Annotated in this window: 52 protein-coding genes and 1 pseudogene (2 of these 53 running past the window's edge); 28 read left to right on the top strand and 25 right to left on the bottom strand. The window is 71.3% G+C overall.

Annotated elements, in window-relative coordinates; all coding sequences use genetic code 11:
- Both ACFZDL_RS16875 and meaB read left to right on the top strand, forming a co-directional pair.
- A protein-coding gene (locus tag ACFZDL_RS16875) for an acetyl-CoA C-acetyltransferase (RefSeq protein ID WP_353593338.1) crosses the window boundary here: on the top strand, positions 1–406 show its 3' end. Its footprint begins 785 nt before the window's first position; the window shows 406 of its 1,191 coding nt (coding positions 786–1,191); its start codon lies beyond the left edge, outside the window; the stop codon is at positions 404–406.
- 112 nt (positions 407–518) lie between these two features.
- Positions 519–1,475: a methylmalonyl Co-A mutase-associated GTPase MeaB gene (meaB, locus tag ACFZDL_RS16870; RefSeq protein ID WP_353593339.1), complete on the top strand. Its 957-nt coding sequence runs from the start codon at positions 519–521 to the stop codon at positions 1,473–1,475.
- Between the two features lie 230 nt (positions 1,476–1,705).
- On the opposite strand, the gene ACFZDL_RS16865 is transcribed toward meaB, so the two are convergent.
- Together ACFZDL_RS16865 and ACFZDL_RS16860 are read right to left on the bottom strand one after the other, a co-directional pair.
- A complete protein-coding gene (locus tag ACFZDL_RS16865) occupies positions 1,706–2,362 on the bottom strand; it encodes a PhzF family phenazine biosynthesis protein (protein ID WP_353593340.1) in 657 nt (218 codons plus the stop codon).
- A gap of 47 nt (positions 2,363–2,409) precedes the next feature.
- A complete protein-coding gene (locus ACFZDL_RS16860) occupies positions 2,410–2,928 on the bottom strand; it encodes a PepSY domain-containing protein (protein WP_353593341.1) in 519 nt (172 codons plus the stop codon).
- A 110-nt stretch (positions 2,929–3,038) separates the two neighbouring features.
- Between ACFZDL_RS16860 and ACFZDL_RS16855 the strand changes: the two genes are divergently transcribed.
- The gene (locus tag ACFZDL_RS16855) at positions 3,039–3,701 is read left to right on the top strand and encodes a response regulator transcription factor (protein WP_353593342.1); all 663 of its coding nucleotides are present in this window, start codon (positions 3,039–3,041) and stop codon (positions 3,699–3,701) included.
- 13 nt (positions 3,702–3,714) lie between these two features.
- Positions 3,715–5,067, top strand: coding sequence for a HAMP domain-containing sensor histidine kinase (locus ACFZDL_RS16850; protein ID WP_353593461.1), 1,353 nt, complete (start codon positions 3,715–3,717; stop codon positions 5,065–5,067).
- 11 nt (positions 5,068–5,078) lie between these two features.
- Here ACFZDL_RS16850 and ACFZDL_RS16845 read toward each other — a convergent pair whose 3' ends face one another.
- The 4 genes from ACFZDL_RS16845 to ACFZDL_RS16830 all read right to left on the bottom strand — a co-directional run bounded on the left by ACFZDL_RS16845 (position 5,079) and on the right by ACFZDL_RS16830 (position 7,606).
- On the bottom strand, positions 5,079–5,555 hold the full coding sequence (locus tag ACFZDL_RS16845) for a MarR family transcriptional regulator (RefSeq protein WP_353593343.1): 477 nt from the start codon (positions 5,553–5,555) through the stop codon (positions 5,079–5,081).
- A gap of 85 nt (positions 5,556–5,640) precedes the next feature.
- Entirely contained in the window at positions 5,641–6,321 is a 681-nt protein-coding gene (locus tag ACFZDL_RS16840) for an AIM24 family protein (RefSeq protein ID WP_353593344.1), read from the bottom strand.
- Positions 6,318–6,968, bottom strand: coding sequence for an AIM24 family protein (locus tag ACFZDL_RS16835; protein WP_353593345.1), 651 nt, complete (start codon positions 6,966–6,968; stop codon positions 6,318–6,320). The genes ACFZDL_RS16840 and ACFZDL_RS16835 overlap by 4 nt, the downstream gene beginning before the upstream one ends.
- Complete coding sequence (locus ACFZDL_RS16830) at positions 6,968–7,606, bottom strand: AIM24 family protein (RefSeq protein WP_353593346.1); 639 nt, start codon at positions 7,604–7,606, stop codon at positions 6,968–6,970. Before ACFZDL_RS16830 ends, ACFZDL_RS16835 begins: the two co-directional genes overlap by 1 nt.
- 152 nt (positions 7,607–7,758) lie before the next feature.
- Between ACFZDL_RS16830 and ACFZDL_RS16825 the strand changes: the two genes are divergently transcribed.
- Positions 7,759–8,103 carry a DUF3817 domain-containing protein gene (locus ACFZDL_RS16825; RefSeq protein WP_353593347.1) on the top strand — a complete coding sequence of 115 codons (345 nt, stop codon included), beginning with the start codon at positions 7,759–7,761 and terminating at the stop codon, positions 8,101–8,103.
- Positions 8,100–8,393 carry an MTH1187 family thiamine-binding protein gene (locus ACFZDL_RS16820; RefSeq protein ID WP_353593348.1) on the top strand — a complete coding sequence of 98 codons (294 nt, stop codon included), beginning with the start codon at positions 8,100–8,102 and terminating at the stop codon, positions 8,391–8,393. Before ACFZDL_RS16825 ends, ACFZDL_RS16820 begins: the two co-directional genes overlap by 4 nt.
- Positions 8,394–8,401: 8 nt before the next feature.
- Here ACFZDL_RS16820 and ACFZDL_RS16815 read toward each other — a convergent pair whose 3' ends face one another.
- A complete protein-coding gene (locus tag ACFZDL_RS16815) occupies positions 8,402–9,391 on the bottom strand; it encodes a DUF5937 family protein (protein WP_353593349.1) in 990 nt (329 codons plus the stop codon).
- 124 nt (positions 9,392–9,515) lie between these two features.
- Between ACFZDL_RS16815 and ACFZDL_RS16810 the strand changes: the two genes are divergently transcribed.
- The 4 genes from ACFZDL_RS16810 to ACFZDL_RS16795 all read left to right on the top strand — a co-directional run bounded on the left by ACFZDL_RS16810 (position 9,516) and on the right by ACFZDL_RS16795 (position 13,719).
- Entirely contained in the window at positions 9,516–10,865 is a 1,350-nt protein-coding gene (locus ACFZDL_RS16810) for an MFS transporter (protein WP_353593350.1), read from the top strand.
- A 67-nt stretch (positions 10,866–10,932) separates the two neighbouring features.
- Positions 10,933–11,442 (top strand): MarR family transcriptional regulator, encoded by a 510-nt coding sequence (locus tag ACFZDL_RS16805; protein WP_353593351.1) that lies wholly within the window; start codon positions 10,933–10,935, stop codon positions 11,440–11,442.
- Positions 11,443–11,549: 107 nt separating this feature from the next.
- Positions 11,550–11,888 (top strand): DUF3817 domain-containing protein, encoded by a 339-nt coding sequence (locus ACFZDL_RS16800; RefSeq protein WP_043490159.1) that lies wholly within the window; start codon positions 11,550–11,552, stop codon positions 11,886–11,888.
- A 94-nt stretch (positions 11,889–11,982) separates the two neighbouring features.
- Positions 11,983–13,719, top strand: coding sequence for a methylmalonyl-CoA mutase family protein (locus tag ACFZDL_RS16795; protein WP_353593352.1), 1,737 nt, complete (start codon positions 11,983–11,985; stop codon positions 13,717–13,719).
- Here the strand turns inward: ACFZDL_RS16795 and ACFZDL_RS16790 are convergent.
- Entirely contained in the window at positions 13,695–14,384 is a 690-nt protein-coding gene (locus tag ACFZDL_RS16790; RefSeq protein WP_353593353.1) for a TetR/AcrR family transcriptional regulator, read from the bottom strand. The two genes, ACFZDL_RS16795 and ACFZDL_RS16790, sit on opposite strands and share 25 nt — an antisense overlap.
- Before the next feature lie 128 nt (positions 14,385–14,512).
- Between ACFZDL_RS16790 and ACFZDL_RS16785 the strand changes: the two genes are divergently transcribed.
- The 4 genes from ACFZDL_RS16785 (at position 14,513) to ACFZDL_RS16770 (ending at position 18,714) form a co-directional block, all read left to right on the top strand.
- Positions 14,513–15,475, top strand: coding sequence for a tetratricopeptide repeat protein (locus tag ACFZDL_RS16785; protein WP_353593354.1), 963 nt, complete (start codon positions 14,513–14,515; stop codon positions 15,473–15,475).
- A gap of 560 nt (positions 15,476–16,035) precedes the next feature.
- Entirely contained in the window at positions 16,036–16,650 is a 615-nt protein-coding gene (locus ACFZDL_RS16780) for a DUF6230 family protein (protein WP_353593355.1), read from the top strand.
- Positions 16,651–16,793: 143 nt separating this feature from the next.
- Positions 16,794–17,339, top strand: coding sequence for a DUF6114 domain-containing protein (locus tag ACFZDL_RS16775; protein WP_353593462.1), 546 nt, complete (start codon positions 16,794–16,796; stop codon positions 17,337–17,339).
- Positions 17,340–17,421: 82 nt separating this feature from the next.
- Complete coding sequence (locus ACFZDL_RS16770; RefSeq protein ID WP_353593356.1) at positions 17,422–18,714, top strand: hydrogenase expression protein HypF; 1,293 nt, start codon at positions 17,422–17,424, stop codon at positions 18,712–18,714.
- Between the two features lie 135 nt (positions 18,715–18,849).
- On the opposite strand, the gene pyk is transcribed toward ACFZDL_RS16770, so the two are convergent.
- The 3 genes from pyk to pta form a co-directional block, all read right to left on the bottom strand.
- Entirely contained in the window at positions 18,850–20,277 is a 1,428-nt protein-coding gene (gene pyk / locus ACFZDL_RS16765) for a pyruvate kinase (protein WP_353593357.1), read from the bottom strand.
- Between the two features lie 114 nt (positions 20,278–20,391).
- Positions 20,392–21,537 (bottom strand): acetate kinase, encoded by a 1,146-nt coding sequence (locus ACFZDL_RS16760; RefSeq protein WP_353593358.1) that lies wholly within the window; start codon positions 21,535–21,537, stop codon positions 20,392–20,394.
- The gene (gene pta, locus ACFZDL_RS16755) at positions 21,534–23,639 is read right to left on the bottom strand and encodes a phosphate acetyltransferase (protein WP_353593359.1); all 2,106 of its coding nucleotides are present in this window, start codon (positions 23,637–23,639) and stop codon (positions 21,534–21,536) included. Before pta ends, ACFZDL_RS16760 begins: the two co-directional genes overlap by 4 nt.
- A gap of 220 nt (positions 23,640–23,859) precedes the next feature.
- On the opposite strand from pta, the gene ACFZDL_RS16750 reads away from it, so the two are divergent.
- The 3 genes from ACFZDL_RS16750 to ACFZDL_RS16740 all read left to right on the top strand — a co-directional run bounded on the left by ACFZDL_RS16750 (position 23,860) and on the right by ACFZDL_RS16740 (position 27,654).
- Positions 23,860–24,885 carry a 6-phosphofructokinase gene (locus tag ACFZDL_RS16750; RefSeq protein WP_353593360.1) on the top strand — a complete coding sequence of 342 codons (1,026 nt, stop codon included), beginning with the start codon at positions 23,860–23,862 and terminating at the stop codon, positions 24,883–24,885.
- A 151-nt stretch (positions 24,886–25,036) separates the two neighbouring features.
- Positions 25,037–26,395, top strand: a complete 1,359-nt coding sequence (locus tag ACFZDL_RS16745; protein ID WP_353593361.1) for a hypothetical protein — start codon at positions 25,037–25,039, stop codon at positions 26,393–26,395.
- Positions 26,386–27,654 carry a hypothetical protein gene (locus tag ACFZDL_RS16740; protein WP_353593362.1) on the top strand — a complete coding sequence of 423 codons (1,269 nt, stop codon included), beginning with the start codon at positions 26,386–26,388 and terminating at the stop codon, positions 27,652–27,654. The genes ACFZDL_RS16745 and ACFZDL_RS16740 overlap by 10 nt, the downstream gene beginning before the upstream one ends.
- 2 nt (positions 27,655–27,656) lie before the next feature.
- Here ACFZDL_RS16740 and ACFZDL_RS16735 read toward each other — a convergent pair whose 3' ends face one another.
- From ACFZDL_RS16735 to ACFZDL_RS16725, 3 genes are all read right to left on the bottom strand, one after another.
- Positions 27,657–28,040, bottom strand: a complete 384-nt coding sequence (locus tag ACFZDL_RS16735; RefSeq protein ID WP_353593363.1) for a hypothetical protein — start codon at positions 28,038–28,040, stop codon at positions 27,657–27,659.
- Positions 28,041–28,150: 110 nt separating this feature from the next.
- Positions 28,151–29,074, bottom strand: coding sequence for an ABC transporter permease subunit (locus tag ACFZDL_RS16730; protein ID WP_391191345.1), 924 nt, complete (start codon positions 29,072–29,074; stop codon positions 28,151–28,153).
- 87 nt (positions 29,075–29,161) lie between these two features.
- Positions 29,162–30,763, bottom strand: a complete 1,602-nt coding sequence (locus ACFZDL_RS16725) for an FAD-dependent oxidoreductase (RefSeq protein WP_353593364.1) — start codon at positions 30,761–30,763, stop codon at positions 29,162–29,164.
- A gap of 116 nt (positions 30,764–30,879) precedes the next feature.
- Between ACFZDL_RS16725 and ACFZDL_RS16720 the strand changes: the two genes are divergently transcribed.
- Positions 30,880–31,395 carry a MarR family transcriptional regulator gene (locus ACFZDL_RS16720; RefSeq protein ID WP_353593365.1) on the top strand — a complete coding sequence of 172 codons (516 nt, stop codon included), beginning with the start codon at positions 30,880–30,882 and terminating at the stop codon, positions 31,393–31,395.
- A gap of 2 nt (positions 31,396–31,397) precedes the next feature.
- Here ACFZDL_RS16720 and ACFZDL_RS16715 read toward each other — a convergent pair whose 3' ends face one another.
- Both ACFZDL_RS16715 and ACFZDL_RS16710 read right to left on the bottom strand, forming a co-directional pair.
- Positions 31,398–31,880, bottom strand: coding sequence for a cupin domain-containing protein (locus ACFZDL_RS16715; RefSeq protein ID WP_353593366.1), 483 nt, complete (start codon positions 31,878–31,880; stop codon positions 31,398–31,400).
- Between the two features lie 163 nt (positions 31,881–32,043).
- Entirely contained in the window at positions 32,044–32,925 is an 882-nt protein-coding gene (locus ACFZDL_RS16710) for an NAD(P)H-binding protein (RefSeq protein WP_353593367.1), read from the bottom strand.
- A 121-nt stretch (positions 32,926–33,046) separates the two neighbouring features.
- Here ACFZDL_RS16710 and ACFZDL_RS16705 point away from each other — a divergent pair, with 121 nt between their 5' ends.
- Complete coding sequence (locus tag ACFZDL_RS16705; RefSeq protein WP_353593368.1) at positions 33,047–33,862, top strand: LysR substrate-binding domain-containing protein; 816 nt, start codon at positions 33,047–33,049, stop codon at positions 33,860–33,862.
- A gap of 20 nt (positions 33,863–33,882) precedes the next feature.
- On the opposite strand, the gene ACFZDL_RS16700 is transcribed toward ACFZDL_RS16705, so the two are convergent.
- A complete protein-coding gene (locus ACFZDL_RS16700) occupies positions 33,883–34,317 on the bottom strand; it encodes a PaaI family thioesterase (RefSeq protein ID WP_353593369.1) in 435 nt (144 codons plus the stop codon).
- Between the two features lie 204 nt (positions 34,318–34,521).
- Here ACFZDL_RS16700 and ACFZDL_RS16695 point away from each other — a divergent pair, with 204 nt between their 5' ends.
- From ACFZDL_RS16695 to ACFZDL_RS16685, 3 genes and pseudogenes are all read left to right on the top strand, one after another.
- A complete protein-coding gene (locus ACFZDL_RS16695; protein ID WP_353593370.1) occupies positions 34,522–35,058 on the top strand; it encodes a VOC family protein in 537 nt (178 codons plus the stop codon).
- Positions 35,051–35,854: a MerR family transcriptional regulator gene (locus ACFZDL_RS16690; protein WP_353593371.1), complete on the top strand. Its 804-nt coding sequence runs from the start codon at positions 35,051–35,053 to the stop codon at positions 35,852–35,854. Before ACFZDL_RS16695 ends, ACFZDL_RS16690 begins: the two co-directional genes overlap by 8 nt.
- 87 nt (positions 35,855–35,941) lie before the next feature.
- A pseudogene (locus ACFZDL_RS16685) lies at positions 35,942–36,339 on the top strand (VOC family protein).
- On the opposite strand, the gene ACFZDL_RS16680 reads toward ACFZDL_RS16685, so the two are convergent.
- A complete protein-coding gene (locus tag ACFZDL_RS16680; RefSeq protein WP_353593372.1) occupies positions 36,332–37,561 on the bottom strand; it encodes an MFS transporter in 1,230 nt (409 codons plus the stop codon). The pseudogene ACFZDL_RS16685 and the gene ACFZDL_RS16680 overlap by 8 nt on opposite strands.
- Before the next feature lie 90 nt (positions 37,562–37,651).
- Here ACFZDL_RS16680 and ACFZDL_RS16675 point away from each other — a divergent pair, with 90 nt between their 5' ends.
- Positions 37,652–38,494: a LysR family transcriptional regulator gene (locus ACFZDL_RS16675; protein WP_353593373.1), complete on the top strand. Its 843-nt coding sequence runs from the start codon at positions 37,652–37,654 to the stop codon at positions 38,492–38,494.
- 121 nt (positions 38,495–38,615) lie between these two features.
- On the opposite strand, the gene ACFZDL_RS16670 is transcribed toward ACFZDL_RS16675, so the two are convergent.
- Complete coding sequence (locus ACFZDL_RS16670; RefSeq protein ID WP_353593374.1) at positions 38,616–39,068, bottom strand: ATP-binding protein; 453 nt, start codon at positions 39,066–39,068, stop codon at positions 38,616–38,618.
- Positions 39,069–39,282: 214 nt separating this feature from the next.
- Here ACFZDL_RS16670 and ACFZDL_RS16665 point away from each other — a divergent pair, with 214 nt between their 5' ends.
- Positions 39,283–40,158 carry a helix-turn-helix transcriptional regulator gene (locus ACFZDL_RS16665; RefSeq protein ID WP_353593375.1) on the top strand — a complete coding sequence of 292 codons (876 nt, stop codon included), beginning with the start codon at positions 39,283–39,285 and terminating at the stop codon, positions 40,156–40,158.
- A gap of 3 nt (positions 40,159–40,161) precedes the next feature.
- Entirely contained in the window at positions 40,162–40,362 is a 201-nt protein-coding gene (locus tag ACFZDL_RS16660; protein WP_353593376.1) for a DUF397 domain-containing protein, read from the top strand.
- Here the strand turns inward: ACFZDL_RS16660 and ACFZDL_RS16655 are convergent.
- From ACFZDL_RS16655 to ACFZDL_RS16635, 5 genes are all read right to left on the bottom strand, one after another.
- Positions 40,332–41,231 (bottom strand): sugar ABC transporter permease, encoded by a 900-nt coding sequence (locus tag ACFZDL_RS16655; protein ID WP_353593377.1) that lies wholly within the window; start codon positions 41,229–41,231, stop codon positions 40,332–40,334. The genes ACFZDL_RS16660 and ACFZDL_RS16655 overlap by 31 nt on opposite strands.
- Complete coding sequence (locus tag ACFZDL_RS16650; protein ID WP_353593378.1) at positions 41,231–42,592, bottom strand: extracellular solute-binding protein; 1,362 nt, start codon at positions 42,590–42,592, stop codon at positions 41,231–41,233. Before ACFZDL_RS16650 ends, ACFZDL_RS16655 begins: the two co-directional genes overlap by 1 nt.
- A 209-nt stretch (positions 42,593–42,801) precedes the next feature.
- Positions 42,802–44,010, bottom strand: a complete 1,209-nt coding sequence (locus ACFZDL_RS16645) for a transposase (protein ID WP_353593379.1) — start codon at positions 44,008–44,010, stop codon at positions 42,802–42,804.
- A 178-nt stretch (positions 44,011–44,188) separates the two neighbouring features.
- Positions 44,189–44,896: a response regulator gene (locus ACFZDL_RS16640; protein WP_353593380.1), complete on the bottom strand. Its 708-nt coding sequence runs from the start codon at positions 44,894–44,896 to the stop codon at positions 44,189–44,191.
- Positions 44,893–46,623 (bottom strand): sensor histidine kinase, encoded by a 1,731-nt coding sequence (locus ACFZDL_RS16635; RefSeq protein ID WP_353593381.1) that lies wholly within the window; start codon positions 46,621–46,623, stop codon positions 44,893–44,895. Before ACFZDL_RS16635 ends, ACFZDL_RS16640 begins: the two co-directional genes overlap by 4 nt.
- A 213-nt stretch (positions 46,624–46,836) precedes the next feature.
- Here ACFZDL_RS16635 and ACFZDL_RS16630 point away from each other — a divergent pair, with 213 nt between their 5' ends.
- Entirely contained in the window at positions 46,837–48,219 is a 1,383-nt protein-coding gene (locus ACFZDL_RS16630) for a cation:dicarboxylate symporter family transporter (RefSeq protein ID WP_353593464.1), read from the top strand.
- Between the two features lie 388 nt (positions 48,220–48,607).
- Positions 48,608–52,432 (top strand): hypothetical protein, encoded by a 3,825-nt coding sequence (locus tag ACFZDL_RS16625; RefSeq protein ID WP_353593382.1) that lies wholly within the window; start codon positions 48,608–48,610, stop codon positions 52,430–52,432.
- A gap of 156 nt (positions 52,433–52,588) precedes the next feature.
- Here ACFZDL_RS16625 and ACFZDL_RS16620 read toward each other — a convergent pair whose 3' ends face one another.
- Complete coding sequence (locus ACFZDL_RS16620) at positions 52,589–52,735, bottom strand: hypothetical protein (protein WP_353593383.1); 147 nt, start codon at positions 52,733–52,735, stop codon at positions 52,589–52,591.
- A 449-nt stretch (positions 52,736–53,184) separates the two neighbouring features.
- On the opposite strand from ACFZDL_RS16620, the gene ACFZDL_RS16615 reads away from it, so the two are divergent.
- Positions 53,185–55,241, top strand: the 5' portion of a protein-coding gene (locus ACFZDL_RS16615) for a BTAD domain-containing putative transcriptional regulator (protein WP_353593384.1). It continues 1,093 nt past the right edge of the window; the window shows 2,057 of its 3,150 coding nt (coding positions 1–2,057); it begins with the start codon at positions 53,185–53,187; its stop codon lies off the right edge, out of view.

The following is a 55,241-nucleotide window of genomic DNA, read 5'->3' as shown; positions in this document are numbered from 1 at the left end:
CAGGGAGAAGGCGGAGGCGCTCGGCCTGGAGTGGATCGCGGAGATCGGGGCCCACGGGAATGTGGCGGGACCCGACAACTCCCTCCAGTCGCAGCCGTCCAACGCGATCGCGCACGCGCTGCGGAAGGAAGGGCTCGAGGTCGCGGATCTTGATCTGATCGAGATCAACGAGGCGTTCGCGGCGGTCGCGGTCCAGTCAATGAAGGACCTTGGTGTTTCCTCCGAAAAGGTGAATGTGAATGGCGGCGCGATCGCTCTCGGACATCCGATCGGGATGTCGGGCGCGCGCATCGTGCTGTCCCTGGCCCTGGAGCTGCGGCGGCGGGGCGGCGGCGTGGGCGCCGCTGCGCTGTGCGGCGGGGGCGGGCAGGGGGACGCGCTGATCGTCCGGGTGCCGCGGGCGTAGCGGGTTCGGCGCGTTTTGGTTCTGCGCGCTTCGGTTCCGCGCGCTTCGGTTCTGCGCGGTTTGGCGTGCGGCCGGTGGTTCTTGTCCTCGTGAGCGGAAGGGAGCGGCAGCGATGGCCGATGTGCCCACGCTGGTGGAGCAGGCGCGGCAGGGGCGGCCGCGCGCGGTGGCCCGGCTGATCTCGCTGATCGAGGGCGACTCACCGCAGCTGCGCGAGGTCATGGCCGCCCTCGCTCCGCTCGCCGGGGGCGCGTGTGTGGTCGGGGTGACCGGGTCGCCGGGGGTCGGCAAGTCGACGTCGACCTCGGCGCTGGTCACCGCGTACCGCAGGACCGGGAAGCGGGTGGGGGTGCTCGCCGTGGACCCCTCCTCGCCCTTCTCGGGCGGGGCGCTCCTCGGGGACCGGGTGCGGATGTCGGAGCACGCGTCCGACCCCGGCGTCTACATCCGCTCCATGGCCACCCGCGGCCACCTGGGCGGGCTGGCCTGGGCCGCCCCGCAGGCCATCCGGGTGCTCGACGCCGCCGGGTGCGAGGTGGTGCTGGTGGAGACGGTCGGCGTCGGACAGTCGGAGGTCGAGATCGCCGCGCAGGCCGATACGAGCGTGGTGATGCTCGCCCCCGGGATGGGCGACGGTATCCAGGCGGCCAAGGCCGGGATTCTGGAGATCGGCGATGTGTACGTGGTCAACAAGGCCGACCGGGAGGGCGCCGACGCGACGGTCCGCGAGCTGGGGCACATGCTGGGGCTCGGCGAGGCCCGTGCCCCGGGGGACTGGCGGCCGCCGATCGTGAAGACGGTGGCGGCGCGGGGCGAGGGCGTCGACGAGGTGGTCGAGGCCCTGGAGAAGCACCGGGCGTGGATGGAGGAGCGCGGGGTGCTGGCGGAGCGGCGGCTGCGGCGGGCGGCGGGCGAGGTCGAGACCATCGCCGTGACGGCGCTCCGCGCCCGGATCGGCGACCTGCACGGCGACCGGCGGCTGGGGGCGCTGGCCGAGCGGGTCGCGGCGGGAGAGCTGGACCCGTACGCGGCGGCGGACGAGCTGGTGGCGGGGGTCACCTCGGGGTGAGCTCCGCGGCGGGGTGAGTCGGTGCGTTTTCGGGTGCGGGTGCGTGCGTGGTGCGCCTGCTGTTCGTGGGTGGTGCCGGGGGCGGGGCCTCCGGGGCTGTCACCCTGGACCGCATATTTACGGCGCCGGTGACCCGAAGCGTGGTGCTGGCCGGAACTTGGCGCCACAAATATGCGTAAGCGTCCAGGGCGCCACCCCTGCACCCCCGCCCCCTCCCGTCTCGTCGGCGGCTACAGCCTCTCCGTGGCTTCCAGCCGTACGCGGCCTCCCACGTCGATCAGGCCGTCCGGCCGTGGCGCCGTCAGGATCTGTGAACCGGCGCCCTGCGCGATGTTCAGCGCGCGGCCGAGGTGGGCCGTCAGCAGCAGAGCCGCCGCGCCCGTCGCCTCGTCCTCGTCGATGCCGTCTCCGCGCCCGGGGAAGGCGCGGGCCCTGACCCGGCCGGCCGCCTCTTCCTCCCACGCCCAGGCGTAGATCCACTCGCCCGGCGGCGGCACCTGGAGGGCGTCCACCTCGGCGGCTGTGGTGTAGCGGTGGAGCGTGCGCGGCGGCGCCCACTCGGGGCGCGCCTCGATCCAGTTGAACTCCCCTTCGAGCCGGGCGCCCACCAGGCCCGCGGGCGTGACCAGTTCGGGCAGGTCGAGCAGCCAGGCCGTGCCCACGCACGGGTGGCCGGCGAACGGCAGCCGCAGCGTCGGCGTGTAGATGTCGATGACCCCGCGCTCGGGGTCATCGACGAACACGGTCTCGCTGAAGCCCAGCTTCCGCGCGAGGGCCTGGCGTTCGGCCGTCCCGGGGACGGCCGAACCCCGGCGGATCACGCCGAGCGCGTTGCCGTGGCGCCCGTCAGGCCCGCAGAAGACGCGGAGTACGTCGTATTCCGTCACCTGTGCAGTACATCACGGTGCCGGTGGTGGGGCTGTCTGGGTGAGGGTCAGTCGTCGTCCTCGTCGTCGTCCTCGTGGTGGGCCGGGGTGACCGCCCCCGTCTGCGGGTCGACGTTCACGTCGTGGGCCTTGCCGGCGAATTCGACCTCCCAGACCTTGTCGTCCAGCTCCACGGAGGTCACCGTGCCCTTGCCCGCCGCCCGGTGGGCCGCCGCGACGGCGTCGACCTTGACGGTCCGCGGCAGGGTCTCGTCCTCGTCCTTGTCGATCTTCTGGCTCAGCACCTGGCCGTGCGTCCCGATCCTGACCTCGTGCCACTTGTTGTCCTTGCCGAAGACGTCCACCTCCCAGCCGGGCCGCTCGTCGTCGCGCTCGATGGACGTCACGGTGCCCGGTACGGCCTTCACCGCCGCCTGGGCCGCCTCGTCGAGCGAAGCGGACTTCGGGGCCGAGGGGGCCGCGGCGCGGGCCGAGGGGGTGGCGGTGAGGGCGGAGGCCGCGGTCAGGGCCGAGGCGGTGGCCAGGGCCGTGGCGGCGAGGGCGGCGATGACGGTGATGCGCTTCATGTGGGTTCCTCCCCGGGTGTGTTGACGGGAACCACCGTGCCCGGGCGCGGCTGAAGCCAGGCTGAAGTCGCCTGAAGGGATCTTCAGGTTGTCTTTGGGACGCTTTCCCCATGCGTTTGCTGATCGTGGAGGACGAGCGGCGGCTCGCGGTGTCGCTGGCCAAGGGGCTCATGGCGGAGGGTTTCGCCGTGGATGTGGTGCACGACGGCCGGGAGGGGCTGCACCGGGCCCAGGAGGGGGCGTACGACCTGGTCGTCCTCGACATCATGCTGCCGGGGATGAACGGCTACCGCGTGTGCGGGGCGCTGCGGGCCGCGGGGTGCGAGGTGCCGATCCTGATGCTGACGGCGAAGGACGGGGAGTACGACGAGGCCGAGGGGCTGGACACGGGCGCCGACGACTATCTGACCAAGCCGTTCTCGTATGTGGTGCTGCTGGCGCGGGTGCGGGCGCTGCTGCGGCGGCGGGGGCAGGGGGCCTCGCCGGTGGTGCGGGTGGGGGACCTGGTGGTGGACCGGGGGGCCCGGCGGGTGGAGCGGGACGGGAGCGAGGCTCCGTTGACCGCCAAGGAGTTCTCCGTGCTGGAGCAGCTGGTGGTGCGGCCGGGGGAGATCGTCTCGAAGGCGGAGATCCTCGAGCATGTGTGGGACTTCGCGTACGAGGGCGATCCCAACATCGTCGAGGTGTATGTGAGCGCGCTGCGCCGGAAGCTGGGCGCGGGGGTCATCGAGACCGTGCGGGGGGCCGGCTATCGGCTGGTGGGTCGTGCGTAGGGCCTCGGTGCGGATGCGGGCCGCGGTGGGGGCGACGGTCGTGGTGGCCGTGGCCCTGGTGGCGGCGGGGCTCGCGGTGCTTCAGGTGCTGCGGACGAATCTGTCGGAGCAGGCCAGGCTGCAGTCCGAGGTGCGGGCGCGCTCGGTGGCCTCGAAGGTCGCCGCCGGGGTGGAGTTCGGCGGGCTCGGTCTTGGCGAGGACCCGGTGCAGATCGTGGACGGTCAGGGCCGGGTGCGGGCGGTGAGCGACGATCTGGAGGCCGTGACGGGCACGGAGAGCCGTTCGGTGGTGCCGGTGAGCGTCGAGGTGGAGGACGAGGACGACCCCGGGGCCGTGGCGGCGAAGCCCCGGTTCACTGAGGGCACCGCGCGGGTGGACGGGGAGGAGGCGGAGTACCAGTGGGCCGCGATGCGGGTGATCACCCCGGCGGAGGAGTCCGTCACGGTGTACGCGGGCGCCCCGCTCGCCACCGGAACCGTCGGGTCGGTACGGGACGCCATGCTGCTCGGACTGCCCCTGCTGTCGGCGGTGGTGGCGGTGGTGACCTGGCTGGTGACCCGCCGCGCCCTGCGGCCGGTGGAGGCGATCCGGCGGGAGATGGCGGCCATAACGGCCAGTACGGATCTGTCCCGGCGGGTGCCGGTGCCCCGGTCGCGGGACGAGGTGGCCCGGCTGGCGCGGACGACGAACGAGACGCTCGCGGCGCTGGAGGGGGCGGTGGAGCGGCAGCGGGCGTTCGTCGCCGACGCCTCGCATGAGCTGCGCAGCCCCATCGCCTCGCTGCGCACCCAGCTGGAGGTGGGCGCGGCGCATCCCGGGCTGCTGGATGTGGACGGCGCCGTGGAGGACGTGGTGCGGCTGCAGCGGCTGGCGGGCGATCTGCTGCTGCTGGCCCGGCTGGACGCCGGGGAGCGGCCCTCGGGGGCCCGGGTGGTCCTCGCGGAGCTGGTGCGCGAGGAGTTGGCGCAGCGGGTGGGGGACCGGGTGGCGGTGCGCTGTGAGCTGGGGCCGGTGGCGGTCGCCGGGTCGCGCGGGCAGCTGGCGCGGGTGCTGGGGAATCTGCTGGACAACGCGCAGCGGCACGCCCGCGACGAGGTGCGGGTGACGGTGCGGGAGGAGGGCGGCTGGGGGGTCGTGGAGGTCGCCGACGACGGGAGCGGCGTGCCCGAGGGGGAGCGGGAGCGCGTCTTCGAGCGGTTCGTACGGCTCGACGACGCGCGCAGCCGCGACGACGGCGGGGCCGGGCTCGGCCTCGCCATCGCGCGCGACGTGGTGCTGCGGCACGGCGGACGGCTGGGTGTGCGGACCGCGCCGGGCGGGGGTGCGCTGTTCGAGGTGCGGCTGCCGCGCGATCCCGCCGCGTGAGCCTCGCGCGTCTAGACGCGGCCGCGCTGGGTCCGCAGATGCTCGGCGATCGGGGCCAGCGAGGCGTGGACGGCGTCGAGGGCTTCCGGGCTGAGCAGGTCGATGAAGTGCTTGCGCACCGACTCGACATGGTGCGGCGCGACCTTGCGCATGGTCTCCCAGCCGTCTTCGGTGAGCACCGCGTAGAGCCCGCGCCGGTCGGACTCGCAGTGCTCGCGGCGGACGAGGCCCGCGTTCTCCATCCGGGTGATCTGGTGGGAGAGGCGGCTCTTGGACTGCAGGGTGGCGGCGGCCAGGTCGCTCATGCGCATCCGGTGGCCTTCCGACTCCGAGAGGTTGACCAGGATCTCGTAGTCGTTCATCGTCAGGCCGAACGGCTGGAGGTCTCGTTCGAGTTGATAGGTCAGCAGCCTGCTGACGTCCAGGTGGATGCGCCAGGCGCGCTGTTCCTCGTCGCTGAGCCAGCGCGTGCCGTTCTCGGTCTCCATAGGAAGCATTCTACCGGTAGAAGTTGAATTTCGAACCAATGGATATGAGGTCACCTGTTCGAGGTTACACTCCGCATGCTCCCGCTCACGAACCGGTGCCGCCCGTGGTCCCTATGGGCACCTCGGCCATGAGCTCTTCCGTCGACTGCAGCAGGACGGTCCCCGCGCCGACGAACTCGAACTGGTGCTCCTCGCCCGAGGTGCCCCCGAGCCCGGTGTGCGCCCGGATGCCGCCGAGCACGCCGCGCAAGTACTCGTGATCGTAGTGGTGGTTGGGGGTGGGGCAGTCCGCCCAGCCGACGAGGGCCTGCGGATCGACGCGGATCGGCGGCTCCATGAAGACCACCGGGCCGTTGGAGGCCGCGACGAACTTGCCGGTGCCGATCAGGGTGAGGAAGCCCGGGACGATCGACTGCTTGAGGGAGAGCGAGGGCTGGAAGGCGAGCAGATTGCCCGACCGGATGGTCAGATTGCCGTCGTCGAGGTCGTAGGAGTTGACGTCGAAGGCCCGGTCCGCGAGCACCATCTTGCCCTGCCCCTCGGCCACCACCCAGTCCGCGGCGTGCAGCGGGGAGTGGAAGCTGTGCGCGATGAGGTGGTCCAGCCGGCCCAGGCCCACGCCCTGGAAGTCGATCCGCCCGTAATAGGCGATCATCTTCCCCTTCTGCAAGAACCACTGGCCGTTCAGCTCCACGCTGAAGGCGTACGGATTGATGTTGTCGTCGACCGGGAGGGTGTACGCGTCGTGGATGACGGGGCCGTTCACAGCTTCTCCTCCGATGCCTGGACATACACCGTGCCGGTGCCCGAGAGCTCCAGCTGAAAGGCCTCTCCCGAACCGCGGCCGACCATCTCGCGCCAGCCGAGCGCGGTCGAGAGCTTGTTGCGGACGTCACCGCGGTGGGCGACATACGCCTGCGGGTCGACATGGACCGGGCGGCCGGGGGCGATCGGCAGCTGGATCACCCCGCCGTGCGCCATCACCGCCGCCGAGCCGTGCCCCTCCAGGGTGGTGGTGAACAGCCCCTGGCCGGTGACCTGTCCGCGCACGATGCCCATCACCCCGCCCTGCGAGCCCATGAACATCGTGCCCTGGCGCAGCGACCCGTCGAAGGCGAGCAGCCGGTCCGACTCGACGTACAGCTTGTCGCCGGCCAGGTGGACCACCTCGACATGGTGGCCGCCGTGGCCGAACATCACCGTGCCGCTGCCCTCGACGGTCATCAGCGGCGTCGCCTCGCCCGCGACCCGGCGGCCGATCATGCCCATCACCCCGCGCTGCCCACCGGTGATGCTCGGCGTGAACCGCACCTCGCCCCGGTAGGCCAGCATCGCGCCGCGCTGGCTGAAGAGCGTCTGACCGGGCTGCACCTGCGCCTCGACCATGCGTGAGTTGAGGACGTTGAAGGGCATCAGATGTCCCCACCGATCGTGTTGCGCTCGCTCGGCTGTACGTACACCAGTCCCTCGCCCTCGAACCGGATCTGGAACGCCTCGCCCGAGCCCTCCCCTATGAGCGTGCGGAAGTTCACCCCGGACTGGAAGTGCTGCTTGAGCTTGCCCGTGTGGGCGATGTACGCGCCCGGGTCGACCTGCAGCGGCAGCTGCGGGGTGACGCGCAGCACCACCGCCGTGCCGTCGGAGAGGATGGCCGCCTGCCCGGTGCCCTCGACGGTCGTGGTGAACAGGCCGTTGCCCTGCGAGGAGCCGCGCAGCCCGGTGAAGGTGGTCCCGGTGCGCAGCGCGGCGTCCGCGCACAGCAGATTGCTGGCCTCCACATGAAGCGTCTCGCCGTGCAGCGACACCAGGCTGATCTCGCTCGCCCGGTCGGCGAAGTAGCAGGTGCCGTGCCCCTTGACCTCCATGACCTCCATCTGCTCGCCGGTGAGCCGCCGGGTCACCATCCCGCGCAGCCCCTCCCCGCCGCCCGTTCTCTTCTTGAAGGTCATCTCCCCCTCGTACGCGACCATCGAGCCGTTCTTGGCCTTCACGGAATCGCCGGTCATGTCGACGGCGAGCACCTTGCTTCCCTGGAGCCGAAACTGAGCCACGGATCCGACGTTATCGGGACCGAACGCCGCGGAACAGGGACAGCCGGACCCCGGCGTGGTGATCGGTTACGAGGCTGCGACAATGCGAGGGGAGCTTGTGCATCACTTCACAAGCTCTGTTCTCCCGTCCTCTTCTCAAAGGTGCTGCTCCCGTGGACTTCAAGACCGCCACCGCCCTGCGGCGGCTCCGCCTGGTCTCCGCGCCCGAGGCCGTCTCCTTCCTCCTGCTGCTCCTGTGCTCGGTGCTCAAGCGCACGACCGACTTCAACGCGGTCCCGGTGATGGGCATGGTGCACGGCATCCTCTTCATCCTGTACGTGGTCTTCTGGCTGGACGCCTGGAAGCGCGCCCAGTGGGACCGCAAGACCGCCGCGATCTACTTCGTCCTCTCGATCCTGCCGACCGGCGGCTTCTTCGCCGAGCGCAAGCTCAAGCGGGAGGCGGAGGCCAGCGTGATCGCCGACCGGGCGCGCCGTGAGGGCGTGGTCAACGCATGATCGTCGCCTTCTCCGTGACGCCGCTCGGCGTCGGCGAGGACGTGGGGGAGTACGTCGCGGACGCGGTCCGGGTGGTGCGCGAATCGGGCCTGCCGAACCGTACGGACGCGATGTTCACGTCCGTCGAAGGCGAGTGGGACCAGGTCATGGACGTCGTCAAGCGGGCCGTCGCGGCCGTGGAGGCGCGGGCGCCGCGGGTGTCCGTGGTCCTCAAGGCGGACATCCGCCCGGGCGTCACCGACGGGCTGACCTCGAAGGTCGAGACGGTCGAGCGCCACCTGTCGGGCTGACACACCGCCTACCCGCCCCCCTCCAGCAGCGCCGTCCCCAGCGGCGTGCGCTCGTACAGCACCCGGTGGCCGTCGCGGCGCGACGTCAGCAGGCCGGCCGAGCGCAGCACCGCCAGATGCGCCGAGACCGACGACGGCGCCAGGCCCAGCCGCTGGGCCAGCGCCGTCGTGGAGGCGGGCTCCTCCAGACCGCTGAGGACGGCCGCGCGGCCCGCGCCGAGGAGCCGTACGAGCGCGTCCGCCGCGCCCTCGGCGGGCTCCTGCCAGAGCCCGCCCACCCCCCGCGCCGGATAGATCACCGTCGGCTGCCACGGTGGGGCGAAGCCGCTCACCACGTCCGGCCAGACGAAGACGCTCGGCATCAGCAGCAGGCCCCGGCCGTCCAGCCGCTGCACCTCCGGGTCCCCGCCCCGGGTGCGGACCGTCAGCCGCCCCTCGGCCCAGTCCACCACCGGGCGCAGATCGGCGAACAGCCGTTCCAGGCCGCCGTCGGCCAGCTGCCGGGCGCGATAGGCCACATCGGCCTCCAGCAGGGCGCGCACCCGGGGCCAGTCCGGGGCGAGCAGCGCATGCCAGATCTGCTCGGTCAGATCCCCGAGCCGCCGCACCGCCCGCGCCGGATCGTCCAGCAGCGCGCGCCCGGCCGGGGACTCGGCCGCCCCCGGCGTATAGGCCATGGACCGCACCATCTCCCGGTGGGCGGCCGCCGGCTCGGTGGCCCGCAGTCGCGCCAGCTCCTCCTCGACCGAGGGATACGGCGCCTCCGGGGGCGGCCCCAGGAAGTCGGGGGTGTAGCCGCGGATCGGCATGAACAGCGTGAACAGGGAAAGGTCGAGCCCGGCCACGGCCGAGCGGACCCGTCGCAGCCACGGCAGGTGGTAGGGGTGCCGCTCGGGGCGCAGCAGCGTCCGTACCGCCTCGTGCGTCTGGCCCAGCGGGGAGATGGCGAACCGGCAGCGCAGTAAGTCGTCCGTCCCGAAACTCATGCGCAGCGGCATGTCTCACCCTCTGTCAGGATTCGCCTCAAGGTCGCGCCTCAAGGTCGCGCCTCAAGGTTCGCCTCAAGATTCGCCTCAGGCCGAAACACTAGAGCTTCCCGGATCGCCGGGGCACGCTGCCGCCATGCCAACGCCTTCCGGGTCCGGGACGACGGACCCCACCCCGACGCGCCCTGCCGCAGACGCCTCCCGACCCGAGCCCGCGGCCGAGGGCGCCGGGGGTGGCGTCGCCCCGGAACCCCGCCCGGGAGGCGCTGGCTACCCGGCCGTCTTCGCGGTGCGCGAGTTCCGGGCCGTCTTCCTCGCGCATGTGCTCTCCATGCTCGGCGAGGTGGTCTGCGGCATCGCGCTGTCCGTCCTGGTCTTCCAGGTCACCGGGTCGCCGCTGCTGAGCGCCCTGGCCTTCGCCTTCGCCCTGCTCCCGTACGTCATCGGCGGCACCCTGCTGTCCGCCGTCGCCGACCGCTACCCCGCCCGCCGGGTGCTCGTCGTCTGCGATCTGATCAGCGCCGTCTGTGTGGCCGCGATGGTGGTGCCTGGCATGCCCGTCGGGTGGCTGCTGGTGCTGCGCTGCGTTGCCGCCGCCATCTCCCCGGTGTTCACCGGGACGCGGGCCGCGACGCTCGGCGACATCCTGGGGGAGGGCGATCTGTTCGTGCTGGGCCGCTCCGTCATCCGGCTGAGCGCGCAGGGCGCGCAGCTCGTCGGGTTCGCCGCGGGCGGGGCGCTGCTGACCGCGGTCTCCCCGCGCGCCGTGCTCGCGATCACGGCGGCCTCGTTCGTGGGGTCGGCGCTGGTGCTGCGGCTGGGCACCCGCCGCCGTCCGGCCCGTACGGACGGCCGCCGGGGCGCGCTGCTGGGCGACTCGCTGCGCGGTATGCGGCAGCTGTTCGCCGTTCCGCGGATCCGGGCCCTGTTCCTGCTGAACTGGGTGCCGCCGACGTTCGTGGTGATGTCGGAGGCGCTGATGACCCCGTACTCCGACGGGCTCGGCCTCGGCTCGACCGGGCTCGGGCTGCTGATGTGCGGGATGCCGGTCGGGGCGATCGTCAGCGAGACCCTGGCGGGCACGCTGCTCGGCCCGGCCGGCCGGGCGCGGCTGACGCTCGTGGTGGCGGTGGCGTGCACGCTGCCCTCCCTGGGGTACGTCTTCGAGCCCTCGTTCGGCTGGGCGCTGGCGCTCCAGGTGGCGACGGGCTGCGGGATGGCGTACAGCCTCGGCCTCGACCAGTGGTTCATGGCGGCCGTGCCGGAGGAGCTGCGGGGGCGGGCGATGACGCTGCTGGGGGCCGGGCTGATGACCGCGCAGGGCCTGGGCATGGCGGTGGCGGGCGCGGTCGCCGAGCTCGCGCCGGTGCATCTGGTGGTGACCGGGGCGGGGGTGTGCGGCACGGTGTGCTCGCTGCTGGCGGTGGCGCTGGTGCGGCGCCGTACGGCACGGCCGCACGTCACGGGCGGTGCGGGGGGAGGGTGATCGTGTGCCGGGCCCGAAAGGTGAGACTGGGCTGACCACGATATGACCGGCCGGTAGGGTCGGTGATGTGCCCAAGCCGCTCAGCCTCTCCTTCGACCCCATCGCCCGCGCAGACGAACTGTGGAAGCGACGGTGGGGGTCCGTACCGTCGATGGCCGCGATCACCTCGATCATGCGGGCCCAGCAGATCCTGCTGGCCCAGGTCGACGCGGTGGTCAAGCCGTACGGACTGACCTTCGCCCGCTACGAGGCGCTGGTGCTGCTCACCTTCTCCCAGGCAGGTGAGCTGCCGATGTCCAAGATCGGCGAGCGGCTGATGGTCCACCCCACCTCGGTGACCAACACCGTGGACCGCCTGGTCAAGTCCGGTCTGGTGGCCAAGCGGCCGAACCCGAACGACGGCCGCGGGACGCTCGCCTCCATCACCGACCGGGGCCGTGAGGTGGTCGAGTCGGCCACCCGCGACCTGATGGCGATGGACTTCGGCCTCGGGGTGTACGACGCCGAGGACTGCTCCGGCATCTTCGAGATGCTGCGGCCCCTGCGGGTCGCGGCGGGCGACTTCGACGAGCGGTGACACCGGCCGGGGCGGCGATACCGGCCGGGGCGGCGATCCCGGTGGGGGCGCCGTCACCGGTGGGGGTGGCGAAGATCGCCCCGGAACGGACGGTTACGCTCGACGTCATGAAGCGAAGCGTATTGACGCGCTACCGGACCATGGCCTATGTGACGGGCGTCCTGCTGATCCTGCTCACGATCGGTGTGATCGCCAAGTATCTGCTGGACGTGGACGGCGCGTCCGGCTTCGTCAGCGTCGTCGGTATCGCACACGGCTGGCTCTACGTCCTCTACCTGGTCTTCGCCTTCGACCTCGGCTCCAAGGCGAAGTGGCCCTTCGGCAAGCTGGCCTGGGTGCTGCTAGCGGGCACCGTCCCCACGGCGGTGTTCTTCGTCGAGCGCAAGGTCGTGGCCGAGATCGAGCCGCTGGTCAGCGGCGCCGAGCCGGAACCGGCCAAGGCCTGAGGGCACCGCCCCGGGTCCCGCCCGTCCCCCGAACGGACCGGTGGGGCCCGTGTCGCTTCGCCAGATACTAGGGCGTCCTAGTAAATTTGTGTCCATGGACGCCGAAGGCATTGAGGCGGGCCGCCGGCGCTGGCAGGCCCGGTACGACGCCGCACGCGAGCGTGAGGCAGCCGGGGGCGCGGGGGCGCGGCCCGCAAGGGACTGGACGCGCTCCACGCTGTCCGGGGACCCCGTCGATCCGGTCTACGGACCGGCCCCCGGCGACAGCGTCGCGGGCTTCGAGCGCATCGGCTGGCCCGGTGAGTTCCCCTACACCCGCGGTCTGTACGCCACCGGCTACCGCGGCCGCCCCTGGACCATCCGCCAGTTCGCCGGCTTCGGAAACGCCGAGCAGACCAACGAGCGCTACAAGATGATCCTGAAGGCGGGCGGCGGCGGTCTGTCGGTGGCCTTCGACATGCCGACGCTCATGGGCCGCGACTCCGACGACCCGCGCTCGCTGGGCGAGGTCGGCCACTGCGGCGTCGCCGTCGACTCCGCCGCCGACATGGAGATCCTCTTCAAGGACATCCCGCTCGGCGACGTCACCACCTCGATGACGATCAGCGGCCCCGCCGTCCCCGTCTTCTGCATGTACCTGGTCGCCGCCGAGCGCCAGGGCGTCGACCCCTCCGTGCTGAACGGCACGCTCCAGACGGACATCTTCAAGGAGTACATCGCGCAGAAGGAGTGGCTCTTCCGGCCGGAGCCGCATCTGCGTCTGATCGGCGACCTGATGGAGCACTGTGTGCGCGCCATCCCCGCGTACAAGCCGCTGTCGGTCTCCGGCTACCACATCCGCGAGGCGGGGGCCACGGCCGCCCAGGAGCTCGCGTACACCCTCGCCGACGGCTTCGGATACGCCGAGCTGGGGCTCTCCCGCGGGCTCGACATCGACACCTTCGCCCCCGGCCTGTCCTTCTTCTTCGACGCGCACATCGACTTCTTCGAGGAGATCGCCAAGTTCCGCGCGGCCCGCCGGATCTGGGCCCGCTGGATGCGCGATGTGTACGGGGCGAAGACCGAGAAGGCGCAGTGGCTGCGCTTCCACACCCAGACCGCCGGGGTCTCGCTGACCGCACAGCAGCCGTACAACAACGTCGTGCGCACCGCAGTGGAGGCGCTGTCCGCGGTGCTCGGCGGCACCAACTCGCTGCACACCAACGCCCTGGACGAGACGCTCGCGCTGCCCAGCGAACAGGCCGCCGAGATCGCCCTGCGCACCCAGCAGGTGCTGATGGAGGAGACCGGCATCCTCAATGTCGCCGACCCGCTGGGCGGTTCCTGGTACGTCGAGGCGCTGACCGACCGCATCGAGGCCGACGCCGAGAAGATCTTCGAGCAGATCAAGGAGCGCGGCCGCCGGGCGGTGCCGGACGGACAGCACCCCATCGGGCTGATGACCTCCGGCATTCTGCGCGGCATCGAGGACGGCTGGTTCACCGGCGAGATCGCCGAGTCGGCCTTCCGGTACCAGCGGGCGCTGGAGAAGGGCGACAAGAAGGTCGTCGGCGTCAACTGCCACGAGGGCTCGGTCACGGGCGACCTGGAGATCCTGCGGGTCGGCCATGAGGTGGAGCACGAGCAGGTGCGGGCGCTCGCCGCCCGCAAACAGGCCAGGGACGACGCCCGGGTGGCCGATGCCCTGCGGGGGATGCTGGCCGCCGCCCGCGACGGCTCGAACATGATCGGGCCGATGCTGGAGGCGGCCCGGGCGGAGGCGACCCTCGGCGAGATCTGCGGTGCGCTGCGCGAGGAGTGGGGCGGCTACACGGAGCCGGCCGGCTTCTGAGGTGTGGCCGGTCTGGTCGCCGGTCTGTGGGCCGGCCCCGCCTCGTCCCGTTCCGCTACCGCCGGGAGGCCGTAGAGCAGCACCTGGGCGAAGTCGCGTGCCCAGGGCTCGTCGACGGGGTCGGCGCTCACCAGGGTGCGGTGCAGCACCGCGCCGGCGATCACATCGAAGATCATGTCCGCGCTGCGGGCCGCCGCTTCGGGGTCGGCCTCCCGCGGCAGTTCGCCGCGGGCCTGGGCGCGCTCCCGGCCGAGCAGCACCAGCCGCTTCTGCCGGTCGACGATGGCGGTGCGGATCCGCTCGCGCAGCGCCTCGTCGCGGGTGGCCTCGGCGACCACGGCCATCAGCGAGGTCCCGGCCTCCGGGCGCGCCAGCAGCGCGGCGAACCGGAGCACCGTCTCCTCCACATCGGCGCGCAGCGACCCCAGGTCGGGCAGTTCCAGCTGTTCGTCGAGGAGGGCCGCGACCGCGTCCACCACCAGCTCGCTCTTGTTCGTCCAGCGGCGGTAGAGGGTGGTCTTGGCCACGCCCGCCCGGGCCGCCACATCGCCCATCGTCAGCTTGGACCAGCCGAGCTCGACCAGGGCGGCCCGCGTCGCGCCGAGAATGGCGCGGTCGGCCTCGGCACTGCGGGGGCGGCCGGTGCGCCGCGCTGGCGGGCTCATGCCCGTGACCATACCCGGACGGGCACCAGGCCCCCTGGATCTCCGGAGCCGCTTCCAGTTACGCTACGGCTCGTAGCGTAAGGGGATGCGCTTTTCCATTCACCGCGGGAAGAGGGGAGGATAGGACCATGCAGCCACGGAACATGTCCATGAGTGGAGTGGTCGACCTCGCCGCGGTGAAGGCGGCCGGCGAAGCGAAGCAGAAGGCGGAGAAGGCGCGGGCCGAGGCGGCCCGCACGGGCGGTGTCGCCCCCACCCGTCTGGTCTTCGACGTCGACGAGGCGGGTTTCCAGCAGGATGTCCTGCAGCGCTCCACCGAAGTACCGGTCGTCATCGACTTCTGGGCCGAGTGGTGCGAGCCGTGCAAGCAGCTCGGTCCGATCCTCGAGCGGCTGGCGGGGGAGTACGCGGGCCGCTTCGTCCTGGCGAAGATCGACGTCGACGCCAATCAGATGCTCTTCCAGCAGTTCGGGGTGCAGGGCATCCCCGCCGTGTTCGCGGTGGTCGCCGGCCAGCCGGTGCCGCTCTTCCAGGGCGCCGCGCCCGAGGCGCAGATCCGGCAGGTGCTCGACCAGCTGATCGCGGCGGCGGAGCAGCAGTTCGGCATCGTGGGCGCCCCGGTGCAGGACGCGGGCGCCGAGGCCGGAGAGGCCGTCGCACAGCAGCCCGTGACCCCGTACGACAGCGCGCTCGCGGCGGCGCACGAGGCGCTGGACGCCGGTGATCTCGGCGGCGCGGTGCAGGCGTACAAGAACGTGCTGGCCGACGACCCGGGCAACAGCGAGGCGAAGCTGGGCCTGGCGCAGGCCGAGCTGCTGAGCCGGGTGCAGGGGACGGACGCGCAGCAGGTGCGCAAGGCGGCGGCCGACAATCCGGCGGACCCGGCGGCGCAGATCGCGGCGGCCGACCTGGACCTGGTGGGGGGTCATGTGGAGGACGCCTTCGGGCGGTTGGTGGAAGCCGTGCGGCGCACGGTGGGGGAGGACCGGGAGCGCGCGCGGCTCCATCTGCTGGGGCTCTTCGAGGTGATCGGCGCGGACGACCCGCGGGTGGTTTCGGCGCGGGGCGCGTTGGCGCGCGTGCTGTTCTGACCTCTGCCACCTCAAACAAAGGAGCGGCCGCGCTTTACCAAAACTTGGTAAACGCGGTCGCTGTAACTGACGGTAAGTAAACGTCAGGTTTTTGTCCGGTCATGGTGTGAATCTCCCCCTCTTTTCGGGCATGTTGCGGCGACCCTGAGTGCTCGGTCTCTATCAGCCTGCCGCAGTACGGTTATCCGCCCGTTACTCGCTAGTAACGAACCCCTTGTGCACCTGCCCGTAAATGCACCACGATCGGCCAAGCTCGGTCCCATTTCCCGCAGCCCGGCATCCGGTCGGTGCGATCGGCGCGATGGGTCCCCACCGGGTAGGCCGGCGGCAGTGGCGTCGGCCGTGGACAGGGGGGTCTCTGCCTTCCGGCAGGGCCTGTCCAGGAGGTTGCGCGAAGGCGTGGCCAGTGGTTGTCGCTCGGGGGTGATCGCCGGTGTTTCGGGTGCGGTTCGCGCCTGTGAGACGTGGGCGCTCTCCTTCCCGAGGACGTAGCACTTCTCCCATCCCAGGCTCGGGCCTCGGCCCCGGCCGGAGATGTACGTCCGAGAAGGAGGAAAGTCATGGAGTCCCAGGCTCGTGGCGGGACCAGATGGAAGCGATTTGCCGTTGTCATGGTGCCGAGCGTCGCTGCCACGGCCGCGATCGGTGTAGCCCTCGCGCAGGGTGCGCTCGCGGCCTCGTTCAGCGTGTCCGGCCAGCAGTTCAAGGTGAAGGTGGTCAAGCTCGAGGGCAAGGGGTTCGTCCAGTACGGCACCCTTGACACACAGCACGGGGGCAAGAAGATCCCCGTCGCCGTGTCGGCGTTCAAGAGCGCCAAGCTCAAGGGGCTGTGCCAGTCGGTGGTGGTCCCGGTCCCGCTGTTCGGCGATGTCTCGCTGAAGCTGACGGCCGGCAACGGCGACAAGGAGGTCGTGGCGAAGAACCTCTTCATCGACCTCGACCAGCTCGACGCGGACGCCACGTTCCGCGGCATCAACATCGGTGTGGCGGCCGGCGACACCACCAAGGGTCCCAAGAACGACTCGAACAAGAAGGACCCCGGTTCATTCGGTCAGGAAGCCGACTCGGTGACGCTGACCGATGTCAAGCAGACCGCATGGGCGACCAACGCGGGCACGTTCAAGCTCTCCGGCCTCTCCATGTCGGTCAGCAAGGGCAAGAACGAGTGCTTCTGACCCGTTGAGCGGGGTGGGGGGCCGTGTCGGTTGCCCCCCACCCGGCATCGCTCAGCGGCGTCCGGGGCACCGGACCGCGCCAATCAGTACCGATCAGAACACTTGCGATCGTCCAGATCGCCGGCCCCAGGGAGCTGTTTTCATTGAGTGCCGAGTCGCCGGGGGCGCGTGACCGTATCAGCAGCCTGCGCACGGCTTTCAAGTATTGGCGCTGGCAGCGCCCGTTCTGGGCAGGGCTCTTGACCATGCTGGGCGGGCTGCCGATCGGGTACCTGCCGTATGCCAACGTCACCTTGGGTCAGCTGACCGTCCGGATGTCCACCACCACGGGGTCCGGATCGCTGATCATCGGCGTCCTGCTGGTAGTGCTGGGCCTGACCATGTGGTTCCAGCCCATCGTGCGGGTCTTCGCGGGAGTCGCCACGATCCTGCTGGGCCTGGTCTCGATCCCCGTGGCCAACTTCGGGGGGTTCGTGGTGGGCTTCCTGCTCGCGCTGTTCGGCGGCGGGATGAGCGTCGCCTGGGCGCCGGGTGAGGCTTCCACCGAGCAGCCGGCGAAGGACGCGGGGCCGGCGCCCACCGAGGGCGCGGACGGTGTGGACGGCGCAGGCGGCGGCGAGCCGGAGCCGGCCGTCGCGGGGGCCGCGCCGGACCAGGAATCCAGGGATGGGAGGCACCGTGCGGGGTGAACAAGAGCAGTCGGAGGGTGCGAGCGTCGCGAGTTCACGCCGGGCGAGAACGGGGCCGCGGCACGCGGCCCCCAAGAAGTCGATGCTCACCCGCCTTCAGGTGCCCGCCGGCAAGGCGATAGCGCTCGCCGCCATGCCGACGGCCGTGCTGATGGGCATGGGCCTGACCCCGCAGCTCGCCCAGGCGACCTCCAGGGCCGAGGACCGCTACAAGCCCGGACCGTGCGTCTCCCAGCCCGACGAGGCCGACAAGGCCGACGCCAAGGACCACAAGAGCACCGACGAGGCGGGTGAGGACAAGAGCTCCAAGGACAAGGGCTCCAAGGACGGGGATTCCGGCAAGGGCTCCGACAACACGAGCCAGGACAAGGGGACCGAGGACAAGAGCGGGGACGAGGGCTCCAAGCCGTCCGCCACGCCGACCCCCTCCGCCACGTCCCCCGCCGACTCCGGCTCCTCCGGGAGCAAGACGGACGACCAGGCGGACGACAAGACCCCGGAGAAGTCCCCTTCGCCGAGCCCGTCCGAGTCCAAGAGCAAGAACCCGCTGGACCCGCTGGGCCTCGGGGACGCGCTCAAGGACATCTTCACCGGGGGCGGTGACGACAAGGAGGAGACGGCCGAGCCGAGCGCCACGCCGACCCCGTCGTCCTCCGCGACCGGCTCGTCGGACAAGACGACCGACCCTTCGAAGGACACGGCCGGCAAGGCCGGGGACTCCGCCAAGGACACGGTCGAGGGGGCCGGGAAGACGGCGAAGGACACGGTCGACAAGGCCAGGGACAAGGCCGATGACGCCGGGGACAAGGCCGGCGAGACTCCGTCGCCCGGCCCCTCCTCCTCGTCCTCCCCCAAGGCCGGGGACCGCGACAAGGACGGCAAGGAGCCGTTCCCCTGCCCGACGTTCGACGCCGAGGCGTACGAGAACGCCGAGACCGAGCCGACCGCCAGCCTGCTGCCCGACGATCCCTGGACGCTCAAGAGCACCCTGCTGACCCTGCACGGCCTTGACTACAAGGGCATCGTCGAGGTCAAGACGTACAGCGGGCAGGTCAAGAAGGTCCTCAAGTTCACCGCCTCCGGCATCGATATCAAGGATCTGCACCAGCTGACCAAGGGCGCCGGCGGGACGACCACCCACGTGGCCTCGCGCGAGGGCGAGACCTCGACCTTCAGCAACGGCCCGATCACCATGTACACCGAGGAGCTGTCCGGCAACCTCCTGGGGATCGTCCCGATCACCTTCAGCCCCAAGAGCCCGCCGCCGCTGAACCTCCCCGAGGTGTTCTTCACCGATGTGACGGTCACTCAGGCCGGCCAGTTCGGCGGCGACCTGACGATCCCCGGCATGCACCTCTACAAGACGGGGGAATAACCCCGGAACACAGACCCGTTCGGGAGCCGCAGGGCCCTCCTCAGGGAGGGCGAACGCCGGTGGGCACCACCCCAGCTGGGATGGTGCCCACCGGCGCGTCAACCGCCCGTTCGGCGGCCCGCTCAGGGACCCGGGCTACTTGGCCGCGCCGCCCAGGTGGTGCACCCGGACCATGTTGGTGGTGCCGGGGACGCCGGGGGGCGAACCGGCCGTCATGATCATGGTGTCGCCCTCGTTGTAGCGGCCCAGCTTCGACAGCTCGGCGTCCACGAGGTCCACCATCGCGTCGGTGTGCTCCACATACGGCACCACGAAGGACTCCACGCCCCAGCTGAGCGTCAGCTGGTTGCGGGTGGCCACATCGGTGGTGAAGGCCAGGATCGGCTGCTGGGCGCGGTAGCGGGACAGCCGGCGGGCGGTGTCGCCGGACTGGGTGAAGGCCACCAGCGACTCGGCGCCCAGGAAGTCGGCGATCTCGCAGGCCGCGCGGGCGACCGAGCCGCCCTGTGTGCGCGGCTTCTTGCCGGGGACCAGCGGCTGCAGCCCGCGCGAGAGCAGTTCCTGCTCGGCGGCCTGGACGATGCGGGACATCGTCTTGACCGTCTCCAGCGGATACGCGCCGACGGAGGACTCGGCGGAGAGCATGACCGCGTCGGCGCCGTCCAGGATCGCGTTGGCGACGTCGGACGCCTCGGCGCGGGTCGGCCGCGAGTTGGTGATCATCGACTCCATCATCTGGGTCGCGACGATCACCGGCTTGGCGTTCCGGCGGCACAGCTCGATCAGCCGCTTCTGCACCATCGGGACCTTCTCGAGCGGATACTCGACGGCCAGGTCGCCACGGGCCACCATGACGCCGTCGAAGGCCGCGACGACCTCCTCCATATTGGCGACGGCCTGCGGCTTCTCGACCTTGGCGATCACCGGCACCCGGCGCCCCACCTCGTCCATGACGCGGTGCACATCGCGGACGTCGCCGGCGTCCCGGACGAAGGACAGCGCGACCATGTCGCACCCCATCGCCAGGGCGAACTTCAGGTCCACGATGTCCTTCTCGGACAGCGCGGGCACATTGACCGCCGCGCCGGGCAGGTTGATCCCCTTGTGGTCGGAGATCACGCCGCCCTCGATGACGATCGTCTTGACCCGCGGGCCGTCGACCCCGGTGACCCGCAGCTCGACATTGCCGTCGTTGATCAGGACCTGGTCGCCCTTGGAGACGTCGCCCGGCAGCCCCTTGTACGTGGTGCCGCAGATCGTCCGGTCGCCCGGCACGTCCTCGGTGGTGATGGTGAACTCGTCACCGCGCACCAGCTCCACCGGGCCGTCGGCGAAGGTCTCCAGCCGGATCTTGGGGCCCTGGAGGTCGGCGAGCACGCCGACCGCGTGTCCGGTCTCCTCGGAAGCCTTGCGGACGCGGTGGTACCGCTCCTCGTGCTCCGGGTGACTCCCGTGGCTCATGTTGAATCGGGCCACGTTCATCCCGGCCTCGATCAGCGACTTCAGCTGGTCGTAGGAGTCGACGGCGGGGCCCAGGGTGCAGACGATTTTGGAACGGCGCATGAGGCAGATCCTATCGGTTTGTTTCAGAGCGGAATATTTAAGCTATGGACAGCGGCCCAACGGCGGGGCAAGAGCCGCCGAAGAGCCGGAGATCAGTCGGAAACCAAGCAGCGACTAAGCGGCGACCAGCTCGATGGCCTGACTGGCGATCTCCAACTCCTCATCGGTGGGCACCACGGCCACCGCGACCCGGCTGGTCTCGGTGGAGATCAGCCGCGCCGAGGCGCCGCGCACCGCGTTGCGCACCGCGTCCACCTCGATGCCGAACGCGGGCAGGCCGCGCATCGCCGCCTCCCGCACCGCCGCGGAGTTCTCCCCGACGCCCGCGGTGAAGGCGATGGCGTCCACCCGCCCCAGCACCGCGGTGTACGCGCCCACATACTTCCGCAGCCGGTGGACGTAGACGTCGAAGGCCAGCTGAGCCTCCGGGTCGCCCTCGCCCATCCGGCGGCCGATCTCACGCATGTCGTTGTCCCCGCACAGGCCGAGCAGCCCGCTGCGCTTGTTCAGCAGGGTGTCGATCTCGTCGACCGACATCCCGCCGACCCGGGCCAGATGGAAGATCGCCGCCGGGTCCAGATCACCCGAGCGGGTACCCATCACCAGGCCCTCCAACGGGGTGAGCCCCATCGAGGTGTCCACGCACAGCCCGCCGCGCACCGCGGAGGCGCTGGCGCCGTTGCCCAGGTGCAGCACGATCGTGTTGACCTCGGAGACGTCCTTGCCCAGCAGCGCGGCGGTGGCCCGGGAGACATACGCGTGCGAGGTGCCGTGGAAGCCGTAGCGCCGCACCCCGTACCGGTCGGCGGTCTCCCGCTCGATCGCGTACCGCGCCGCCGCCTCCGGCATCGTGGCGTGGAACGCGGTGTCGAACACCGCGACCTGCGGCAGGTCCGGGCGCAGCGCGCGGGCCACCTTGATCCCGGTGACGTTCGCCGGGTTGTGCAGCGGGGCCAGCGGCACCAGCTTCTCGATCTCCGCGACCACCTCGTCGGTGATCAGGGTCGGCTCGGTGAACCGGGTGCCGCCGTGCACCACCCGGTGGCCGACCGCCGCCAGGTGGGGCGAGTCCAGGCCCAGGCCCCGCGCGGCCAGCTCCTCGGCGACCTGCTTGAGGGCGGCCGAGTGATCGGCGACGGGGCCCTCCCCGATCCGCTCCACGATGCCGGAGGCGAGCCGGCTGCCGTCGGCCATGTCGAGCAGCTGGTACTTGACCGACGAGGAGCCGGAGTTGAGGACGAGGACTCGGGAGCCGTTCACGCGGTGGGTGCTTTCTGTGCGGGGGAGACGGGGGTAGGCGTCTGGGCCTGGATGGCGGTGATCGAGACGGTGTTGACGATGTCCTGGACGAGTGCCCCGCGGGAGAGGTCGTTCACCGGCTTGCGCAGCCCCTGCAGCACCGGGCCGACCGCGACCGCGCCCGCCGAGCGCTGCACCGCCTTGTAGGTGTTGTTGCCGGTGTTCAGGTCCGGGAAGATCAGGACCGTGGCCTTGCCCGCCACCTCGGAGTCCGGCAGCTTGGTCGCCGCGACGGCCGCGTCCACCGCGGCGTCGTACTGGATCGGGCCCTCGACCAGCAGGTCCGGGCGGCGCTCGCGGACCAGCTCGGTCGCCTTGCGCACCTTGTCGACGTCCGCGCCGGAGCCGGAGGTGCCGGTGGAGTACGAGAGCATCGCGATCCGCGGCTCCACGCCGAACTGGGCGGCCGTCGTCGCCGACTGGATGGCGATGTCCGCCAGCTGCTCGGCGTCCGGGTCCGGGTTGACCGCGCAGTCGCCGTACACCAGCACCCGGTCCGCCAGGCACATGAAGAAGACCGAGGAGACGATCTGGGCGTCCGGCGCCGTCTTGATGATCTCGAAGGCGGGCCGGATGGTGGCGGCGGTGGAGTGCACGGCGCCGGAGACCATGCCGTCGGCCAGGCCCTCCTGCACCATCAGCGTGCCGAAGTACGAGACGTCGGCGACCACGTCATGGGCCAGCTCGTAGGAGACGCCCTTGTGGGCGCGCAGCCGCGCGTACAGCTCGGCGAAGCGGTCGCGCAGCGGCGAGGTCTGCGGGTCGATGATCTGCGCGTCCGCGAGCTGGATGCCCAGCTCGGCGGCGCGCTTGCGGATCGCGTCCTCCTCGCCCAGCAGTGTGAGGTCGCACACATCGCGGCGCAGCAGCACATCGGCGGCGCGCAGCACCCGCTCCTCGGTGCCCTCGGGGAGCACGACCCGGCGGCGGCCCGCGCGGGACCGCTCGATCAGCTCGTGCTCGAACATCATCGGGGTGACCCGGCCGGAGCGGGCGACCGAGATCCGGTCGGTCAGCTCGGCGGTGTCCACATGTCGCTCGAACAGCCCGAGCGCGGTCTCGGCCTTGCGCGGCGAGCCCGCCGTGAGCTTGCCCTCCAGCGCGAACAGCTCGGCCGCGGTCGGGAAGCTGCCGCCCGCCACCGCCGCCACCGGGGTGCCCGGGGCCAGCCGGGAGGCCAGCGCCAGGATGTCCTGCCCCGGCCGCTCGTCCAGGGTGAGCAGCACCCCGGCGATCGGCGGGGCGCCCGCGCTGTGCGCGGCCAGGGCCCCGACGATCAGGTCGGCGCGGTCGCCCGGCGTCACCACCAGGCAGCCCTCGGTCAGTGCGGGCAGAAAGCTGGGCAGCATGGCGCCGCCGAAGACGAAGCCCCGTACGTCCCGGGACAGCCCCGAATGATCGCCGAGCAGCACCTCGGCGCCCAGGGTGCGCACCACCTGGGAGACGGTGGGCGCGGAGAGCGAGGCGTCCTCGGGCAGCGCGTAGCAGGGGACGGGGAGCTTGTCCCGCAGCCGCTCGGCGACGGCCTCCCGGTCGCCGGGGGCCACCCGGTTCACCACGACGGCGACGACATCGCAGCCCTGCGCCTCATAGGCGCGGTACGCGTTGTGCGCCTCGGCGCCCACCGACTCGACGCCCTGGTCCTGGCCGCTGACGACGGTGATCACCGAGGCGCCGAACTCATTGGCCAGCCGCGCGTTCAGCCCCAGCTCGTCGGGGAGGCTGGTCGCGGCGTAGTCGCTGCCCAGCACCAGGACGTACTCGTACTCGCGGGCCACCTCGTGGAACCGGCCGACCAGATGGGCCACCAGCTCGTCGGTGCCCCGCTCGGCCTGGAGGGCGGACGCCTCGTCGTAGGTGATCCCGAAGACGGACTCGGGCGACTGGCTCAGCCGGTAGCGGGCCCGCAGCAGGTCGAACAGGCGGTCGGGGTTGTCGTGCACCAGGGGGCGGAAGACGCCGACCCGGTCGACATGCCGGGTCAGGAGCTCCATGACCCCGAGTTCGACGACCTGGCGGCCGTCGCCGCGCTCGATCCCGGTCACGTACACGCTGCGCGTCACGCCTGGCACTCCGATCTACTGGTCGACACTCCGGCCTGAAGTCCGGTCGAAACTTCCCCAAAAGCGGCCGTATCGGCGGCCCCGTCCCCTTGACAATACCTGCGGCCATCGATAAAGCGCTCCTCAGGTACGCGGGTACGAAGGCGGACACAGCACCACCGGGCCCGTGAAACAATCGGACTGGCTCACACCTACCCGAGGCAGCAGGAGACACAGCACGATGCGCATCGGAGTTCTCACCGCAGGCGGCGACTGCCCCGGCCTGAACGCTGTGATCCGGTCGGTCGTCCACCGGGCCGTGGCCGGTCACGGCGACGAGGTCATCGGCTTCGAGGACGGGTTCAAGGGGCTCCTCGACGGACGCCACCGCAAGCTCGACCTGGACGCCGTGGCGGGCATCCTGGCCCGCGGCGGCACCATCCTCGGCTCCTCCCGCCTGGAGCGGGCCCGGCTGCGCGAGGCCTGTGAGACCTCCAAGGACCACGCCCGCGACTACGGCATCGACGTGCTGATCCCGATCGGCGGCGAGGGCACGCTCACCGCCGCCCGGATGCTCTCCGACGCCGGGCTGCCCATCGTCGGCGTGCCCAAGACGATCGACAACGACATCTCCGCCACCGACCGCACCTTCGGCTTCGACACCGCCGTCGGCGTGGCCACCGAGGCCATGGACCGGCTCAAGACCACCGCCGAGTCCCATCAGCGGGTCATGGTCGTCGAGGTCATGGGGCGCCACGCGGGCTGGATCGCGCTGGAGTCCGGCATGGCGGGCGGCGCCCACGGCATCTGCCTGCCGGAGCGGCCGTTCGAGATCGACGCGCTGGTGAAGATGGTCGAGGAGCGCTTCTCCCGCGGCAAGAAGTTCGCGGTGATCTGCGTCGCCGAGGGCGCGCACCCCGCCGAGGGCACGATGGAGTACAAGAAGGGCGAGATCGACCAGTACGGCCACGAGCGGTTCACCGGTATCGGCAACCGCCTCGCCGCCGAGCTGGAGCGCCGCCTGGGCAAGGAGGCCCGCCCGGTCATCCTCGGCCACGTCCAGCGCGGCGGCACCCCGACCGCGTACGACCGGGTCCTGGCCACCCGCTTCGGCTGGCACGCCGTCGAGGCCGCCCACCGCGGCGACTTCGGCATGATGACCGCGCTGCGCGGCACGGACATCGAGATGGTGCCGATCGCCGAGGCGGTCACCGAGCTCAAGACGGTCCCGGTGGACCGCATGGACGAGGCCGAGTCGGTCTTCTGACGTCTGCTCCGCACGACCCCTGCTTCGCGCCACGCGCGCTCTGGTACTGTCCCGGCTTGATCAACGGATTGTCTGATCACCTGATCAAGATCGCTGATCACCTGATCACACCTGATCACCTGATCAAGGGGGACGAAGGAGCGGGGGCGGGATGCGTCGGTTGTGGGCCCGCGTGTGGCTGCGCCACACGGCCCTGGTGGTACTCGTCACAGCGCTGGTCGCGGTCTTCGTCGTCGCGAACCGCGACAGCGACGGCGGCCATCTCGCGGCCAACCGGGCCCAGCTGAGAAAGGCGTGCGACGGCACCCTCCCGTACGCGGACCTGAAGCGGTTCGTCCGCGACGGCCGGGCGGGCGAACTCAGCCAGCACGGCACGATGCTCGAGCCCCGCCAGGAGAGCCGTTCGCTGCTGGACTGCACGCTGTCCTGGGGAGACGGATACGGCGTCACCGTCCACGCCGAGGCGCTGGTCTCCGATGTCCCCGAGGGCATGGAGACCGACGACCTCCTGGGCACGGCCGGCACCGACGGCACCTATGTGGCCCCCGGCACCACCGGCCAGTACGGCAGGCGCGGCGCCTGGCTGGTCGCCGAGTGCGTGGACGGCCTGCGCGGCCGGGTCCGGCCGACCACCGACCTGTATGTGGCGGCACGTGTCACCGACGGCGATCACGAGGCCGACAACGCCGCCGAGCGCGAGGAGCGGGCCCGGGCCGAACGGGCCGCCGCCCTCACCGGATTCCGCACCGCCGTCCACGTCGCGAACGCCATCACCAAGGCGCAGGGCTGCGGGAGCACCCCGCTCAAGGCGCCGACCGAGGTGCTGGACACCTACGAGTCGCACGACGAGAACGGCGACTGGCGGTCGGAGCGCATCGAGGAGCCCGGCCGCGATCTGCGCAAATGCGGCTGGATCAACCCCCGGTCGCTCCCCGGTGTGATGCCCGGGGCCTGGACCACGCTCGGCGACCTCCAGGAGTCCCGTGTGCTGGACGCCTGCCGGGGCACCTGGGACTCGGAGGCCGAGAAGAACGACGGCAGCCGCCCGGCGGACTGGCAGATCACCGGCGTCGAGGCGGCCAGCTGGGCGGGCATCCTCGGCCGCACCGCGTACGACTCCTACGACCGCGAGGGCCATGTGCCGGGCTGGGGAGTCTCCCAGAACCAGGGCAAGCCCGCCGGTGACGGCAAGGGCGATGACGGCAAGGGCGACGGGACGGCCGGGGCCCAGGGCGAGGACCGGATCTCCTCCTACGTCGATGACCCCCAACTCGCCCTGTGGGCACGCTCGGTGTGCGGCGGCCGGGAGACCTACCACCGCGTTTCGGTGATCCCCACGATCCTGATCGAGGACGGCGCCAGCGCCACCCTGGGCGCCAAGGACCGCGCCGCGCTCTCCCGTACGGCGCGCACGGCGCTTGACCGCTATCTGAGCGCCGCGGACGGCTGGCCGAAGTCGGCGGGGTGCCGCGATACGAAGGTGCTGGGGGAGGTCGAGGAATGGCACTGAGCAGACCGCGACGCGGCGAGCGGCCCGAGGAGCGCCCCGACGAGCGCGCTGACGGGCGGCCGGACGAGCGTCCGGACGAGCGGCCCGACGAACCGGAGGGCGAACGCCCTTCGGCGTGGCTCGGCGGCAGGCTCACCCGCCGTCGCGCGTGGGGCCTCGCGGCCGCCGTGGTGGCGCTGGCCGCGCTGGCGGGCACGGTCGTCTGGCTCGCCGGCAGCGACGACCGGGCGCTCGACGAGGCGTGCGACGGGGTGCTGGCCAAGGACGAGGTCCGCGCGGTGCTCGGCGACGGCGAGATCAGCGTGAGCAACCGCACCGAGGGCACGTTCGACGCCAAGGCCAAGGGCAACGGCGACGCGGACCAGGCCAACACCCTCGCCGTACGGTGCGAGGTGACGGCCGACGGCAAGGGCAGCGTCAGGGTGAACATCGAGGCCGGCCCGCGCCCCCGCACCAGGTACGGCATCGCCGGGAGATACACCGCCCTACCCGGGCGGGACACCCTCGCGGTCCCCCTCGGCCACGGCTGGTCCGGGGTCTTCGGCACGGACAACGTGCGGCAGGACGACCAGGAGGACGGCGAGGGGACCACGGCCGTGCTGCTGGAGTGCGCCGAGGGCGGCACCAGCCTGCTGGTCACCGTCGAGACGAAACTCGGCGGCGTCACGCTCGACGACCCCGCCGCCCGCCCCGACTTCGTCCGCACCGCGACCGCCACCGCCGAGGCGGCCAACGACCACTGGGGCTGCGGCGCACGCCTGGGCAAACCGGTCCGCACGGTGGGCCTGCCCGTCAACGAGGACGAGTACGAGCCGCTGCTCGGCGCCGACGGCACCTGCGCCGGCGTCCCGACGGCCGCCCGCTCCGCGGTGTCCACGGCCCGGGAGACCGCCCGCGACCGGGCGCCGCGCGAGTCCTGCGCCCTCGGCGCGCGGGACGGCTCGCCGCGCTACCGCCTCGACGCGTACTACGGCCCGTACGCGGAGGAGGCCCGCGCCGAGTACGCCGACAGCCCGGCCCAGGACGGCCCGAACCCCGCCGAGGCCCCCTCGGGCCGGCTGGGCCAGAGCGCCTACTGGGCCAGCGCCTCCTGCCCGGACGGCGCCGAGGACGCGCTGTTCCTGGTGCGCGCGGACGGCATCGAGGATGACACCCGCCGCAAGCCGGACCTGGCGTACGAGCGCGCCGCGCTCAGGGCGTTCGCGCAGCGGTCGGCCCAGGAACACGGGTGCGGGGCGCCGGCCACACCCGCCAGGTGAGCTCAGATCACCTCGCCGCCCACCCCGGAACGTCCCGCGGGCACACCGACGATGCCCACGGACACCTGCTTGCGGACGGACTCGCCGAGGACCGTGGCCATGGCATCGGTGATCGACGCGATCAGCCGCGCGGGGGCGTTCTCGACGTCGGGATGGGTCAGCGCCCGCTCGCGTATGTTCAGCGTGACGACGGGGGCGTTCTCCTCGGTCAGTACGCCGCCGACGCCGTGTCGCCCGCGCGCCACGCCGACCAGGTCGACGACCGCGACGGACCGCAGCCGCTCGCCGTACACCTCGCCCACCGCATCGGCAAGCGCCCGGACGAGCTTCGGCTCGGTCGTCCCGTCGAGTTCTTCCTCGCGGATCTGCACGGTGAAGTGAGGCATGACGAATCTCCGTTCGGTCAGGGGTGGCCTGCGCACAGACGTGTTTGCTTTGAAAGCAAAGCATCTTTGAGTGCAAAGCTATTGCCGTAGTTGATCAGTGTCAACCTCGGTCACCCCTTGACGGCACCTCCCAGCGCGAAGCCGCCGCCCATCCGGCGGGCGATCAGCACGTACAGCAGGATCACGGGGGTCGAGTAGAGGATGGAGAAGGCGGCGAGCTGGCCGTAGACGACCTGGCCGTAGTTGCCGAAGAAGGTGAAGATGGACACCGACGCCGGAAGCTGGTCCGGGGTGAGCAGCAGCATGAAGGGCACGAAGAAGTTGCCCCACATCATGATGAAGCTGTAGATCATCACCACCGTCATCCCCGGCCCCATCAGCGGGAGGATGACGCGCACCAGGCTCTGCAGCCAGGACGCGCCGTCCGTCCACGCGGCCTCTTCGAGGATGACCGGGACCCCGTCCATGAAGTTCTTCATCAGCCAGATGGCGAAGGGGAGTTGCGAGGCGGCCAGGAACAGCGCCGTTCCGTACATCGTGTCGATCAGGTCCACCTGGACGAACAGACCGTAGACCGGGACCATGATCGCGGTGATCGGCAGACAGGTGCTGAACAGGATCGTCAGCAGATACGGGCGGACGAGACGGGAGCGGAACCGGGACAGCGGATAGGCGGCGAGGGCCGCGCACGCCACGGTCAGGATGGTGGCCCCGCCGCACAGCAGCAGGCTGTTGAGCATCGGCGTGAAGGTGATCTCGTCCGTCCACACCGCCTGGAAGTTGTCCAGCGTGGGGGAGCCGGGGGCGGAGACGCGTAAGGTCGCCTCGCTGTCGACAGAGGCCAGGATCAGCCAGGCCAGCGGGGACACGAAGGCCGCGGCGACGACGAGCAGGGCCGCGTCGGCGGCCAGTCGGCGGCGGGTGCGGGGCGACCACGCGGCGCGGGGGCCGGCGGTGCGGCGCTTGGCGGTACGTGATCTGAGCGGGGCGGACTTGGCCGGACGGGACAAGGTGCGGCCGGACAGTGCGGACAACCTCGGACCTCCTCGCGCCTGCTGAGCGCAGTTGATCAGCGTCCCGTACATGAAACCGCCCGCCCGGCCGTGGAGGGAAGACTGCGGTCAGCGGCTTCGGCCTGGGTGGGCCGCGAGCGTGGTGGCGTGGCGTACGGCCGCCTCGCCCTGGTCGGCGGAGACGCGCGTGGCGATGTAGCCGTCCGGGCGGATGAGGACGAGTCCGTCTTCGCGCATGTCATAGATCCGATGGGCCTGGCCTTCGGTGTCGATGACCGTGCCGGGACCGGTCGCCGTCGGGTCGTCGGTCACGCGGTAGGCGCGCAGCGGGACGGGCGCGTCCCAACCGGCCGCGCCGTGGCCGTGATCGTGATTGTGATCGTGATCGAAGGTCAGCAACGTCCAGTGCGGGCCGCGCTGCAGGTCGAAGAGGCGGATTCCGCGGCCGGTCGCGGCGTCGACGCAGGGCGCGTCGGGCGCCCGGTCGCCGGCCCGGGGGCCGCCCGGCCGGGTCGGCGAGTGGTGGTGGTGGGTCAGGGGGCTGTCGGGGTAGGCGATGGTGAGCCCGGTGGTGAAGTCGTCGGTGAGGCCGCGCAGCGCGGTCGGGCCGTCGCCGTTGCCGAAGGCGCGCATCATCGCGTGTAGCCGGGAGGTGCTGTCGTCGAGGACGGACTGTGCGACGGGGCGGCGCTCGCGTTCGTAGGTGTCCAGCAGGGCCGCGTCGGCGCCGCCGAGGACGGCGGCGAGTTTCCAGCCCAGGTTGTAGGCGTCCTGGATGCCGGTGTTCATGCCCTGCCCGCCGGCGGGGGAGTGGATGTGCGCCGCGTCCCCGGCGAGGAAGACCCGGCCGACGCGATACCGGTCGACCAGGCATACGTTGACCTTGTACAGCGAGCGCCAGCCCGCGTCCTGGATGACCACGCCGGGCACGCCCGCGCGTTCGGCGAAGACGCGGTGGAACAGCTCCAGGGTGGGGGTGGTGGGCTCCTCCTCGTCGGCGGGGACGGACGCCTGGAACTGCCAGATGTCGGTGCCGGGCAGCGGGAACAGGGACAGGATTCCGGCCTCGGGGCTCGTCCAGAGGTGCTGGCAGTGCCGGTCGAGGCCGTCGATGCGCACATCGCCCAGGTACCAGCGGTGCTCGCCGTAGGAGGTGCCCTCCAGGACGGCCCCCATCCGCTGCCGGACGAAGCTGCGGCCCCCGTCGCAGCCGACGACGTAGCGCGCTCGGATCTCGCGCTGCCCGGCCGCCGTCCGTACGGTCGCGGTGACGGAGCCGGCGTCCTGGCGGAGGTCGCTCACGGCCGACCCCCACTCCACCTGGCCGCCGAGCTCGGCCAGGCGGTCGCGCAGGATGGACTCCAGCTGGGGCTGGGACAGCCAGACCGGCGGGTACGGAACGCCGGCGGCCGGTGTGCTCACGGCCACTTCCGCGGCTTCGGAGAGCACGCGCTCCCGGTCGTAGCGCCGGGTCGGCACGTCGACGGCCCCGAGCCGCAGGACGCGGTCGATGACGCCGAGGTCGTCGGCGATCTCCAGTGCGCGCGGCTGGATGGTCTTGGCGCGGGAGGCGGTGGCGGGCCGCTCCGCGGCCTCGACGACGCGGCAGGTGATACCGCGCCGGGCGAGATCGCAGGCCAGCGTCAGCCCGGTGGGTCCGGCGCCGACGATCAGTACGTCGCTCGGTGTGTCGCTCAGTACGTCGCTCATGGTGTCGTCCCTTACCTAACTTAGGTATCTTTATTGAAGGCGGACGCCTCCCGAAGGGGGTCGTCCAGCCGGGAATGAACATATACCTAAGTTAGGTAACCATCAAGGAGGTGCCCGTGGCGCACGACGACGAGGGGTTGAGGGGGCTGCTGCCCGTCATGACCCGGCTCAGCAGCACGCTGAACCGCGGGCAGCTCTTCGAGCGGGCCACGGCGGCCGCCGGGGTGACCCTGGAGAGGCCCGCCGTGACGGTCCTGGTCATCCTGGACGCGGCCGACCGGCCCCTGCGGGTGGGGGAGATCGCCCAGCGCATGCAGGTCGCCGGCCCGCACGCCACCCGCCAGATCCACGGACTGGAGCAGCGCGGACTGGTCGAGCGGGTGGCCGACCCCGACGACCAGCGGGCCCGTCTGATCACCCTCACCGCGGCCGGCGAAAAGCTCACCGGCCGCTATCTGCGGGTCATCAACGGCTGGTTCGCCGATGCCCTGGCCGGATGGTCCGACGCGGATCGGCGAGACCTCGCCCTTCTCCTCAGCCGCATGGTCGATGACCTGTCGGCCCATCTGGAGACGGTCACCGGGGACACCGGGGGCGCCGGGGATGCCGGGGGCGACCACCCCGCCGAGTGACGTCAGTCCACGAAGTAGCTGTCGTGGCGGACGCGGAACTCCTCGAGCTCCTGGCCGCCACGCCGGGTCATCTCCGCGACCTGCTCGAAGTACTCCTCGCGGGGTGCGCCCGGGGCGAAGAGCAGCAGCATGGACGCCGGGTCGTCGGAGTCGTTCTTGAACGCGTGCAACCCGCCCACCGGTACGTACAGGAAGTCGCCCGACCGCGCCGTGGTCCAGTGATCGCCGTCGTAGAGCTGTACGGACCCCGACAGGATGAAGAAGGACTCCGAGATCGACCGGTGGAAGTGGGTGCTGGGGCCCGGCGATCTGGGGCCCATGTCAACCCGGTACAGCCCGAATTCACCCTTGGTGGTGGCATGGGTGGCCAGGTAGTGGGTCCGGTTGCCCGTGGGGGAGTCCAGCTCGGGCGGGGTGTCCACCGGCCTGAACACCGCGTTGACCTCGCCGTTCTCGCCGAGATAGCGGGGCTCGGGGTACGACATGATCGGCTCCTTTGTCTCATCCGTCACCGCATTGTGGGCAGGAGAGGAGCCGGTGGTCATCGGCCGGGCGAAGGGGAAGGCCGGAGCGGCGGGGACCAGGGCGGGCGGCCCACGGCCTCGGTCGGAAGACCGAGTCCGGCCCGGCCCCGCCCCCAGCCGGGGTTCAGGCCAGGACGGCCGGCTTGAGGACTTCTTCGCACCACTGGCGGAAGCTGGTCGGGGTGGAGGACCGAGGGGTGCGCGGCTCGGCGTTGTCGAGGCCCTGGTTCTTGGCCACCACCATGTCGACCATGCCCCGCACCATCGCCTCGGACGCCCCGTGTTCGGCCAGCGTCGCCGCATAGTCGTCGATGGGGACGTGCTGGAAGCGCACCGTCTTTCCCAGCACCTCGGACATGATCCGCGCCATGTCCTCGTTGGAAAGGTCCTCGGGCCCCAGGATCGGGACCTCGCCGTGGCGTCCGCTCCAGGAGTCGTCCAGCAGCAGCTCGGCGGCGACGGCCGCGATGTCGCGGGTGGCGCAGGTCGGGAACTTGCGGTCGCCGGAGAGCGGCGAGAAGAACACGCCCTGGTTCTTGATCGAGTCAACTTCGCGGAGCATGTTGTCCATGAACGAGGGTGCCGTCAGCGCGCGGTAGTTGACGCCCGTGGTCGCGATCAGGTCGTCCATCGCCAGTGAGGCCGACACCAGCCCGGCGTTTTTGACCACCCCGCGGCCGAGCGCCGAGACGCCGACCACCCGCTTGACCCCCTGGCTCTTGAACGCGTCACACGCCGGCCGGGTGAAGTCCAGATAGACGGCGTCGAGGCTCTTGCAGCTGAAGTCCGGCGGCGCCAGCCAGAAGACGGCGTCCGCGCCCGCGCATGCCTTGTCGATGACGTCGTGGTCGCCGTGCGAACCGGCTATGACCTCGACGCGTTCACGCACCCGCGGAGAGAGCCGGGAGGGATCGCGCGCGATCACCCGGATCGGCTTGTCGCTGTCGAACAGGTTCTCAAGGACCTGGCTCCCGATCTGGCCGGTGGGAGTCGTGATGACGATCATGGAAAAGCAACCTCCAGGTAAGGGGCGAACGGGGCTCCCCGGACGCCGTTCCGGGGTAACTCTCCGCCGATAAAGGGCAGTTCGTCCAATACCTCTTCGCGCACATTGATACCCTCCGGGCATGGATCTGGACTTGCGTAAGCTGCGCTACTTCGTGGCCGTCGCGGAGCACGAACACTTCGGCCGGGCCGCCGACCGGCTGCACATCGCGCAGCCCGTCCTCAGCCGGCAGATCCGCGCGCTGGAGCGGGAACTCGGCTGCGCGCTGCTGGAGCGCACCACCCGTTCCGTACGGCTGACCTCGGCCGGCGAACAGCTGCAGAAGGACGCACTCGGCCTGCTCGCCGCCGCGTGCGCCGCCACCCGCCGGGTGCACAGCGTCGCGCGCGGCGCCCACCGGCTGGTCGTCGGCTTCGCGCCCGGGCTGAGCGTCTCGGCGGCGGTCCGCGCGTTCGCCCACGAGCACCCCGGGGTCGAGATCGAACTGCTCCGCCTGAACTGGTCCGAGCAGGCCGAGGCGCTGCGGGACGGCCGGGCCGATGTCGGCTATCTCCGTCATCCCTTCGACGCGGACGGGCTCCACACCGTCCCGATCGGCAGCGAACCCAAGGTCGTCTGTCTGCCCACCGGCCACCCCCTGGCGTCCCGGCGCCGACTCACTCACGCCGATCTCGACGACGAGGCGATCCTGGACGGCCAGCGGCGGCGCGCCGCGACGATCGAGGAGAAGCTCGAGCTCGTCGCGGCCGGCGTCGGCATCGCCCTGGTGCCCCGCAGCGTCGCGCGCTACTACGCGCGCCCCGACCTGGTGCACCGGCCGGTGGCTGACGCCGAGTCGTACGAAACCTGCCTCGCCGTGGTCGAGGACCGCCGCCAGCAGCACCTGTGGGACTTCCTGGCCGTCGCGGCGCAGGCGCTGGCCGGGCGGCGCCCGTAAGGCACAGTGCTTCGGCCGGATCAGCCCTTGGCGCCGTCCTTCGCGGCGAGCACGATCTGGGTCTGGGTGGTCTGCCCCACCAGCCGGTCCTTGTCGTCCCGCAGATCGGTCTGGACGACGATGAGGGTGCCGCCGACGTGCAGGGGGCGGGCCGTGGCATGGACCCGCCCGGAGGCCACTCCCCGCAGGAAGTTCGTCTTGGACTCCACCGTGGACGTCCCCGCGCCCTGCGGAAGGTTGAGATAGGCGCAGACGGCGCCGACGGAGTCGGCAAGCGCCATCAGGGCTCCGCCGTGCACGATTCCGCCCGCGGTGCAGACCTCCGGTGACCAGGCCAGACTGCCCACGGCCCGGTCGGGCGCGGCCTCGTGGAGTTCGATGCCCAGCTGTGTCGCGAAGGGCATGGCCGCCAGGATGGCGGAGAGGTTGAGGGCTGCCGTCTCGGAAGGGGGCATCGCGCGCTGCCTTTCGGGCTCGGGTGTGCGTGCTCGTGGCGCCCACACTGGCATGCTCCGGCGCCCCAGGTGTGCCCGGCCGCAACATTGGTCGCATCGTTGGCCGCAACGTTGGTCGCATTGTTGGGGCGGGCCGTTGGGGCAGGGCGAGATCCACGGAACCGACTTGACCCTCACGTTGCGTGAGGCCGGAAGGTGGGGTGCATGAGCGACCACTACAACGCGTTTGAGATGAGCCCCGTGCCCGCCCCCGGCCCGGACGCGGTTCCGCCGGAGCCGTTCCGTGGCATCTATGGAATGCCCGCGTTCGTGACGATCCCCACGAGCGATTTGGCGGCGTCGGCGGACTTCTGGATTCGTGGGCTCGGGTTCTTCGAACTGTTCAGCATCCCCGGCACGCTGGTGCATCTGCGCCGGTGGGCGTTCCAGGACGTACTCCTCGTCACGGCGGAGAGCGCTCCGGAGCAGCCACCAGCGATGAGCTTCAGTTTCGCGGGCGTGCTCAGCCAGGTCGATTCCCTTGCCGAGGCCTGCCGTGCGCTGCGCCCGGACTCGGTCGACGGTCCACGGGACACTCCCTGGAACACCCGCGATGTGGAGGTGATCACCCCGGAGAACGCACGGATCGTTTTCACCGCGGCGAAGCCCTTTGACCCGGCCGGCCAGGAGGCGCGGAACCTTGCAGCCATCGGGATCACCCCACCGGGCGACGGTCACGGCGAGAATGAGGAGCATGCCTGATGCCGCTGACGCCGATGGCCTGACCGTCGGTCAGGTCTCGGCGCGCCTGGGCGTGACCGTCCGCGCGCTGCACCACTGGGACGAGGTCGGTCTGGCGCGACCGTCGCTGCGCACGGCTGCCGGATACCGGCTCTACACCGCCGGTGATCTGGAACGCCTGTACCGCATCGTCGTCTACCGCGAGCTCGGTCTCGGCCTGGACAGGATCGGGGCCATGCTGGACGACTCGACCGCAGAGGTGTCCGGCGCGCTGCGTGCGCAGCGCACCCAGGTCGCTGAGCGGATCGACCGCCTCCAGCAGCTCAGCGCCGGACTGGACCGGATGATCGACGCCCATGAGCGCGGCCTGCTGCTGACCGTCGAGCAGCAGGCCGCGATCTTCGGCCCCCAGTGGGACCCGGACTGGCCCGCCCAAGCCCGTCAGCGCTACGGGGACACGACGCAATGGCGGCAGTACGCCGAACGCTCAGCCTCTCGCGGCCCGGAGGAATGGCAGGCCATCGCCGACGCCGTTGCCGAACTCGAGCGCGCCCTCGGGGAGGCGATGGACGCCGGCGTCACACCTGGTAGTCCGGAAGCGAATCGACTCGTCGAGCGGCACCGCGAGGTTTTTGCCTCGTACTTTCCCCTCACCAGGCAGATGCAGGTCTGTCTCGGCCGCATGTACGAGGCCGATCCGGGATTCGCCGCCCACTACGACGGCATCCGCCCCGGCCTCGCCACGTGGTTCCGCCGCATCATCGACGCCGGCGCGCGCGCCCACGGCATCGACCCCGACACGGCGACCTGGCAGTAGAGCGCCTGCGCCACACGGCTGCGGCGGGTTCAGCGATCCGCCCGGCCCCGTAGGCTGAACCCTCGGATCGCACTGTCTGGAGGAGACATGACCAGTAGGTTCACCGAGTTGGTTGTCGACTGCCACGATCCGGAGCGGCTTGCGGCCTTCTGGTGCGCGGTTCTGGACTTCAAGGTGATCGACCGGAGCGAGGCAAGGTCGAGATCGGCTCCTGGGAGCCGACCGTCGAGGAGGTCCGGGCCCGCCAGATGCCGCCCACCCTGATGTTCATACGGGTGCCCGAGGGCAAGACCGTGAAGAACCGGCTCCACCTCGACGTCAGTCCGATCGACGGCAGCACCGACGACGAGGTGGCCAGGCTGCTCGGCCTCGGCGCCGCCAAGGTGGACTTGGGACAGGGCCCCGGCCGGAGCTGGGTGGTCATGGCCGACCCCGAGGGCAACGAGTTCGACGTCCTGCGCACCCTGGCACCGTCAATTACGTGATCGGCGATTCGCCCCTCGCGGGCGGCCCGCCGCACGCTACTTGGCCTGATGCGTCTCTACTGCGCCGATGCATGCAACCATCGGCCGCGGGTTGCCGGGACAGCAGCCATCCCATCAGCGCGGCGGCGAGTCCGGCCAGGCCGGCCGTCGCGAAGCCGCCTGCCGGTCCGGACGTGTCGATCACCCCGCCGACGATCGGGGCGCCGAGGGCGAAGCCCGCGCCCAGCGCCGAGGACTGCAAGCCTGTCGCCTCACCGCGCACGCTCGCGGGCGCGAGCCGGCTCACGGCGTCGGACAACGCGGAAAGAGTCGGTGCGGCAAGCAGCCCCGCGCCGCAGCCTGCCACACACAACCAGCGCCAGTCGTGGGCCAGTCCGGCGGGAATGGTTACCAGCCCGAGCAGGCCGAGCAGCAGCCAGGTGGGCAGCGGTCGCGGGAGCGCGCCGTACAGTAGCCCGCCGGCGATGGAGGCCGCGCCGTACCCGGCCACCACGACGGCGGCCCAGGAGACCTGGCCGGCTTCCTTGAGAGTGGCCACGATGGCCAGGTCGGTACCGTTGAGCACGATCGTGGTGCCGAACGCCATCACCAGCACCGCGATCATTCTCGGGCCCAGCCACTCCCGGCGACGGGGGCGGTCGGCTGGGTCGGCCGGCGCCTCGTCCTCGGCCCGCAGCGGGGGGTCGAGCAGGACGATCCCCGCTCCGCCCACCACGATCGCAGCGCCGACGCCCCAGGCCACCACGCCGGAGGGCAGTTGTGCCGCGCAGAGGATCACGATCGGCGGGCCCACCATGTAGGACAGCTCGCCCTGTACCGCTTCCAGCGCGAAGGCGGCCCGGCGCTGTCCCGCCTTCGTCATCGCGGCGATCGCCTGCCTGGTCACCATCGGGGCCGGCACCATCAGCAGACCTGCTACGAAGGCGGTGGCCAGCAGGGTCGTGTACGGCAGTACCGCGACGCTCAGCCAACACACGACCTGAACCACGATGGTGATCAGCAGCACGATACGCGCGCCCCGCTGGTCGATCATGCGGCCCAGCAGCGGACCGCCCAGCGCCAGACCGGTGGTCATGGCCGCCGCGGCTCCTCCCGCTGCCGCGTAGCTCATGTCCAGGCCCAGAACGACGTACATCGTCAGCGCCATCCCGGAGGCCGTGATCGCGGTGCGGGCGAGCAGCGAGACGCCCAGCAGCGTTGCCATCCCGGGCACGGCGAGCACCTGTCGGTATCGAGTCACCCGCGTGACGCTAGGCCCCCCATCTGGCGATAGGAAGTGGTCATATGGTTGGAGCCGATATAGTGGATTCTTATGGCGAGGGATCTGGAGATCGTACTGCTGCGGTCGTTCGTTACCGCTGTGCGGGCGGGCAGCATCAGCCGCGCCGCAAGCGCGCTGGGGCAGAGCCAGCCCGCGCTCAGCCAGCAGTTGCGCAAGCTTGAGAACACCGTCGGTAGCCCCCTGCTCCTCCGGTCCACGACCGGCGTCTCGCCGACCCGCGCGGGTGATGAACTCCTGCCGTACGCGGAGCGCATCCTCTCGCTCTCCGCGCAGGCACTCACCGAAGCCGGCCGCGCACTGACCGGCCACTGCGGCGTCGGGTTGCTCGAAGACCTCGCCGCGTCCCAGCTTCCGCAGGCCCTCGCCGACCTCGCCCGGCTGCATCCAGGCGCGACGCTTGAGGTGCTCAGCCTCTCCGGCGACGCGAGGCGCGAGGCGTACGACGCGGGACGCGTCCAACTCGTGCTCGACGAGGCGGCGGACGTTCCCGGCCGGCCGCGCTGGACGGTGCGCCGACCGCTGGTCTGGGCGGTCGGCCCGGGTGTGGACCTGACTGCCGATCCGCTGCCCGTGGTGCTGTTCTCGGGCCCGTGCACATGGCGTGCGTCGGTGCTGGACGGGCTGGAAGGTGCCGACCGCCGCTGGCGGGTGGCGTTCGAGAGCAACAGTCTCGTCGGTGTGCTCGCCGCGGTGCGGGCCGGGCTCGGCGTTACGGCGGTGCTGCCCGGGAATCTCGAACCGGCCATGGCGTGCCACGACGCGGACGCCCTGCCCAGCCTGCCGGACGTCGAACTCGGCCTGGCCAGGCATCCGCGGACCGAAGGCGATCCGCTGGTCGATGCCGTGGAGACCGCGCTACGACGCATGGTCTGAGCCCGCAACAGGACCCCGTCTCCGGCCGCACGGCCCGCGGCGCGCCCTGGCCGTGTAGGCCTCCAGGTCCATCGGCTGTCGTTCCGGTGGCATGGGTGGGCCCCTTTCTTCCGGGGTCCGGTCAGATTTCGACCGGGGAGGTGGTCAGGTCGAGTTCGACCCACACTTCTTTGCCCACGGTCCGCTCCCGTACGCCCCAGCGCGTCGCCAGCGCGCGCACGATGAGGAGCCCGCGCCCGAACTTGTCGTCGGCGGTGGGATGGCGCGGCCGGGGGAGGCGTTCGCCCTTCGCGTCGGAGACGGCGATGCGCAGGAGGGTTTTGGTGAGGGTGAGCTGAACGCGGAAGTTGCGCCCCGGGATGCCCCCGTGGAGGACGGCGTTGGCGGCCAGCTCGGAGACGATGAGCGCGGCGTCGTCCGCGAGGGCGGGGTGGCCCCAGCCGGCGACCAGCTTGGCGGTGTAGCGGCGGGCGAAGGTCACGCTTTTGGGGAACGGGGAGTAGTCGACGCGGTCGTGGTGGACGACGGGGTCGTTGGGGTCGGGGATCCGTGGGTCTTGCGGCGCGAATGTCATTCCACGCACCTCCAGCAGGCGGCGGGATTTGGCCCGAGCGCGCGAGGGCGCGGCGGGGCGAGTCCCGCCGACTCGCCTCGCTGCGCGAGCGGTTCATCACGGACCGTAGCGTCGTCTCGGAGATCGTTTCAACCGAGCCGGGGAAATTTATAACCGATCTTGCGTGCGGACTGTGTATGGGCCCACACTGTGCGTGAATCAGGGAGGTCGCCACATGGCAGAGGCTGTGCAGGAGAATCGCGTCTCAACAGTCCTGGGACGCAAGCTCGGTGGGGAACTCCTGCGGTTGCGGACCCGGGCGGGTCTGACGCAGGCGCAAGCCGCGAAGGCCATCACCGCGTCCACCGGGAAGATCGCCAAGATGGAGAGCGGCTGGGTTCCCATGCGCGAGCCGGATATCCGGGCGCTGTGCGAGTTGTACGGCGTGTCCGAGCCGGAGGCGGTCGGCGCGCTCCTGGAGTTGGCTCGTATCGACCGCGAGCGCCGCAAGGCCAAGGGGTGGTGGAGCAGCGTCCCGCTCTCCAAGAACATGAGGGAATACGTCCCTCTGGAGAACGCCGCCACCTCGATCAAGACGTGGCAGGTGTCCTTCATTCCGGGCCTGCTCCAGACCGTGGCCTACGCCCGGTCGTTGCGGCGCTCGAAGACCCAGGATGAGCACCCCGATCAGACCGAGGAGTTCGTGGCCTCCAGAATCGCCCGGCAGCAGAGGCTTTCCGGGGACGCGCCGCTCTCCCTCTGGGCGGTCATTCCGGAGGCCGCGCTGCGCATTGCCGGTGCCGAACCCGAGGTGTCGCGCGAGCAGTTGACGAGCCTTCTCGACTGGGGCGAGCGGGCCAACATCACCATCCAGGTTCTCCCGTTCAGCGCCGGGCTGGTCCCAGCGTTCGCGGGCTCCTTCAACGTCATCTCGTTCGCTGAGCCGGGCTCGATGGATGTGGTCTATGCGGAGGTGGCGTTGTCCACGGCATGGGTTGAGGGTGGCGACAGCGCCGCGCAACACGTAAGACTGTTCGAGGAGACCGCCCGGCGTGCTCTCCCCGAGGCCGAGTCCCGAGCCTTCATCTCGACTCTCGTCAAGGAGCTATGAGCCGTGACAACCTTCGCTTTCCGCAAGTCGAGCTACAGCAACGCAACAGAGGAGTGCGTCGAGGTGGCCACCAACCACCCCGACACCGTCGCGATACGCGACTCCAAACACCCCGAGGGCCCCATACTGCGCGTCGCGCCCGCCGCGTGGGTGGCCTTCCGGGAGGCCGTCGTTCACACCTCCTCGCGCATCAGCCGCAGGTAGACCAGCGAGAACAGCGCGCCCACCAGCAGCAACAGCAGCGCCACCGCCGTGCCGTAGCCGATCAGGGACTTGTTGAAGGCCTGGTCGTACATGAAGACCGGGAGGGTCTGGCTGCGGTTGCCGGGGCCGCCTCGGGTCATGGCCCAGATGAGGCCGAAGACGGAGAGCGTCTGGAGGGTGTTGAGCATCAGGTTCGTGCCGATGGAGCGGCGGATCATCGGCAACGTGATGTGCCAGAAGCGGCGCGGCCCACTCGCCCCGTCGACCTCCGCCGCCTCGGTGATCTCCTTGGGGATCTCGGAGAGCGCGGCGGAGTAGACGAGCATGGAGAAGGCCGTGCCGCGCCAGACGTTGGCGAAGGAGACGGCGAGGATGGGGAGGGTGTAGAGCCAGTTCTGGGACGGCAGGTGGAGCCAGTCCAGGATCGCGTTGAGTGTGCCTTCGCGGCGGAAGAAGGCGTACAGCAGGAAGCCCGCGACGATCTCGGGCACCACCCATGCCGCGATGACGATCGAGCCGGTGATGGTCCGTACGGGCTTGGAGGCGCGTTGCATGGCCATCGCCAGGGCCAGCCCCAGGGTGTTCTGGCCGACCAGCGAGGACAGCAGGGTGAAGACGAGGGTGAGGATGACCGCGTTGCGGAAGTCGTCGTCCTCGAAGGCGCGTTGGAAGTTGTCGAGGCCGACGAAGTCCGTGGTGGCGGCGCCGGTCAGCTGCATGTTGGTGAAGGCGATGTAGACGCAGTAGCCGATCGGGCCGCCGAGGAAGAGCAGCAGGAGGACCGTCGCCGGGGCGAGGGGGAGCCAGCGCAGGGGGCGGCGGCGCCCCGGGCGGGCCGGGGCCGCCGCCACCTTGGTCGCGGTCGCCATCAGCCCTTGGCCACCGTGGCGCCGTCGGCGATCGTCTTGAGTTGGTCGCCGTACGACTCGGCCGCCTCGGCGGGGGAGGTGTCACTCGTGGTCACCGACTCCATGGCCTCGCCGATCGCGGTGGAGACCTGGGGGTAGACGGGGAGCGCCGGCCGGTAGTGGGTGTACTTCACCAGGCCGGTGAAGAAGGTGATGCCGGGCATGGAGGACAGATAGCGCGGGTCCTTCGCGACGTCTTTGCGGACCGCGATCTGCGCGTCGACCACGCACCATTCGACGGCGTTCTTCTTGGTCTGCATCTGTTCGATGAACTTCCAGGCCAGGTCGGGGTTCTTGGACTTGGCGGTGATCGCCCAGGTCCAGCCGCCGGACATGCTGACCTTGCCGGGGGCCTGGCCGTTCTGGGTGGGCATGGCGGCCTGGCCGAGGGTCTTGGACCACTCGGGCCACGGCTTGCCGCCGGTCTTGAGCCAGTTCTGGCCGAGCCAGGAGCCGTCGAGGTCGATGGCGAGCTTTTCCTCCGGCAGCCATTCGCTGAAGACGGTGGTGCCGACGTTGGGGTCGAGGGCGTCGGAGACGTCGGGGCCCAGCTTCTCGGAGTAGACGGTCTTGATGAAGCCGAGGGCGTCCTCGAAGCCCTTGCCGCCGGTGACCCACTTCTTCGCCTTCGGGTCGTAGAGCGGGTTCTCGCCCGTGCCGTACAGCAGCATCTCGAAGCCCTGCATGACGGCGGTTTCGCCGGGGGCCTTGCCGGTGTAGACGTTGAGCGGGGTGACGCCGGGGACTTTCTTCTTGATGGTGCGGGCCGCGGCGAGGATGTCGTCCCAGTTCTTGGGCTGCCAGTCGGCCGGCAGCCCGGCTCTGGCGAAGATCTTCTTGTTGAACCACAGGCCGCGGGTGTCGGTGCCGTCCGGGACGCCGTACGTCTTGCCGTCCTCGGCCTTGGCCGCCGCCTTCGCGGTGTCGACGAACTGGTCCCAGGCCTGCCACTTGTCCAGATAGTCGTCGAGGGGGCGCAGATAGCCGGCCTTGATGTCGGAATTGATCCGGAAGGTGTCCTCGTAGACCAGGTCAGGCGCCGTCTTGGGGGACCGCATCATCTGCTGGACCTTGGTGGCGTAGTCGTTGTCCTGGGCCTGGATCGGGATCAGCTTGACCTTCTTGCCGGGGTTCGCCTTCTCGAACTCCTTCTTCACCCCGGTCAGGAAGTTGTCCTTGAATCTGATCTTGTTGTCGGTGCTGCGGTTGTAGGCGACCTTGACGGTGTCCGGGTCGCTGCCCGAGCCGCCGCCGCAGGCGGTGAGTCCTGCGGCGGCGACGAGGGTGGCGGCTGTGAGGATCAGTGGGGCGGTGGGGCGCACGGGCACGACCTCCTTGCTGGCCTCTGGGGCTGCGGGCCCGACCGTACGGTCGGGCCCGAGTCAAGGTCAATCCCCTTGACCAGGAACGCCCTTGATCGAACGTCAGCGCGGAGGAAGTTGTCGAGGGCGACCGTCTCACCCGCGACACATCGGTCTTGCCGTTCGTGACTCCACCCACGCGCAAACGTGCGGGCTTCCTGCGTCGCTGGCTAAGCAGCGTCGCAGAGGGCCAGCCCAGCCCTGTTGAGGACGTTCAGTGCGCCGATGTGGTCCGCGTTCGCGGTGAACCCGCACGAGATGCACTGGAACTTCGCTTGGGTGACGCGGTTCCTCTTGTCGACATGCCCGCATGCGGTGCATGTGATCGAGGTGTTGCGGGGGTCCACCGGGATCACGAGGCGACCGGCACTCTCAGCCTTGTTCGCCAGGATTCCCAGGAACTGTCCCCAACCCGCGTCGAGGATGCTGCGGTTCAGCCCGGCCTTCGCGGCGGCCCCGTTCGAAAGGAATGCTCCGTCGTGCTCGGGGTCGGGCTTGGGCGCGGGCGCTTTGGTCATGCCCGCCGTGTTCAGCTTCTCGTGGGCGATCACGTCGTGCTCCCGCACGAGCGCGAGAGCCTGCTTGTGGTGGTGGTCCAGGCGCTGGCGCCGGATCCTGGCGTGCAGCTTGGCGACCTTCCGGGCTGCTGCCTTATGCTTCTTGGTCCGGCGACGGGTGCGCTGGGGGAAGGTGGACAGGTGCCGCTGGGCTTCGGCCAGTTCCTCGGCCATCGCGGCAAGGAACCCGGGGTTCGGGGCGTGCTCGCCGCCCGAGTCGGTGAAGAAGTGCACCGTGCCCATGTCGATGCCGACGACGCTGCCGGTGGGCGGCAGGGGCTCGGCGGGCACGTTGTCACAGGCGAGGACCACGTACCAGCGGGTGCCCTCGCGCTTCACCGAGACCGTCTTGACCCGGCCCTTCACGGGCCGGTGCTGATGCACACGCACATGCCCCACGCCCTGGAGACGCACCCGGGTGTGGGCGTCGTTGGGGGTGGAGTCCCAGCGGCAACCGTCCCTGTCCCTCGGGAAGACGACGGTATCGAAATGGCCGACGCCCTTGAACCTGGGGTATCCGGGCTTCTCCCCACTCCTGATCCGGCGGAAGAACGCCTGGAACGCCTTGTCGAGCCGCCTGAGCGTGGCCTGCTGGCTGGAGAACGACCAGCGGCCCTGACGCTCCGGGTCGAACGCCCGGATCTCCCTCAGCTGCGCCGACTGATCGCCGTAGGAGACGCTGGTCTTCGACGCGTGCCGCCAGGCGTCACGGCGCTCCTGCAAGGCCCCGTTGCAGAGCGAACAGTGGTCCCGAAGCATCTCCGTCAGGGCCTGCGCCTGCCGAACGGTGGGCCGCAGCAGGAACTTGTACGCACGCAGCAACGCAGCCCACCCCCCTTTGCGTCTCCCCTGGTCAAAGCTGGTGCCATCACTCTACCGGCCGCAACTGACCACGCAGCGTGTTTGGCCGCTTCGCGGCCCCGTTTCAAGGAATCGAAAGAGGGACTGATGGATAGGAAAGTTTCCTATTGCCTGCTCGGCCGGTGCGGTCGGCTAGCGGTCAGCCGGCCGTCAGCCAGCGGTAGACCAACTCGGGGCGGCCGACCTGCCCGTACTGCGGCGCCCGCGCCGCGCGCCCCGCGTCGACCAGATGCTCCAGATAGCGGCGCGCGGTGATCCGCGAGATCCCCACCGCCTCCGCCGTCGCGGCGGCGGAGATCCCGTCCTCGGCGGTGCGCAGTGTGTCGGTCACGGCCTGGAGGGTGGCCGGGGTCAGCCCCTTGGGCAGCTCGGCCGGCTGGGGCGCGCGCAGCGCGGCGAGCGCGCGGTCCACCTCGTCCTGGCCGCTGGCCTCCCCCACGCTCCCGCGGAACTCCGCGTAGCGCAGCAGCCTGTCCCGGAGCGTTGCGAATGTGAACGGCTTGAGGACGTACTGCACCACCCCGAGCGAGACCCCTTCGCGGACCACCGCCAGGTCACGGGCCGAGGTCACCGCGATGACATCCGCGGTGTGACCTGTCGCACGCAGCGCCCGGAGCAGCTGCAGACCATGCCCATCGGGCAAATACAGGTCCAGGAGCAACAGATCCGCCGGGGTGCGCTCCAGCAGGCGCTGCGCGTCGCCGCGGGTCCGCGCCGCGCCGACGACCGAGAAGCCGGGGACCCGCTCCACGTACATCCGGTGCGCGTCGGCGGCGACCGGGTCGTCCTCGACGACGAGGACCCGTATCGGGGCGGGCCGCGCCGGGTTTGCCTGCGCCGGGCTCATCGGGCGGGTTCCTCTCGGACGGGGTGCTCTTGGGCCGGGTGCTCCTGGGTGGGTTGCGCCTGGGTGGGTTCGCTCGGGGGCGCCGCGGGTTCTGCCAGGGACAGTGCGGGTTCCGTCTGCGGTCGCGCGGCTTCCGTCAGCGGCAGCCGGACCGTGAATTCCGCGCCCCCGTCCGGCGCCCGGGACACCTCGACCGTGCCGGAATTGCGCCGCGCCGCCTGCCGTACCAGGGCGAGCCCCAGCCCGCGGCCCGCGGATTTGGTGCTCCAGCCGCGCCCGAAGGCCGCCTCCGCCGCCGCCGGGTCAAGACCGGGGCCCGTATCGCCCACGCGCAGCGTCAGCTCGTCGCCGACGGCACGCGCGGTGACCGTGACGCGGGCGCTGCGGGCCGCGCCGCGGCCGGCGCCCTCGGCGGCGGCGTCCGTCGCGTTGTCGATGAGGTTGCCGAGGATGGTGACCAGGTCGCGGGCCGGGAGGCCGGGCGGCAGCAGCCCGTCGTCGATGCGGGTGTCGGGGGCGAGGACGAGCTCCACGCCGCGCTCATTGGCCTGGGCCGCCTTGCCCAGCAGCAGGGCGGCCAGCACCGGTTCGGCGACGGCCCCCACCACCTGGTCGGTCAGCGCCTGCGCCAGCTCCAGCTCGGCGGTCGCGAAGTCGACCGCCTCCTCGGCCCGCCCCAGCTCGATCAGCGAGACGACGGTGTGCAGCCGGTTGGCGGCCTCGTGCGCCTGGGAGCGCAGGGCCTCGGCGAAGCCGCGTACGGAGTCCAGCTCGCCCGACAGCGCCTGCAGCTCGGTGTGGTCGCGCAGCGTGACGACCGTGCCGCGCTGCTCCCCGCTGCTGACCGGGGAGGTGTTGACGACCACGACCCGCTCGGCGGTCAGATGCAGCTCGTCCACCCGCGGCTCGGCCGCCAGCAGGGCGCCGGTCAGCGGCGGGGGCAGCCCGAGGTCGGAGACGTACCGGCCGACCGAGTCCTCGGACAGGCCCAGCAGCTCCCGGCCGGCGTCGTTGATCAGCGCGATCCGCCGCCGCCCGTCGAGCATCAGCAGCCCCTCCCGTACGGCGTGCAGCGCGGCCTGGTGGTAGTCGTGCATCCGGCTCAGCTCGCCGGCGTTCATACCGTGCGTATGGCGGCGCAGCCGGGCGTTGATGACGTAGGTGCCGATGCCGCCGAGCGCCAGCGCGGCGAACGCGACGCCGAGCAGCGCCAGCAGCTGCCGGCGCACCTGCGCGCTGATGGTGTCGACGGTGATGCCCGCGCTGACCAGCGCGACGATCCTGCCCCGCGCGTCGCGCACCGGGGCCACCACGCGCACGGACGCGCCCAGGGTGCCGGTGTACGTCTCGTCGAAGATCCGGCCGTGCAGCGCGGGCCCGGTGTTGCCGAGGAACTTCTCCCCTATACGGTCCGGGTCGGGGTGGGTCCAGCGGATTCCCCGCGTGTTCATGATGGTGACGAAGGCGACACCGGTGTCATGGCGCACCTGCTCCGCGTACGGCTGGAGCCGGGCGGTGGGGTCGTCGGACCGTACGGCCTCGGCGACCGCCGGGGAGTCGGCGACGGCGGTGGCGGCGGCGGTGGCCTGGCGGCGCGCGGACTCCTCCGCCTGGCTGCGGCCCGTGACGTACGAGAAGATCGCGCACCCGGCGACCACGGCGGCGACCAGGACGACCTGCATCGCGAAGAGCTGGCCTGCCAGACTCCGGGGACGGGGGACGCGCATGCCACACAGTGTGCACATGGCCGTTTCGTGAACGAAATGAACGGAAGGGTGACCGCCATCACAGGCGGGGTGCATAGTCCTCGGGACCGTCCAGGGCGAAGTGCGAGCCGCACGACGCATCAGCCGGGACAGCTGGACGGCAGAGCAGAAGGAGGCAGCACCGTGGCTGCGCAGACCTCGCCGCCCGAGTCCGTACGTACGGATGGCGGGCGGATGAAGAAGGACCGGATCCACTACCTCTACCTCGCGGTGATCGGCGCGGTCGGGCTCGGCATCCTGGTGGGCTTCGCCGCCCCTGATACGGCCGTGGAGCTCAAGCCGATCGGCACCGGCTTCGTGAATCTCATCAAGATGATGATCTCGCCGGTCATCTTCTGCACGATCGTGCTCGGCGTGGGTTCGGTGCGGAAGGCCGCGAAGGTCGGCAAGGTCGGTGGCCTGGCGCTCGGCTACTTCCTGCTGATGTCGACCGTCGCGCTCGCCATCGGCCTGGTCGTCGGCAACATCATCGAGCCGGGCAGCGGGCTGCACCTGACCCATGAGGCGGCGCAGGCCGGTCAGGGCCAGGCGGAGGGCGCCCACGAGTCCACCACGGACTTCCTGCTCGGGATCATCCCGACCACGATCGTCTCCGCCTTCACTGTGCCCGAGGTGCTCCAGACCCTGCTGGTCGCGCTGCTGGTCGGCTTCGCGCTCCAGGCCATGGGCAAGAGCGGCGAGCCGGTGCTGCGCGGGATCGGCCACATCCAGCGGCTGGTGTTCCGTGTGCTGTCCATGATCATGTGGGCGGCGCCGGTGGGTGCCTTCGGCGCGATAGCGGCGGTGGTCGGCGAGACGGGCGTGGACGCGCTCAAGTCGCTCGCCGTCATCATGATCGGCTTCTACATCACCTGTGCGCTGTTCGTGTTCCTCGTGCTCGGCACGATCCTGCGGCTGGTCGCGGGCGTGAGCATCTTCTCGCTGCTGAAGTACCTGGCCCGCGAGTTCCTGCTGATCGTGTCGACCTCGTCGTCGGAGTCCGCGCTGCCGCGCCTGATCGCCAAGATGGAGCACGCGGGCGTCAGCCAGCCCGTCGTGGGCATCACCGTGCCGACCGGCTACTCCTTCAACCTGGACGGCACCGCGATCTACCTGACCATGTCCTCGCTGTTCATCGCCGAGGCCATGGGCAACCCCCTCTCGATCGGCGAGCAGATATCCCTGCTGGCGTTCATGATCATCGCGTCGAAGGGCGCGGCGGGCGTGACCGGCGCGGGCATGGCCACGCTGGCCGGCGGCCTCCAGTCGCACCGGCCGGACCTGGTGGACGGCGTCGGCCTGATCGTCGGCATCGACCGCTTCATGAGCGAGGCGCGCGCCCTCACCAACTTCGCGGGCAACGCGGTCGCCACCGTCCTGGTCGGCACCTGGACCAAGGAGATCGACAAGGAGCGCATGCAGGAGGTGCTCGCCGGCCGGCTGCCGTTCGACGAGACGACGCTCGTCGACGACCACTCCCCGTACAGCGGGGACGACGCGGACGACGAGGGGAACTCGGCGGTGCCGGAGCAGCGCGGCGGCGGATCGGGCACGGCGAAGGAACACGCGTCCATCTGACCCACCCCCTGACCCACCCCGCCCGCGCGGCACGCATCGCGCGCGGACACCGCGGCCCTGCCCTCCTGAATCGGGGCAGGGCCGCGCCGCGTTCATCCCCCGCCCGAGAACCCCGCGGACACGTGCACGACCCCCGTGGCCGACTCCGCGTGAACTCCAGGGAAGAAGGGCAGAAACGGAGCGACCAACAGGGCGACCCCCGTGACCGCCGTGGCGATCCGCCCCCAAAGAGGCATGAGCCCCCACCTCTCTTCCTGTTCTCCCGTACGGTCCACTCCAGCGGTCCGGCGGTTGTTCGGCAGCCCCGTCGCCCCACGAAACAAAGGAGTAGCGTCTGGGGCCGTACCAGGCCGTCGAGGTTGTGGCCGTCAAGGTGGGGGGATGAGACATGGGCCGCAAGGAGAGCCCGCTGGATCCGAGCGCGGGCCCGGTCCAGCGTTTCGCGTACGAGCTGCGCAAGCTGAGGAGCGAGGCGGGCGGGCCCACCTACCGGGCGATGGCGCAGCGGGTGCCGTACTCGCTCACCACGCTGTCCCGGGCCGCCGCCGGGGACCAACTCCCCTCGCTGCCGGTCACGCTCGCGTATGTGGAGGCCTGCGGCGGCGACCCGGCCGATCTGGCCCACTGGGAGGCGCGCTGGCGCGAGGCGGCGGAGGAGACGACCGGCCTCCCGGCCGAGGACGACGACGCCACCCCGCCCTACCGCGGACTGGCCCGCTTCGAGCCCGGCGACCACGAGCGGTTCTTCGGCCGGGACCAACTCGTCTCCGATCTGCTGGAGCTGGTGCGGGAGAGCAGGTTCGCCGCCGTATTCGGTCCCTCGGGCAGCGGTAAGTCCTCACTGCTGCGGGCCGGTCTGATCCCGGCCCTGCGCGACGGCACGGCGGCGCCGTTACCCCGCCCATCCGTGATCCGCGTCCTCACCCCCGGCGACCGCCCGCTCCGCACCCACGCCGCCGCGCTCGGCCCGAAGCCCGGCCCGGAGGGGGAGGACGGGGACACCTGGCTGGTGATCGACCAGTTCGAGGAGGTCTTCACCCTCTGCCAGGACCCCGCCGAGCGCGCCGGATTCATCGAACGGCTGCTGTCCGCCCAGGACGAGGACAGCCGGCTGCGCGTGGTCATCGGCGTACGGGCCGACTTCCTCGGCCGCTGCGCCGAACACCGGGAGCTGACGGCCGCGCTGCGCGGCGCCACGCTCCTGGTCGGCCCGATGGGCCGGACGGAGCTGCGGGACGCGATCGTCAAGCCGGCCGCGGCGGAAGGGCTGATCGTCGAGCGGGCGTTGACCGCCAGGATCGTGGAGGAGGTCGTCGACGAGCCCGGCGGTCTGCCCCTGATGTCCCACGCCCTGCTGGAGACCTGGCGCCGCCGCCGGAGCCGGGCGCTGACCGAGGAGGCGTACGAGGCGGCGGGCGGCGTGCACGGCGCCATCGCCCTGACCGCGGAGCGGGTGTACGGGGAGCTCAGCGAGCGGCAGGCGGAGGCCGCCCGGCGGATCATGCTCCGGCTGATCACCCCGGGGGAGGGGGCGCAGGACACCCGGCGCCCGGTGGACCGGGAGGAACTGGGGCTGGAATCCGGCTCCGATGAGGCGGCTGATACGGCGCTGGTGCTGGAACGCCTGGTGCGGGCGCGCCTGGTGACCCTCGACGAGGGCACGGTCGACCTCGCCCATGAGGCGCTGATCACGGCCTGGCCCCGGCTACGCGGCTGGATCGACGAGGACCGCCAGCGGCTGCGTACCCACCGCAAGCTGACCGAGGCCGCCCGCACCTGGGAGGAACTGGGGCGGGATTCCGGCGCGCTCTACCGGGGCGCGCGGCTGGTGGAGGCGCGGGAGGCGTTCGCCGAGCCCGGCGACTCGGCCGAACTCACCCCCGTGGAGCGCGAGTTCCTGGCCGCCAGCCGGGCGGCGGGCACGCGGGAGCGCCGACGGGTGCGCGCGTTCGTGGGTTCGGTGGCGGTGCTGGTCGTACTGGCGCTCGTGGCGGGCGTGGTGGCGTGGCAGCAGAACCGGGCGGGCGAGCGGCGCCGCGCGGAGGCCGTGTCCCGGCGGATCGCGTCCGTCGCACAGAACATGCGGTACGCGGATCCGGTGACGGCGATGCGGCTGAGTGTAGCGGCGTGGGACGTCAGCCACACGCTGGAGGCGAGATCGGCGCTGCTGGGGGCGGTGGGGCAGCGCGAGCGGGACACCTTCACCGCCTCCGGAGTCAGCGCGCACAACCCCGCGGTGCTGAGCGCCGACGGCCGGACGCTCGTGGCCTCTGGGGAGAACGGCCGGATAGTCGGCTGGGACGTGCCCAGCCACCGCCGGACCAGCTCGTTCAAGACGGGTGACGAGTCGGATACCGCGACGGCTGTCTCCCCGGACGGGCGGCAGGTGGTGACGTTCGGGGAGGCCGGTCTCCGACTGCGGGACCGTGTCTCAGGCCGACCCATCGGCCCTCTCCTCCCGACCGAGGACGGGGACGGGGACGCGTACTTCGGGGCGAGCGGGCGCACCCTTCTCGTGGAGGACGGGCACTGGCTCCGGCTGTGGGACATCCGGCACCGCCGCCTCCTGTTCCGTCTGCGCAGCGAGACCATGCAGGAGCCGACGCTCAGCGCGGACGACGGGAGGATCGCGCTCTGTTCGGACCAGGACCAGTTGGAGGTCTGGGATGCCCGCGCGCGCCGCCGGATACGTACGCTCCGGGCCGCCTCGCGCCTGGTCTGCGGTTCGGCCGAGGACACCGACGGCGCGGAGACCGTGCTCACTCCGGACGGCCGGAGGCTGCTGATCAGCACCGCCAAGGGGGTCCGCGGCTGGGAGGTGGCCTCGGGAAGGGAACTGCCGGGCATCACCCATGCGGGGCTCCAATACCTCACCCTCAGCCGTGACGGGCGATTGCTGGCGGCCACGGATGGCCAGGAGATCCTGATGTGGCGGCTGGACAGCCCTGCCAGGCCGGTCTACCGGCATCCCTTGGCGGGTCGGCGAATCACCGGCCTGTCGCTGGACGCGGACCACGGGGTGATCCGGTACGGGGAGGGCGAGGAGGGCATGGGGGGCGACACGGTGCGCACCCTTTACCTGGGCAACGCCACGGCCCCGGGATGGGGGCCGAAGCGGGACGGGGAGGCCCTGTTCAGCCCCGACGCGAGCCTGATGGCGGACGTACGGACGTCGGGTGGGCGTGAACGGATCGAACTGCGGCCCACCGGCGGCGGAGCGTCGGCCGCCGCCGACCTGCCGTCGGCCGACTGCCGGACCACCGCTCAACCGGGGGGCAAGGGCCAGTACTGCAAGCCGCTCATGGCGTTCAGCGCGGACGGGCGCACCTTCGCCTATGGGTTCGGCGAGCGGGACGCCGCCACTGACTGGCACCGGGCGGAGTGGGTCACGGTGTGGGACGTGCGCAAGGGCCGCAAGACGGGCGGCCTCGTCCTCACCCCGAAAGGCGGGAGCGACCCGGGCGTCGACACGATCGCGCTGACCCCGGACGGCGGGACGGTGATCGCCTACCGGCGCCTCTCGGAGATCTTGGAGCTGTGGGGAGTGCACCGCCGTACCAAGGTGACGCGGCGGGTGCCCGGGCTGGCCGAGATGGTGGTCGGCGGGTCCAACTTCGCGATTGCCTTCACCGACTCCGCCGCCCTGGCCGTGCGGCCCGACGGGCGGCTGGTCACCACGGCGTCCGGGGAGCGCTTCGCCCTCCCCTCGGGGCATCCCGGCAAGGCGACCCCCTCCCAGGACTCGGTCTACGCGCTCGCCTACAGCCCCGACGGCGAACAGTTGGCCCTCGGCACGGACTCCGGCCAGGTGACGCTGTGGGACGGCGACGCGATGCGGCGTCTGGGCGTCGTCTCGGGGACCCTCACCGGAGAGGGACGCGAGACGGCCGAGCCCGTGAAAGCCCTGGCCTACTCGCCCGACGGCAAGATCCTGGCCGTGGCGGGCGACAACGGGACGGTGCGGCTGTGGGACACCGCGTCCAGCCGCCCGCTGGGGTCCGCCCTGATCACCGCGGGCGACGCCGTCCGGGCCCTGTCCTTCAGCAAGGACGGCAGGACCCTGCTGGTCGCGGGCGAACACGTGCCGCTCCAGAAGCTCGCCGTCGACCCCGAGCGCGTCACCGCCGCCGTCTGCGACCGCGCGGGCGGCGGCCTGCACCGCGCCGACTGGAAGACGTACATCCCGGAGGTCCCGTACCGCAAGGTGTGCTGAGCGATACCGGTACCGCGGGCAGTCGAGATCCCGCGCCTCCCCCCGTGGAAGGCGCGGGCGCATAAGGGCGCTGACGCTGACATCAGCGAGACTTCAGCGGGAGTTAAGCGCTTGCTGAAACCCGTACGGAAACGCGACCGCGCAAGCGCGTCAGTGTCAGCGTTCGCCGTCCACCGCGAGCCGCAGCTGCTCCGGGAGCGCGGTCCATTCGGGGCCGTCGTTCTGGGGCTTGACCCAGGCGACGTTTCCGCCGGTGTCGATGTAGGCGACGCGGCCGATGGCCTCGCGCTCGATGTCGTACACGAGGTCGCCTATCCGAGGAAGGGTGCGAGTCTGTCCCGTAGCCGTCATGAGCTGCCCTTTCGCCATAGCGCTGCCTGTCGGCGCGCATCCAGCCGCCTCGGCCTTGTAGCCGGCCGCCCCGAGGAATCCAACTGCGAGGAGTCCTGCGGCCAGGGCCCGGTTGTACCGGCCGCCCGGTCGGCGCGGTCCGGTCGGTCCGGCGGTTGTCGATGCGCGGATCAAGCCCCCCATGCCGCCCCCGTTGTCTGGGTACAGAGGGCTTCCCCGTTACCGCGGGCTCCCCACCCGGCGGGGTCTGCGCCGGACGTGAGCGTGGGTGCGCCGCGGCGCCCTCAATGCCCGTAGGGTGCAATGCGGAGCTGATGTCTCGCTGATGCGGCGCTGACCTGTCCCTGTGGGTAGGCTGCGAGATGGCCGCAGGGAATCTCAGGTACCGACGGGGGAAGCGCGTGCACGGGACCGAGTTTCGTCTGCTGGGCCCGGTCGGGATATGGCAGGGCGAGCTGGGACTCGGCCCGACCGCCGCCCAGCAGCGATCCGTCCTGGCGATGCTGCTGCTGGAGCCGGGGCGGGTGGTCTCCGTGGACCGGCTGGTGATGGCCGTATGGGGCGAGGACCCGCCGGGGTCGGCGCGCAACGCCGTGCAGGTCCAGATATCCAAACTGCGCAGGATCCTGGCCGCGCTGCCCGACACCGAGCTGTCCACCTCCGCGCAGGGCTACTGCCTCACCGTCGACCAGGAGCGGGTGGATCTGCACCGTTTCCGGGAGTTGGTGCGCGAGGCGCGGACGGTCGGCGACGGCCCGGCCGGTGAGCTGCTGTACGCGGCGCTCCAGCTGTGGCGCGGCCCCGCGCTCGCGGATGTCGCGGGCGGCTGGCTGCCCGAGACCGTCGGGGCGGGCCTGGAGGAGGAGCGGCGCGCGGTGGTGGAGGAGTGCGCCGCGATCGATCTGCGCTCGGGGCGGCACCAGGAGGCGGCCGCCGTGCTGTCCCCTCTGGTGGCGGAGCACCCGCTGCGGGAGCGGTCGGTGGGTCTGCTGATGGAGGCGCTGAGCCGGAGCGGCCGGCGGGCCGACGCGCTCGCGCTGTTCCGCGGGACGCGGCAGCGGTACGTCGACGAGCTGGGCATCGAACCGGGGGACGATCTGCAGCGGCTGCACCGGCAGGTGCTGGACGCGCAGTCGGGGGCGGGGGCGGGCGCGCGCCCGGCGGGCGTGGCTCCGGCTGCCGCGGACCTGACGTCGGCCGTGCCCTCGACGGGCGTCGCGCCCTCGGCGGGTACGGCCCCGGCAGCGGGAGCGGCGGACGCTGCATACCCGGCGGGTGCGGTCCCAGCGGCGGTGTCCGCGCCGGCCGCGCACCCGACGTCGGCCGCGGCCCCGGCTGCCGCACACCCGTCACCGACCCCGGACCCAGACCCGGCCCCGGACCCCGCGGCGGCGAACCGCGCCACCCCAGCCCCGGCCCCCTCCCCCTCCCAGGACACCTCCCCCGAGCCGTCCCCCGCGCCCCCCTCCGAGTCGCCGCCCCCCTCCCACTCCCCACCGGCCGCCGGGGTCGCCGTACCGCAGCAACTCCCCGCGGACGTGGCCCACTTCACCGGGCGGGACCGGGAGCTGGCCGGGCTGGACGCGCTGCTGCGCCCGGCGCCCGGGACCGGGACAGGGGCCACGGCCGGACGGGCGCCCACCGCGGCGGTGATCTCCGTGATCGCGGGCAGTGGTGGCCTCGGCAAGACCACCCTCGCCGTGCACTGGGCCCACCGGGTCCGCGACCGCTTCCCCGACGGTCAGCTGTATGTGAACCTCCGCGGCTTCGGGCCGACCGGCTCGGCGATGACGCCCTCCGAGGCGGTGCGCGGCTTTCTGGACGCCTTTCAGGTGCCCGCGCACCGGATACCGGCCACCGTGGAGGCCCAGACCGCGCTGTACCGCAGTCTGCTGGTCGGCCGCCGGGTGCTGATCCTGCTGGACAACGCCCGGGACGCCGATCAGGTCCGCCCCCTGCTGCCCGGGGCGCCCGGCTGTCTGGTGTTGCTGACCAGCCGTAACGAGCTGACCGGGCTGGTCGTCGCGGAGCAGGCCCAGCCGCTGCCGCTGGACCTGCTCGACCGCGCCGAGGCGCGCGAACTGCTAGCCCGCAGACTGGGGTCCGAGCGGGTGGCGGCCGAGCCGGACGCGGTGGAGGATGTGATCACCGTGTGTGCGGGGCTGCCCTTGGCGCTGGCGATCGTCGCCGCCCGCGCGGCCACCCACCCCCGCTTCTCCCTCGAAGCCCTCGCCCGCGAGCTGCACGACGCCCGCGGCAGCCTGGACGCGTTCGACGGCGGTGACGCCACCACCGACGTCCGGGCGGTGTTCTCGTGGTCGTACCACACCCTTGGCACCGCGGCCGCCCGGCTGTTCCGGCTGCTGGGCGTGCACCCCGGCCCGGACATCTCGGCCGCCGCCGTGGCCAGCCTGATGGGGCTGCCCGTACCGCAGGCCCGGCGGCTGCTGCTCCAGCT

Origin of the sequence: Streptomyces sp. NPDC007917 (genome assembly GCF_042959105.1) — a bacterium.
Taxonomy (GTDB): domain Bacteria; phylum Actinomycetota; class Actinomycetes; order Streptomycetales; family Streptomycetaceae; genus Streptomyces.
The sequence above is the reverse complement of the archived record's forward strand: the minus strand, read 5'-3'. Positions and strand labels throughout refer to the sequence as shown.

Excerpts from the sequence above, each read along its gene's own strand:
- meaB (WP_353593339.1), top strand. The coding sequence starts at position 519 with ATGGCCGATGTGCCCACGCTGGTGGAGCAGGCGCGGCAGGGGCGGCCG.
- ACFZDL_RS16860 (WP_353593341.1), bottom strand. The coding sequence starts at position 2,928 with ATGAAGCGCATCACCGTCATCGCCGCCCTCGCCGCCACGGCCCTGGCC.
- ACFZDL_RS16855 (WP_353593342.1), top strand. The coding sequence starts at position 3,039 with ATGCGTTTGCTGATCGTGGAGGACGAGCGGCGGCTCGCGGTGTCGCTG.
- ACFZDL_RS16850 (WP_353593461.1), top strand. The coding sequence starts at position 3,715 with ATGCGGGCCGCGGTGGGGGCGACGGTCGTGGTGGCCGTGGCCCTGGTG.
- ACFZDL_RS16845 (WP_353593343.1), bottom strand. The coding sequence starts at position 5,555 with ATGGAGACCGAGAACGGCACGCGCTGGCTCAGCGACGAGGAACAGCGC.
- ACFZDL_RS16835 (WP_353593345.1), bottom strand. The coding sequence starts at position 6,968 with ATGCCCTTCAACGTCCTCAACTCACGCATGGTCGAGGCGCAGGTGCAG.
- ACFZDL_RS16820 (WP_353593348.1), top strand. The coding sequence starts at position 8,100 with ATGATCGTCGCCTTCTCCGTGACGCCGCTCGGCGTCGGCGAGGACGTG.
- ACFZDL_RS16815 (WP_353593349.1), bottom strand. The coding sequence starts at position 9,391 with ATGCCGCTGCGCATGAGTTTCGGGACGGACGACTTACTGCGCTGCCGG.
- ACFZDL_RS16810 (WP_353593350.1), top strand. The coding sequence starts at position 9,516 with ATGCCAACGCCTTCCGGGTCCGGGACGACGGACCCCACCCCGACGCGC.
- ACFZDL_RS16800 (WP_043490159.1), top strand. The coding sequence starts at position 11,550 with ATGAAGCGAAGCGTATTGACGCGCTACCGGACCATGGCCTATGTGACG.
- ACFZDL_RS16795 (WP_353593352.1), top strand. The coding sequence starts at position 11,983 with ATGGACGCCGAAGGCATTGAGGCGGGCCGCCGGCGCTGGCAGGCCCGG.
- ACFZDL_RS16790 (WP_353593353.1), bottom strand. The coding sequence starts at position 14,384 with ATGAGCCCGCCAGCGCGGCGCACCGGCCGCCCCCGCAGTGCCGAGGCC.
- ACFZDL_RS16785 (WP_353593354.1), top strand. The coding sequence starts at position 14,513 with ATGCAGCCACGGAACATGTCCATGAGTGGAGTGGTCGACCTCGCCGCG.
- ACFZDL_RS16780 (WP_353593355.1), top strand. The coding sequence starts at position 16,036 with ATGGAGTCCCAGGCTCGTGGCGGGACCAGATGGAAGCGATTTGCCGTT.
- ACFZDL_RS16770 (WP_353593356.1), top strand. The coding sequence starts at position 17,422 with ATGCTCACCCGCCTTCAGGTGCCCGCCGGCAAGGCGATAGCGCTCGCC.
- pyk (WP_353593357.1), bottom strand. The coding sequence starts at position 20,277 with ATGCGCCGTTCCAAAATCGTCTGCACCCTGGGCCCCGCCGTCGACTCC.
- ACFZDL_RS16750 (WP_353593360.1), top strand. The coding sequence starts at position 23,860 with ATGCGCATCGGAGTTCTCACCGCAGGCGGCGACTGCCCCGGCCTGAAC.
- ACFZDL_RS16745 (WP_353593361.1), top strand. The coding sequence starts at position 25,037 with ATGCGTCGGTTGTGGGCCCGCGTGTGGCTGCGCCACACGGCCCTGGTG.
- ACFZDL_RS16740 (WP_353593362.1), top strand. The coding sequence starts at position 26,386 with ATGGCACTGAGCAGACCGCGACGCGGCGAGCGGCCCGAGGAGCGCCCC.
- ACFZDL_RS16735 (WP_353593363.1), bottom strand. The coding sequence starts at position 28,040 with ATGCCTCACTTCACCGTGCAGATCCGCGAGGAAGAACTCGACGGGACG.
- ACFZDL_RS16725 (WP_353593364.1), bottom strand. The coding sequence starts at position 30,763 with ATGAGCGACGTACTGAGCGACACACCGAGCGACGTACTGATCGTCGGC.
- ACFZDL_RS16715 (WP_353593366.1), bottom strand. The coding sequence starts at position 31,880 with ATGTCGTACCCCGAGCCCCGCTATCTCGGCGAGAACGGCGAGGTCAAC.
- ACFZDL_RS16710 (WP_353593367.1), bottom strand. The coding sequence starts at position 32,925 with ATGATCGTCATCACGACTCCCACCGGCCAGATCGGGAGCCAGGTCCTT.
- ACFZDL_RS16705 (WP_353593368.1), top strand. The coding sequence starts at position 33,047 with ATGGATCTGGACTTGCGTAAGCTGCGCTACTTCGTGGCCGTCGCGGAG.
- ACFZDL_RS16700 (WP_353593369.1), bottom strand. The coding sequence starts at position 34,317 with ATGCCCCCTTCCGAGACGGCAGCCCTCAACCTCTCCGCCATCCTGGCG.
- ACFZDL_RS16695 (WP_353593370.1), top strand. The coding sequence starts at position 34,522 with ATGAGCGACCACTACAACGCGTTTGAGATGAGCCCCGTGCCCGCCCCC.
- ACFZDL_RS16690 (WP_353593371.1), top strand. The coding sequence starts at position 35,051 with ATGCCTGATGCCGCTGACGCCGATGGCCTGACCGTCGGTCAGGTCTCG.
- ACFZDL_RS16675 (WP_353593373.1), top strand. The coding sequence starts at position 37,652 with ATGGCGAGGGATCTGGAGATCGTACTGCTGCGGTCGTTCGTTACCGCT.
- ACFZDL_RS16670 (WP_353593374.1), bottom strand. The coding sequence starts at position 39,068 with ATGACATTCGCGCCGCAAGACCCACGGATCCCCGACCCCAACGACCCC.
- ACFZDL_RS16665 (WP_353593375.1), top strand. The coding sequence starts at position 39,283 with ATGGCAGAGGCTGTGCAGGAGAATCGCGTCTCAACAGTCCTGGGACGC.
- ACFZDL_RS16655 (WP_353593377.1), bottom strand. The coding sequence starts at position 41,231 with ATGGCGACCGCGACCAAGGTGGCGGCGGCCCCGGCCCGCCCGGGGCGC.
- ACFZDL_RS16640 (WP_353593380.1), bottom strand. The coding sequence starts at position 44,896 with ATGAGCCCGGCGCAGGCAAACCCGGCGCGGCCCGCCCCGATACGGGTC.
- ACFZDL_RS16635 (WP_353593381.1), bottom strand. The coding sequence starts at position 46,623 with ATGCGCGTCCCCCGTCCCCGGAGTCTGGCAGGCCAGCTCTTCGCGATG.
- ACFZDL_RS16630 (WP_353593464.1), top strand. The coding sequence starts at position 46,837 with ATGAAGAAGGACCGGATCCACTACCTCTACCTCGCGGTGATCGGCGCG.
- ACFZDL_RS16625 (WP_353593382.1), top strand. The coding sequence starts at position 48,608 with ATGGGCCGCAAGGAGAGCCCGCTGGATCCGAGCGCGGGCCCGGTCCAG.